At 74.0% G+C, this 56,208-nt stretch carries 54 protein-coding genes and 1 tRNA gene (2 of these 55 running past the window's edge); 23 read left to right on the top strand and 32 right to left on the bottom strand.

Annotated features, from left to right (window positions below; all coding sequences use genetic code 11):
- On the bottom strand, positions 1-153 hold the 5' end (the start) of the coding sequence (locus J7523_RS00510; protein ID WP_291881131.1) for a TetR/AcrR family transcriptional regulator. 435 nt of this gene lie to the left of the window's left edge; 153 of the gene's 588 nt are visible here — the first part of the coding sequence; its start codon is at positions 151-153; its stop codon lies off the left edge, out of view.
- A 94-nt stretch (positions 154-247) separates the two neighbouring features.
- On the opposite strand from J7523_RS00510, the gene J7523_RS00505 reads away from it, so the two are divergent.
- The 5 genes from J7523_RS00505 to J7523_RS00485 all read left to right on the top strand — a co-directional run bounded on the left by J7523_RS00505 (position 248) and on the right by J7523_RS00485 (position 4,354).
- On the top strand, positions 248-976 hold the full coding sequence (locus J7523_RS00505; RefSeq protein WP_291881130.1) for a response regulator transcription factor: 729 nt from the start codon (positions 248-250) through the stop codon (positions 974-976).
- Positions 973-2,613, top strand: a complete 1,641-nt coding sequence (locus J7523_RS00500; protein WP_291881128.1) for a HAMP domain-containing sensor histidine kinase — start codon at positions 973-975, stop codon at positions 2,611-2,613. Before J7523_RS00505 ends, J7523_RS00500 begins: the two co-directional genes overlap by 4 nt.
- 45 nt (positions 2,614-2,658) lie before the next feature.
- Positions 2,659-3,468 (top strand): hypothetical protein, encoded by an 810-nt coding sequence (locus tag J7523_RS00495; RefSeq protein WP_291881126.1) that lies wholly within the window; start codon positions 2,659-2,661, stop codon positions 3,466-3,468.
- Positions 3,469-3,717: 249 nt separating this feature from the next.
- Positions 3,718-4,008, top strand: a complete 291-nt coding sequence (locus tag J7523_RS00490; protein ID WP_291881125.1) for a WXG100 family type VII secretion target — start codon at positions 3,718-3,720, stop codon at positions 4,006-4,008.
- A 70-nt stretch (positions 4,009-4,078) separates the two neighbouring features.
- Positions 4,079-4,354 (top strand): DUF4031 domain-containing protein, encoded by a 276-nt coding sequence (locus J7523_RS00485; protein ID WP_291881123.1) that lies wholly within the window; start codon positions 4,079-4,081, stop codon positions 4,352-4,354.
- A gap of 110 nt (positions 4,355-4,464) precedes the next feature.
- Here J7523_RS00485 and atzF read toward each other — a convergent pair whose 3' ends face one another.
- The 9 genes from atzF to groL all read right to left on the bottom strand — a co-directional run bounded on the left by atzF (position 4,465) and on the right by groL (position 17,895).
- Positions 4,465-6,279: an allophanate hydrolase gene (gene atzF, locus J7523_RS00480; RefSeq protein ID WP_291881121.1), complete on the bottom strand. Its 1,815-nt coding sequence runs from the start codon at positions 6,277-6,279 to the stop codon at positions 4,465-4,467.
- Entirely contained in the window at positions 6,276-9,920 is a 3,645-nt protein-coding gene (gene uca, locus J7523_RS00475; RefSeq protein WP_291881119.1) for an urea carboxylase, read from the bottom strand. Before uca ends, atzF begins: the two co-directional genes overlap by 4 nt.
- Before the next feature lie 95 nt (positions 9,921-10,015).
- Positions 10,016-10,762: a GntR family transcriptional regulator gene (locus J7523_RS00470; protein ID WP_291881118.1), complete on the bottom strand. Its 747-nt coding sequence runs from the start codon at positions 10,760-10,762 to the stop codon at positions 10,016-10,018.
- Between the two features lie 64 nt (positions 10,763-10,826).
- Positions 10,827-11,525, bottom strand: a complete 699-nt coding sequence (urtE, locus tag J7523_RS00465) for an urea ABC transporter ATP-binding subunit UrtE (protein WP_291881115.1) — start codon at positions 11,523-11,525, stop codon at positions 10,827-10,829.
- Entirely contained in the window at positions 11,522-12,409 is an 888-nt protein-coding gene (gene urtD / locus J7523_RS00460; protein WP_291881114.1) for an urea ABC transporter ATP-binding protein UrtD, read from the bottom strand. The genes urtE and urtD overlap by 4 nt, the downstream gene beginning before the upstream one ends.
- Positions 12,406-13,548 (bottom strand): urea ABC transporter permease subunit UrtC, encoded by a 1,143-nt coding sequence (gene urtC, locus J7523_RS00455; protein WP_291881112.1) that lies wholly within the window; start codon positions 13,546-13,548, stop codon positions 12,406-12,408. Before urtC ends, urtD begins: the two co-directional genes overlap by 4 nt.
- Entirely contained in the window at positions 13,545-14,429 is an 885-nt protein-coding gene (gene urtB, locus J7523_RS00450; protein ID WP_291881111.1) for an urea ABC transporter permease subunit UrtB, read from the bottom strand. The genes urtC and urtB overlap by 4 nt, the downstream gene beginning before the upstream one ends.
- Before the next feature lie 84 nt (positions 14,430-14,513).
- The gene (gene urtA, locus J7523_RS00445) at positions 14,514-15,761 is read right to left on the bottom strand and encodes an urea ABC transporter substrate-binding protein (protein WP_291881109.1); all 1,248 of its coding nucleotides are present in this window, start codon (positions 15,759-15,761) and stop codon (positions 14,514-14,516) included.
- 508 nt (positions 15,762-16,269) lie between these two features.
- Positions 16,270-17,895, bottom strand: coding sequence for a chaperonin GroEL (groL, locus tag J7523_RS00440; RefSeq protein ID WP_291881107.1), 1,626 nt, complete (start codon positions 17,893-17,895; stop codon positions 16,270-16,272).
- 272 nt (positions 17,896-18,167) lie between these two features.
- Here groL and J7523_RS00435 point away from each other — a divergent pair, with 272 nt between their 5' ends.
- A complete protein-coding gene (locus tag J7523_RS00435) occupies positions 18,168-19,907 on the top strand; it encodes a glycoside hydrolase family 15 (protein WP_291881106.1) in 1,740 nt (579 codons plus the stop codon).
- A 177-nt stretch (positions 19,908-20,084) separates the two neighbouring features.
- On the opposite strand, the gene J7523_RS00430 is transcribed toward J7523_RS00435, so the two are convergent.
- From J7523_RS00430 to J7523_RS00420, 3 genes are all read right to left on the bottom strand, one after another.
- On the bottom strand, positions 20,085-20,288 hold the full coding sequence (locus J7523_RS00430) for a cold-shock protein (RefSeq protein WP_291881104.1): 204 nt from the start codon (positions 20,286-20,288) through the stop codon (positions 20,085-20,087).
- A 157-nt stretch (positions 20,289-20,445) separates the two neighbouring features.
- Positions 20,446-21,069 (bottom strand): LytR C-terminal domain-containing protein, encoded by a 624-nt coding sequence (locus J7523_RS00425; protein ID WP_291881103.1) that lies wholly within the window; start codon positions 21,067-21,069, stop codon positions 20,446-20,448.
- Between the two features lie 29 nt (positions 21,070-21,098).
- Entirely contained in the window at positions 21,099-21,407 is a 309-nt protein-coding gene (locus J7523_RS00420) for a DUF3263 domain-containing protein (protein WP_291881102.1), read from the bottom strand.
- Positions 21,408-21,557: 150 nt separating this feature from the next.
- Between J7523_RS00420 and J7523_RS00415 the strand changes: the two genes are divergently transcribed.
- Together J7523_RS00415 and J7523_RS00410 are read left to right on the top strand one after the other, a co-directional pair.
- Positions 21,558-22,235 carry a uracil-DNA glycosylase gene (locus tag J7523_RS00415; protein ID WP_291881100.1) on the top strand — a complete coding sequence of 226 codons (678 nt, stop codon included), beginning with the start codon at positions 21,558-21,560 and terminating at the stop codon, positions 22,233-22,235.
- Positions 22,236-22,329: 94 nt separating this feature from the next.
- Positions 22,330-23,145 carry an SGNH/GDSL hydrolase family protein gene (locus J7523_RS00410; RefSeq protein ID WP_291881098.1) on the top strand — a complete coding sequence of 272 codons (816 nt, stop codon included), beginning with the start codon at positions 22,330-22,332 and terminating at the stop codon, positions 23,143-23,145.
- Between the two features lie 39 nt (positions 23,146-23,184).
- Here the strand turns inward: J7523_RS00410 and J7523_RS00405 are convergent, their stop codons facing one another.
- The 4 genes from J7523_RS00405 to J7523_RS00390 all read right to left on the bottom strand — a co-directional run bounded on the left by J7523_RS00405 (position 23,185) and on the right by J7523_RS00390 (position 26,532).
- The gene (locus tag J7523_RS00405) at positions 23,185-24,015 is read right to left on the bottom strand and encodes a hypothetical protein (protein WP_291881096.1); all 831 of its coding nucleotides are present in this window, start codon (positions 24,013-24,015) and stop codon (positions 23,185-23,187) included.
- Positions 24,012-24,635 (bottom strand): S24/S26 family peptidase, encoded by a 624-nt coding sequence (locus J7523_RS00400; RefSeq protein WP_291881095.1) that lies wholly within the window; start codon positions 24,633-24,635, stop codon positions 24,012-24,014. The genes J7523_RS00405 and J7523_RS00400 overlap by 4 nt, the downstream gene beginning before the upstream one ends.
- 10 nt (positions 24,636-24,645) lie before the next feature.
- Positions 24,646-25,098 carry a hypothetical protein gene (locus J7523_RS00395; RefSeq protein WP_291881093.1) on the bottom strand — a complete coding sequence of 151 codons (453 nt, stop codon included), beginning with the start codon at positions 25,096-25,098 and terminating at the stop codon, positions 24,646-24,648.
- A 237-nt stretch (positions 25,099-25,335) separates the two neighbouring features.
- Complete coding sequence (locus tag J7523_RS00390) at positions 25,336-26,532, bottom strand: ATP-binding protein (protein ID WP_291881091.1); 1,197 nt, start codon at positions 26,530-26,532, stop codon at positions 25,336-25,338.
- A gap of 108 nt (positions 26,533-26,640) precedes the next feature.
- Between J7523_RS00390 and J7523_RS00385 the strand changes: the two genes are divergently transcribed.
- The 3 genes from J7523_RS00385 to J7523_RS00375 all read left to right on the top strand — a co-directional run bounded on the left by J7523_RS00385 (position 26,641) and on the right by J7523_RS00375 (position 29,538).
- The gene (locus tag J7523_RS00385) at positions 26,641-27,312 is read left to right on the top strand and encodes a response regulator transcription factor (RefSeq protein ID WP_291881090.1); all 672 of its coding nucleotides are present in this window, start codon (positions 26,641-26,643) and stop codon (positions 27,310-27,312) included.
- A gap of 104 nt (positions 27,313-27,416) precedes the next feature.
- Positions 27,417-28,850 carry an alkaline phosphatase gene (gene phoA, locus J7523_RS00380; protein ID WP_291881088.1) on the top strand — a complete coding sequence of 478 codons (1,434 nt, stop codon included), beginning with the start codon at positions 27,417-27,419 and terminating at the stop codon, positions 28,848-28,850.
- 100 nt (positions 28,851-28,950) lie between these two features.
- On the top strand, positions 28,951-29,538 hold the full coding sequence (locus J7523_RS00375) for a pentapeptide repeat-containing protein (protein WP_291881086.1): 588 nt from the start codon (positions 28,951-28,953) through the stop codon (positions 29,536-29,538).
- A gap of 7 nt (positions 29,539-29,545) precedes the next feature.
- On the opposite strand, the gene J7523_RS00370 is transcribed toward J7523_RS00375, so the two are convergent.
- A complete protein-coding gene (locus J7523_RS00370; RefSeq protein WP_291881084.1) occupies positions 29,546-29,752 on the bottom strand; it encodes a hypothetical protein in 207 nt (68 codons plus the stop codon).
- A gap of 55 nt (positions 29,753-29,807) precedes the next feature.
- On the opposite strand from J7523_RS00370, the gene J7523_RS00365 reads away from it, so the two are divergent.
- Positions 29,808-30,263: a MarR family transcriptional regulator gene (locus J7523_RS00365; protein WP_291881082.1), complete on the top strand. Its 456-nt coding sequence runs from the start codon at positions 29,808-29,810 to the stop codon at positions 30,261-30,263.
- Between the two features lie 3 nt (positions 30,264-30,266).
- Here the strand turns inward: J7523_RS00365 and J7523_RS00360 are convergent, their stop codons facing one another.
- A complete protein-coding gene (locus tag J7523_RS00360; protein ID WP_291881080.1) occupies positions 30,267-31,397 on the bottom strand; it encodes a LacI family DNA-binding transcriptional regulator in 1,131 nt (376 codons plus the stop codon).
- A complete protein-coding gene (locus J7523_RS00355; protein ID WP_291881078.1) occupies positions 31,394-31,612 on the bottom strand; it encodes a hypothetical protein in 219 nt (72 codons plus the stop codon). Before J7523_RS00355 ends, J7523_RS00360 begins: the two co-directional genes overlap by 4 nt.
- Before the next feature lie 168 nt (positions 31,613-31,780).
- Between J7523_RS00355 and J7523_RS00350 the strand changes: the two genes are divergently transcribed.
- Positions 31,781-32,053 (top strand): hypothetical protein, encoded by a 273-nt coding sequence (locus J7523_RS00350; RefSeq protein WP_291881077.1) that lies wholly within the window; start codon positions 31,781-31,783, stop codon positions 32,051-32,053.
- Between the two features lie 74 nt (positions 32,054-32,127).
- Here J7523_RS00350 and J7523_RS00345 read toward each other — a convergent pair whose 3' ends face one another.
- The 5 genes from J7523_RS00345 to J7523_RS00325 all read right to left on the bottom strand — a co-directional run bounded on the left by J7523_RS00345 (position 32,128) and on the right by J7523_RS00325 (position 37,034).
- The gene (locus J7523_RS00345; protein WP_291881075.1) at positions 32,128-33,111 is read right to left on the bottom strand and encodes a glycoside hydrolase family 11 protein; all 984 of its coding nucleotides are present in this window, start codon (positions 33,109-33,111) and stop codon (positions 32,128-32,130) included.
- A 401-nt stretch (positions 33,112-33,512) separates the two neighbouring features.
- Positions 33,513-33,589: transfer RNA gene (locus J7523_RS00340), tRNA-Thr, on the bottom strand.
- A gap of 94 nt (positions 33,590-33,683) precedes the next feature.
- The gene (locus J7523_RS00335; protein WP_291881074.1) at positions 33,684-34,589 is read right to left on the bottom strand and encodes a thioredoxin domain-containing protein; all 906 of its coding nucleotides are present in this window, start codon (positions 34,587-34,589) and stop codon (positions 33,684-33,686) included.
- 39 nt (positions 34,590-34,628) lie between these two features.
- A complete protein-coding gene (locus tag J7523_RS00330) occupies positions 34,629-35,147 on the bottom strand; it encodes a hypothetical protein (protein ID WP_291881073.1) in 519 nt (172 codons plus the stop codon).
- A gap of 96 nt (positions 35,148-35,243) precedes the next feature.
- Positions 35,244-37,034 carry a serine/threonine-protein kinase gene (locus tag J7523_RS00325; protein ID WP_291881071.1) on the bottom strand — a complete coding sequence of 597 codons (1,791 nt, stop codon included), beginning with the start codon at positions 37,032-37,034 and terminating at the stop codon, positions 35,244-35,246.
- A gap of 183 nt (positions 37,035-37,217) precedes the next feature.
- On the opposite strand from J7523_RS00325, the gene J7523_RS00320 reads away from it, so the two are divergent.
- The 8 genes from J7523_RS00320 to J7523_RS00285 all read left to right on the top strand — a co-directional run bounded on the left by J7523_RS00320 (position 37,218) and on the right by J7523_RS00285 (position 46,715).
- On the top strand, positions 37,218-38,645 hold the full coding sequence (locus J7523_RS00320) for a trehalose-6-phosphate synthase (protein WP_291881648.1): 1,428 nt from the start codon (positions 37,218-37,220) through the stop codon (positions 38,643-38,645).
- Entirely contained in the window at positions 38,638-39,495 is an 858-nt protein-coding gene (gene otsB, locus J7523_RS00315; protein WP_291881070.1) for a trehalose-phosphatase, read from the top strand. The genes J7523_RS00320 and otsB overlap by 8 nt, the downstream gene beginning before the upstream one ends.
- Before the next feature lie 51 nt (positions 39,496-39,546).
- Entirely contained in the window at positions 39,547-41,052 is a 1,506-nt protein-coding gene (locus J7523_RS00310; RefSeq protein WP_291881068.1) for a PQQ-binding-like beta-propeller repeat protein, read from the top strand.
- Between the two features lie 13 nt (positions 41,053-41,065).
- Positions 41,066-42,520: a hypothetical protein gene (locus tag J7523_RS00305; protein ID WP_291881066.1), complete on the top strand. Its 1,455-nt coding sequence runs from the start codon at positions 41,066-41,068 to the stop codon at positions 42,518-42,520.
- A gap of 23 nt (positions 42,521-42,543) precedes the next feature.
- Positions 42,544-43,005, top strand: coding sequence for a hypothetical protein (locus J7523_RS00300; protein WP_291881063.1), 462 nt, complete (start codon positions 42,544-42,546; stop codon positions 43,003-43,005).
- Entirely contained in the window at positions 43,002-43,958 is a 957-nt protein-coding gene (locus J7523_RS00295; RefSeq protein WP_291881061.1) for a PQQ-binding-like beta-propeller repeat protein, read from the top strand. The genes J7523_RS00300 and J7523_RS00295 overlap by 4 nt, the downstream gene beginning before the upstream one ends.
- Positions 43,959-44,112: 154 nt before the next feature.
- Entirely contained in the window at positions 44,113-45,240 is a 1,128-nt protein-coding gene (gene ugpC / locus J7523_RS00290) for a sn-glycerol-3-phosphate ABC transporter ATP-binding protein UgpC (protein ID WP_291881059.1), read from the top strand.
- A 188-nt stretch (positions 45,241-45,428) separates the two neighbouring features.
- Complete coding sequence (locus J7523_RS00285) at positions 45,429-46,715, top strand: DUF4032 domain-containing protein (RefSeq protein WP_291881057.1); 1,287 nt, start codon at positions 45,429-45,431, stop codon at positions 46,713-46,715.
- A gap of 53 nt (positions 46,716-46,768) precedes the next feature.
- Here J7523_RS00285 and rlmB read toward each other — a convergent pair whose 3' ends face one another.
- The 5 genes from rlmB to J7523_RS00260 form a co-directional block, all read right to left on the bottom strand.
- A complete protein-coding gene (gene rlmB / locus J7523_RS00280; RefSeq protein ID WP_291881055.1) occupies positions 46,769-47,773 on the bottom strand; it encodes a 23S rRNA (guanosine(2251)-2'-O)-methyltransferase RlmB in 1,005 nt (334 codons plus the stop codon).
- A gap of 93 nt (positions 47,774-47,866) precedes the next feature.
- Positions 47,867-49,306, bottom strand: a complete 1,440-nt coding sequence (gene cysS, locus J7523_RS00275) for a cysteine--tRNA ligase (RefSeq protein WP_291881053.1) — start codon at positions 49,304-49,306, stop codon at positions 47,867-47,869.
- Between the two features lie 160 nt (positions 49,307-49,466).
- Positions 49,467-50,651: an alanine racemase gene (locus J7523_RS00270; RefSeq protein ID WP_291881051.1), complete on the bottom strand. Its 1,185-nt coding sequence runs from the start codon at positions 50,649-50,651 to the stop codon at positions 49,467-49,469.
- A complete protein-coding gene (locus J7523_RS00265; protein WP_291881049.1) occupies positions 50,648-51,940 on the bottom strand; it encodes an MFS transporter in 1,293 nt (430 codons plus the stop codon). The genes J7523_RS00270 and J7523_RS00265 overlap by 4 nt, the downstream gene beginning before the upstream one ends.
- Positions 51,937-52,593: a TetR family transcriptional regulator gene (locus tag J7523_RS00260; protein ID WP_291881047.1), complete on the bottom strand. Its 657-nt coding sequence runs from the start codon at positions 52,591-52,593 to the stop codon at positions 51,937-51,939. The genes J7523_RS00265 and J7523_RS00260 overlap by 4 nt, the downstream gene beginning before the upstream one ends.
- A gap of 151 nt (positions 52,594-52,744) precedes the next feature.
- On the opposite strand from J7523_RS00260, the gene J7523_RS00255 reads away from it, so the two are divergent.
- A complete protein-coding gene (locus J7523_RS00255) occupies positions 52,745-54,106 on the top strand; it encodes a D-arabinono-1,4-lactone oxidase (RefSeq protein WP_291881046.1) in 1,362 nt (453 codons plus the stop codon).
- Between the two features lie 79 nt (positions 54,107-54,185).
- Positions 54,186-55,136 carry an NADP-dependent oxidoreductase gene (locus J7523_RS00250; protein WP_291881044.1) on the top strand — a complete coding sequence of 317 codons (951 nt, stop codon included), beginning with the start codon at positions 54,186-54,188 and terminating at the stop codon, positions 55,134-55,136.
- 95 nt (positions 55,137-55,231) lie between these two features.
- Here the strand turns inward: J7523_RS00250 and J7523_RS00245 are convergent, their stop codons facing one another.
- Positions 55,232-55,462: a hypothetical protein gene (locus J7523_RS00245; RefSeq protein ID WP_291881042.1), complete on the bottom strand. Its 231-nt coding sequence runs from the start codon at positions 55,460-55,462 to the stop codon at positions 55,232-55,234.
- A 103-nt stretch (positions 55,463-55,565) separates the two neighbouring features.
- A protein-coding gene (locus J7523_RS00240) for a LysR family transcriptional regulator (protein ID WP_291881040.1) crosses the window boundary here: on the bottom strand, positions 55,566-56,208 show its 3' portion. The gene runs 284 nt beyond the window's last position; only the last 643 of its 927 coding nucleotides appear in the window; its start codon lies beyond the right edge, outside the window; its stop codon occupies positions 55,566-55,568.

Genomic DNA, 56,208 nt, shown 5'->3' with positions numbered 1-56,208 from the left:
CTCCTTGGACCGGAAGTGCGCGTAGAGGCCGCTCTTCGACAGCTCGGACGCCGAGGCCAGCGAGCCGATGGTGAGGCCGGCGACGCCGAGCCGCCCGGCGATCTCGACCGCACGGTCGATGACGGCCTGCCGGGTCACCTCGCCCTTGCTCACCGCGCGAAAATAGCACGGTCGTACTCCGCGGGTCGAGACCGGCTTCGCAGCCGGCTCCCAGGCAGCACCCAGGGTCCGTGGGCACACTGGGTGGATGACGTCCGTCCCCGCCGCGCCCGAGGCGCGCCTGCTCGTCGTCGACGACGAGCCGAACATCCGCGAGCTGCTCTCCACGTCGCTGCGCTTCGCGGGCTTCGAGGTGCACGCCGCAGCCGACGGGGGCGCCGCGCTGCGGCTGGCCCGGGATGTCGAGCCGGACCTCGTGGTGCTCGACGTCATGCTCCCCGACATGGACGGCTTCACGGTGACGCGGCGCCTGCGCGAGACCGGCCACCACGTGCCCGTCCTGTTCCTCACCGCGCGCGACGACACGGCCGACAAGGTGCAGGGCCTCACGGTGGGCGGCGACGACTACGTCACCAAGCCGTTCAGCCTCGAGGAGGTCGTCGCCCGCATCCGCGCGATCCTGCGGCGCACCGGCGCGGGCCTCGACCTCGACGCGAGCGTGCTGCGGTACGCCGACCTCGAGCTCGACGAGGACAGCCACGAGGTCACCCGCGCCGGCCAGCCCGTCGAGCTGTCCCCCACCGAGTTCAAGCTGCTGCGCTACCTCATGCTCAACCCGGGCCGCGTGCTGTCGAAGTCGCAGATCCTCGACCACGTCTGGCAGTACGACTGGGGCGGCGACGCGAACATCGTCGAGTCCTACATCTCCTACCTGCGGCGCAAGGTGGACCAGCTCGACGACGCCGAGGGCAACCGCCTCAAGCCGCTCATCCACACCAAGCGAGGCGTGGGCTACCTGCTCCGCGAGACGCCGTGACCGGAGCCCCCGCACCCGCGTCGCGGCCCGGCGCACCACCGGTCGCCGCGCCCGACCCGCCCGCCGCACCGGCCGGCCCGGCGGCCGCGGCAGCCCACCCGACGACGCCGCGCCCGGCGGCACCGAGCAGCGCGTCCCTGGCCGACCGGCTCCGGGCGCGGTGGTCGGGCGTCCCGCTCGTCGCGCGGCTCGTCGGGATCACGACCGTGCTGCTCGCGATCGGCCTGGTGCTCGCGGGGATCGCCGGCACGACCCTGCTGAGCCGCACGCTCGTCAGCCAGCTGGACAGCAAGCTCGTCACCGAGGGCCGCGCCGTCGCGAGCGACGCGCTCAACCCCTTCAGCGCGCGCGACTTCGGGCAGGAGGCGTACCCGAGCGACTACTACGTCGAGTACACGACCGCCGCCGGCGTGTCCGACTCCCGGCTGCGTGGCACCGTCTCGAACGCGTACGGCACGCCGGACGTCCCCGACCTGTCGCCCGACGAGGTCGTGGCCATCGCCGGCGAGCCGTTCACGACCGGGTCGGACCACTCGGGTTCCGACTGGCGCGTCGTGATGTACCCGGTGTGCCCGGACCGGGCGTGCGCGCAGCCGGTCGGCACGGTCGCCGTCGGGCTCCCGCTCGAGGGCGTCGAGGACACCGTGCGCCGCATGGCGCTCGCGCTCGCGCTCACCGGCGTCGGCATTGTCGCGATCGGCGGCCTCGTCGGCGGCTGGGCGGTCCGCCGGTCCCTCAAGCCGCTGCGGGAGATCGAGACGACGGCCGCCGCGATCGCCGCCGGCGACCTGTCGCAGCGTGTCGCGACGGCTCCCGGCACCACGGAGGTCGGTCGGCTCGGCGCCGCGCTCAACGGCATGCTCGCCCAGATCGAGCAGGCGTTCTCCGTGCGCACCGCGTCCGAGGCCCGCATGCGCCGGTTCGTCGCGGACGCGTCCCACGAGCTGCGCACGCCGCTCGCGACGATCCGCGGGTACGGCGAGCTGTACCGCATGGGTGCGCTCACCGAGAAGGACCAGGTCGACGACACCATGCGGCGCATCGAGGACTCGGCGACCCGCATGGGCGGCCTCGTCGAGGACCTCCTCGCGCTCGCCCGGCTCGACGAGAACCGGCCGCTGCGCTTCGACCCCGTCGACCTCACCGTCCTCGCGGCGGACGCGGTCAGCGACCTGCACGCCCTCGACCCGACGCGCACGTCGCGCCTCGAACCGCTCGTCCCCGGCGCCCCGACCGGCGCGGTGACGGTGATCGGCGAGGAGCCGCGGCTGCGTCAGGTGCTCGCCAACCTGCTCGGGAACGTCGTCCAGCACACGCCGTCAGGCACGCCGGTGGAGGTCGCGGTGGGGGTCGTCCCCGGCCCCGACGGAACGCCGGTGGGCGTCGTCGAGGTCCGCGACCACGGCCCCGGGATCGACCCCGAGCACGCCGCGCGGGTGTTCGAGCGGTTCTACCGGATCGACGCGTCGCGCGGCCGCGACTCCGGCGGTGCGGGCCTCGGGATGGCCATCGTCGCGGCGATCGTCGACGCGCACGGCGGCACGGTGGGCCTCGCGCAGACGCCCGGCGGTGGCACCACGGTGCGCGTCGCCCTGCCTGTGCACATGTCCGGTTCGAGCAACGGACCGTCCGCCTGAGGGCTACGATGACGCGTCCTAGTCACCGTCGTGAGGCTGTTGTCCATGGGCGTCCATGACGCACCACAGTGGTTGTTGTCCGCGTACCAGCGCAGCTCGTTGGGTGCCGGTGCCACCGCCGACGTCGAGGAGATCCGCGACGCCGGGCAGGCGCTGATCGACCGGTGGTCCTCCCCTGGACGGGACTTCCACAACCTCAAGCACCTCGTCGACGTGCTGGTCCGGGTCGACGAGCTCGTCGAGGAGACCCACGAGCCCGACCTCGTGCGGCTCGCCGCGTGGTACCACGGCGCGATCTTCGACTCCGCGAACGCCAAGACGTACGCGAACCGCGGCGGCGAGGACGAGATCGCGAGCGCCCGCCTCGCGCACGACGAGCTGACGCGGCTCGGCGTCCCGGAGCGGCGCGCGCAACGCGTGCACGACCTCGTCGTCGCGCTCGTCCGGCACTCGCCCGACCCGACCGACTTCGACTGCGCCGTGCTGTGCGACGCCGACCTCGCGATGCTCGCCGCCGAGCCGCAGCGCTACAAGGCGTACCTGCACGACGTGCGCGCCGAGTACGCGCACCTGCCGATCGAGGACTACGTCCGGGCCCGCCTGCGCATCCTGCACAAGCTGCTCGCCCGGCCGTCGCTGTTCTCCAGCCCGCTCGGCGCCGCGTGGGAGGAGCCCGCCCGCCAGAACGTGTCGGCCGAGCTGCAGCGGCTCGAGAAGGAGCTCGTGAAGATCGACGCCGAGAAGGACGCGGCAGCGGCCGACGCGGCGACCGAGCACACCACGAACGGGGCGACCGACGACGCGACGGCCACGGCCGCGGCGGCGGCCCGGGCGGACGACGCCTCCGGGCGCTGAAACGAACGAGCACGGCACGCTCCCGCGCGGTCGGCCGACGGACGCGACACGCACCGTCGTGTCCTGCTGAGCCACGGCACTCGGTTCCGGCCGCGTCCCGGCTGGGTCCGAACCGCCCACAGCCCTCCGCCGCCGGCGCCCCTCCACGGCGGACCGGCGGTGCCCGACGACGGCGTGCCGTCCCGACGTACGTTCGGCGGACCCGGCGGCGCCACGGAGCGCGCCGCCGCCGACGCACGGAGGTCCGGCATGACGAGGTTCGAGGTCGACAGCGCCCAGGTCGCGCAGGCCGCCGCGGGGGTGCAGGCGCGGACGGCGTCGATCCGCGCGGAGGTGTCCGCGATGCACCGCCAGCTCGCAGAGCTGCAGGGCACCTGGCGCGGCGGGGCCGCGACGGCCTTCGCCGGCGTGCTCACGGACTGGTCGGCCACCGAGGCGCGCCTGGAGCAGTCGCTCGAGTCGATCGGCGCCGCGATGCACGCGGCCGCCCGCACGTACGCGGAGGCCGAGCAGCAGGCGTCGCGGCTGTTCACCGTGTGACGTGAGCGCCCTGCCGCGGTTCGCGCGCGCGTCCCGCGGTCGCACGTCGACGGCGACGTACGCTCGGGCGGTGACCGTGCTCGTCGACCCGCCCCTGTGGCCCCGCCACGGGCGGCACTGGGCGCACATGGTCAGCGACGCGTCGCTCGACGAGCTGCACGCGTTCGCCGCCCGGGCGGGTCTGCCCGAGCGGGCGTTCGACCTCGACCACTACGACGTGCCCGACGAGCGGATCGACGCACTCGTCGCCCTCGGGGCGGTACCGGTGAGCGCCGGTGAGCTCATCCGCCGGCTGCGCGCGTCGGGGCTGCGCGTCCCGGGCCGGGACCGCGAACGACGGCACTGAGGCGTCGGAACCGAGACGTCGGCACCGAGACGTCGGCACCGAGACGTCGGCACCGGGACGTCGGCACCGGGACGTCGGCACCGGGACGTCGGCACCGGCCGGAGGCCGGGTCAGCCGACGGTGGGAAGGCCGCGGCGGAGCGCCTCGACCCACCCGCCGGCCGCGGTGACGTCCGCCGCCGCGGCACCGGCCTCGGCCGTGCAGCCGAACCCGACCACCCATGACCCGTCGGACAGCTCGACACGGCCCAGGCTCATGGGCGCGGGCAGCTCGGCGAGGAACCGGCCGAGCGCCCCCGACGAGAGGCGCCACACCTCGCCGGCGATCGGTGCTCCGCGGCCGGGGCCGGCGCGGACCAGGCCGGGCTTGCGGGGCACCGTGTCGAGCGCGACGAGCCGGTAGGCGTCGGACGTCCGGACGGAGGCCACGAACCGAGCCCCCAGGTCCTCGAGCTCGTGGTGCAGCGGCTGTCCGCGCAGGTGCGCCCCGACGACGAGCACGTCGACGCCTGCGTCGACGACGAGCGCGGCGTCCGGGTCGGCGACGAGAGCCGCGCCCGTGTCGGCGACGCGAGCGGCGCCCGGGTCGGCGACGAGAGCGTCGCCCGGGTCGGCGACGAGAGCGCCGGGGGCCGTGCTGCCGGCGAGCAGGCGCGCGGCGAGGTCGAGCGCGAGCTGGTCGTCGAACGCGCGGGACACGACGGTCACGCCGAACGGGCCGCCGTCGGCCTCCCCCGCCGGGACGGCGACGGCAGCGAGGTCGAGCAGGTTGACGAAGTTCGTGTAGGTGCCGAGCCGTCGGTTGATGCCGACGGGGTCGGCCTGGACGGCGGCGATGGTGGGGTGCTCGGTGGTGGTGGGCAGGAGCAGCAGGTCGCACCCGTCGAGCGCGGCGAGCGCGGCGGCGCGGGCGGCGTCGAGGCGGGCCCGGTCGGCGACGTACTCGGCGGCGGGGATCGCCGCGCCGGCGAGGATGATCGACGCGACGGTCGAGTCGGCGTCGGCGGGACCGGCCGCGAGGAACGGCCCGACGGCGTCGTACCGCTCGGCGAGGATCGCGCCGTCGTACAGGAGCCGGGCGGCGTCGAGCATGGGCGACACGTCGACCACCCGCACGGATGCCCCGGTCGCGGAGACGGCGGCGACCGCCGACGCGAAGGCTGTACGCCACCCGGGCGAGAGGGGGGCGAGGTCCGCGACGCGCGGCACGGCGACCACGGGGGCGGCCCGCAGCCCGAGCCGTACGTCGACCGGCCAGGTCCGCGCACCGCCGACCGCCATGAGCCGCGTCGCCAGCGCGCCGAGCTCGAGCCCGCGGGTGAACGTCGTGACGACGTCGTACGACCGGCACGCGGGGACCACGCCGGTGGTCGGCACGAGCCCGACGGTCGTCTTGATGCCGACGATCCCGCCGAACGCGGCGGGCACCCGGCCGGAGCCGGCGGTGTCGGTGCCGAGGCCGATGTCGGCGATGCCGAGGGCGACCGCGACGGCCGACCCGGAGCTGGACCCGCCGGACACCCGCTCGGGCAGGGTCGCGTGCCGGACGGCACCGTACGGGGACCGGGTCCCGACGAGCCCGGTCGCGAACTGGTCGAGGTTCGTCTTGCCGATCACCACGGCGCCGGCGTCGACGAGCCGCTGCACGGCGGGCGCCGAGACGGCCGCGGGGCCGGAGGCGAACGACGGGCAGGCGGCGGTCGTCGGGAGCCCGGCGACGTCGATGTTGTCCTTGACGGCGAGCGTCGTCCCGGCGAGCGGCAGGTCGGCACCGCCGGCGAGCGCGGCATCGACCGCCGCCGCCGCCTCGAGGGCGTCGTCCAGCGGCACGAGCGTGATCCACACCTCGGGCCGGTCGACCTCCGCGATCCGCGCGTAGGCCGCCCGGACGCGAGCGACCGCGGTCCCGGTCACGAGCACGGTCATGCGCCCACCGCCACGAGCGCGAGCGGGGTGCCCGGCGCGACGTGCTGCCCGGGTTCGACGAGCACCCGGAGCACCCGCCCGCCCGCGGGCGCGACGACGCCGAGCTCGAGCTTCATGGCCTCGAGGGCGACCAGCAGGTCGCCCTCGGCCACGACGTCGCCGACCTGCGCCTCGACCCGCCACACGCTGCCGACCATGGGCGCCTCGACGAGCACGCTCCCCTCGGGCACGTCGACCTCGGCGGGCAGCTCGGCCGCCGAGTCCGCCGGTTCGTCGGCGGGTCCGGAGAGCTCGCCCGCCGCCGCCCAGGCGGACCGTTCCGCAGCGAAGGCGTCGGCCTGGCGGGACTGGAACGCGGCGATGTCGTCGGAGTGCTCGGCCAGGAGCGCGAGGTGGTCGCGGTACGAGAACGTGCCGTGCTCGACCTCGACCTCCAGCCGCCCGGCGGCGAAGGCCTCCCGCTGCTCCAGCAGCTGGGCCGGTCCGACGGGGTGCCACACGATCCGGTCGAAGAACCGCAGCAACCACGGCTTGCCGGGTTCGAACACCCCGCGCTGGCGGTGCCCGGACCAGATGGGCACGGTGCGGCCCACGAGCTGGTACCCGCCGGGCGAGTCCATACCGTAGACGCACAGGTACTGGCCGCCGAGGCCCACGGTGTCGGACGCGGTCCACGTGCGGGCCGGGTTGTACTTGGTCGTCATGAGCCGGTGCCGCGGGTCGAGCGGCACGGCGAGCGGCGCGCCGAGGTACACGTCGCCGAGGCCCAGGACGAGGTACTCGGCCGAGGTCATCGTGCGGAGCACGTCGTCGGTCGAGGTCAGGCCGTTGATGCGGCGGACGAACTCGATGTTCGACGGCAGCCACGGCGCCGACGGCCGCACACCCGCCTGGTACCGCTCGACGGCCTCGCCGATCACGGGGTCGTCGAACGACAGCGGCAGGTGGATGCGGCGCGACGGGACGACGAGGTCGGCGGTCGCGGGCAGCCCGGCCTCGATCTCGACGAGCACGTCGACGAGCGCGGGGACGGTGAGCAGCGCCGGGTCGACGTGCACGTGCAGCGACCGGACACCCGGGGTGATGTCGACGACCCCGGGCAGGCCACGCGCGCGGAGGGCCTCGCCGAGCGCGTGCACGCGCATGCGCAGGCCGAGGTCGAGCACCATCGGGCCGTACTCGACGAGCACGTTGTCGTCGGCGCCGCGCAGGTAGACGACATCGGGCCGGTCGTCGTCACCGGCGACCCGGGCGAGCACCCCGTCGTCCCCGTCCGGACCGACCGGGAGCGACGCGGGGACCGACGCGAGCGCCCGCAGCGCGTCGGACGACCGCAGCGCGTCGGCGGTCGCCGCCGGGACGGGCACGAGGCGCACGGTGTCGCCGGGCCGGATCTGGCCGAGCTTCCAGCGGTGCCCGACCACGACGGTCACGGGGCACGCGAACCCGCCGAGGCTCGGCCCGTCGGGTCCGAGCAGGATCGGGGTGTCGCCGGAGACGTTGAGCGCGCCCACCGAGTACGGGTTGTCGTGCAGGTTCGACGGGTGCAGGCCGGCCTCGCCGCCGTCCGGCCGGGCCCACTGCGGCTTCGGCCCGGTGAGCCGGATGCCCGTGCGGTTGGCGTGGGTCTGCACCTGCCAGGTCGCGGAGTAGAGCATCGCCATGTCGTCGCGCGTGAAGTACGTCGGCGCAGGCTGCGGCCCCTCGGCGACGGCGAGCTCCCAGTCGTGCACGAGCTCGGGTCGGTCGGCGGACGGCACGATGGACGTCGGCCCGGCGGGCGCGACGCCCGGCACCAGCGTGTCGCCGAGCACGAGGGCCCGGCCGGTGTACCCGCCGAACCCGCCGAGCGAGAACGTCGACGCCGACCCGAGGTACTGCGGCACGTCGAGACCGCCCCTCACGAGCACGTACGTGCGCAGGCCGCGGTCGTGCGGCGCACCGACGTCGAGGACCCCGCCCGCGGGCACGACGACCGGCTCCCACTGCGGCACGGGCTCGCCGTCGACCGTGACGGGCGCGTCGGCACCGGTCACGCACACGACCGTCTCGTGGCTGAACCGCAGGCGCGGGCCCGTGAGCGTGCACTCCAGGCCGGGAGCACCCTCGGGGTTGCCGAGCGCGCGGTTGCCGAGCCGGAACGACAGGTCGTCCATCGGCCCCGACGGGGAGATGCCGACGTCCCAGTGCCCGAGCCGACCGGGCCAGTCCTGCACCGTGGTCATGACGCCGGGCCGGAGCACGTCGACCCAGGGCTCGTCGTCGACCACCCCGGCGAGGGTCCCGGTGGTGTGCGCCGCGTCGAGGACGGAACCGAGCCCGACGATCGTGCGCAGCAGCGGCAGGTTGGTGGCGATCCCGGCGATGCGGGTCCCGGCGAGGGCGGCCGCGGACGACGCGAACGCCTCCCGCCGGTCGGCGCCGTGCGTGATGACCTTCGCGAGCATCGGGTCGTAGTGGCTGGTCACCTCCTGCCCGGTCTCGGCCCACGCGTCGACGCGCACGTCGGACGGGTACACGACCTCGGTGAGCAGCCCGGCGCTCGGCCGGTAGTCCTTGCGCGGGTCCTCCGCGTAGACGCGCACCTCGACCGCGTGCCCCCGCACGGGCGGGCCGGACGCCGGGACGTCGTCGAGGAACGTCGTGTCGCCCTGCGCGAGTCGGAGCATCCATTCGACGAGGTCGACGCCGGTGACGAGCTCGGTCACGGGGTGCTCGACCTGCAGCCGCGTGTTGACCTCGAGGAACGACGCCTCGCCGCGGTCGACGTCGTACACGTACTCGACGGTGCCCGCCGAGCGGTAGCCGACGGACGCGGTCAGCGCCCGGGCGGACTCGTGCAGCCGCGCGCGCACGTCGTCTGGCAGCGCGGGCGCGGGGGCCTCCTCGACGACCTTCTGGTGGCGCCGCTGCAACGAGCAGTCCCGGTCGCCGAGGCTGACGACGCGGCCGGCGCCGTCGCCGAACACCTGCACCTCGAGGTGCCGCGCACGGGCGACGAACCGCTCCAGGAACACGCCGCTCGAGCCGAACGACGCCGACGCGACGCGCTGCACCTTCTCGTACGCGTCGACGAGCTCGGCCGGCCCGGCGCACGCCTGCATGCCGATGCCACCGCCGCCGCCGACCGCCTTGAGCATCACCGGGTAGCCGACGACCTCGGCCGCCGCGAGCGCCTCGTCGACGGTCGCGAGCAGCCCGGACCCCGGCACGAGCGGCACGTCGGCGGCGAGCGCGGCCTGCCGGGCCTGGTGCTTGTCGCCGAACACCGACAGGTGCGCGGGCGTCGGCCCGACGAACGCGAGCCCGGCCGCCTCGACGTGCCCCGCGAACGAGGCGTTCTCCGAGAGGAACCCGTAGCCCGGGTGGATCGCGCCGGCGCCCGTCTCGGCCGCGGCCTGCAGGACCAGGTCGGCGCGCAGGTAGCTCTCGACGGCAGGGGCTGGGCCGAGCCGGACCGCGACGTCCGCCAGACGCACGTGCGGGGCGGCGGCGTCCGCGTCCGAGTACACGGCGACCGTCTTGAGTCCCAGGTCGCGCGCGGTGCGCAGGATGCGGACGGCGATCTCGCCACGGTTGGCGACGAGCAGGGTGTCGAACACGGCGGTCCCCCGGATCGAGTGCGGCGTGGGTGTATACACCCCGGTATCCCGCACCGTACGGAGGCCGTGTTTCCCGCCCGACGTCCACGGGTAAACGCCGCGTTACGCGCGTCCGGGCGCGGCGAAGGGGCAGGTCAGCCTGCGAGCGCCATCCGGGTCATGGCCGCCGTCGCGCGCTCCATGACGACCTCGAGCGACTCGCCGACGTGCTTGTGCAGCGCGGTCAGGGCCTCGGGCAGCCGGCGGTCCAGGACGAGCTCGACGATCTCGATGTGCTCGTCGATGGTCGCCGCGATCCGGTCCGTCTCGACGAAGTCGTGCATCCGGACCGCCCGGATCTTCTGGTTGACGGCCACGAGGGCGTCCGTGAGCTGTGCGTTGCCCGACGACCGCGACAGCACCTGGTGGTACCGCTCGTCGAGCAGCACGAAGCTCGGGTCGGGCTCGGGCGGCGTCACGCGCAGCGCGTACCAGCGGTCGAGCTCCTCGCGCAGCGCGGCCTCGTCGTGCCGCACCTCGGGGTTCTCGATGGCACGCGCGATGCCGCGCAGCTCGAGGGTGATCCGCAGCTCGTACAGGTTGCGCAGGTCCTCGAGGCTCGGCACGACGACCGCGTAGCCGAAGTCCGTGCGCTCCACGAGCCCGTCGGACAGGAGCCGCGACAGCGCCTCGCGCACGGGCGTGCGGGACACGTCGAACGCCTTGCCGAGCTTGGGCTCGGTGAGCCGCTCGCGCGGCGAGATGCGGCCGTTGAGGATCTCGTCGCGCAGCCGGTGGTAGACGACCTCGCGCAGCGAGCGGGCGGCGTCCGCACGCTCGTCGCCGGCTGTCTCGCCCTGCCCGACGACCCCGGACAGGGCGCCCGTCCGACCCGTGCTCATGCCCACGAACTGTAGCCCTCCCCCGGTCCGCCGCCGCGGACGTCGACCCCTGTCCACGACCCCGTCACAGCGCCATCGCGGCCCGCACGTCGGCCTCCTGGTCCGCCCCGCCCGCACCGGTCCGGGTGACCCGGCCCGACTCGAGCACGTAGTAGCGCCCGGCGGCGGCCAGCGCGAAGCCCACGTGCTGCTCGACGAGCAGCACCGCCAGCCCGCCCGCGCGTGTGAGCGTCCCGACGGCGTCCTCGATCTCCTGCACGACGGACGGCTGGATGCCCTCCGTCGGCTCGTCGAGGATCAGCACGCGCGGACCCGTGAGCAGCGCCCGCGCGATCGCGAGCTGCTGTCGCTGCCCGCCCGAGAGCAGACCGGCGCGGCGTCCGAGGAGCGAGCGCAACGCCGGGAACAGGTCGAGCGCGTCGTCCATCCGGCCGGCCGCCGATGCGCCGGCACCGTCCGCGACGAGCTGCAGGTTCTCGCGCGCGGTGAGCTGACCGAACGCCTGCTGCCCCTGCGGCACGTACGCGAGCCCGCGGCGCACACGCTGGTGCGGACGCAGCCCCGTGACGTCCTCGCCGTCGAGCGTGACCCGTCCGCTGCGGACCGGCAGCAGGCCGACGGCCGCCCGCAGGAGCGTCGTCTTGCCCGCGCCGTTGTGGCCCATCACCGCGGTGACGCCGCCGTCGTCGACCGCGACGTCGACGCCGTGCACCACGGACGTGCGCCCGTAGCCGACGTGGACACCCGTGAGCTCCAGCATCATGCGCCTCCCGTCTCGTCCCCGGCGCGCTCCGCCGGAACCGCGCCCCGTGAGCCCGTCCCCCGCGTCCCGGCCGCCCGTCCCAGGTACACCTCGACGACCCGTGGGTCGGCCTGCACCTGCGCGACCGTCCCCTCGCTGAGCACGCGGCCCTGGTGCAGGACGGTGACGGACGAGGCGAACGACCGCAGGAACTCCATGTCGTGCTCGACGACGACGACGGTCCGCTGCTCCCCGATCCGCTGCAGCAGCTTCCCGGTCTCCTCGCGCTCGGCCTGGCTCATCCCGGCGACGGGCTCGTCGAGCAGCAGCAGCCGCGCGTCCTGCACGAGCAGCATCCCGATCTCGAGCCATTGCTTCTGACCGTGCGCGAGCACCCCGGCGGGCGTGTCCCGCAGGTGCGTGAGGCCGACGGTCTCGAGGGCCGCGTCGACCGTCTCGGGCACCGTGCGGCGGCGGCGAATCAGGGACCACGCGCCGCGACCCGCGCCCGCGGCGATGTCGAGGTTCTGCAGCACGCTGAGCTCGTCGAACACGGACGCCGTCTGGAACGTGCGGCCGACGCCGGCCCGGGCGACCTTGTGCGACGCACGCCCGACGAGCTCGACGCCGCCGAACCGCACCGACCCCGTCGCGGGCGCGAGGCCCGTGATGGCGTCGACGATGGTCGTCTTGCCGGCGCCGTTCGGGCCGATGAGGAACCGCAGGTCGCCCTGCGTCACCGTGAGGTCGACGCCGTCGACGGCGACGAAGCCGTCGAACACCACGCGCAGGTCGCGGATCTCCAGGTAGTCATGACGGAACCGGGCTGGTGGTGCCGCGATGACGGTCTCGAGGGCCTGCACGTCGAGCGTGGCCTCCCCGGGTGGGGTGACGTCGTCGGTCATGCCGTCCTCCCGGTCAGGCTGTCGGCGGGGTCGTGCTCCTGCTCGTCGTGCGGGTCGCTGCGCGGCGTGCCGTCGTCAGGCCCGCCGGACTCGTCATCCGGGGTCCCCGGACCGGCGCGACGCCGCCGCCACACCTGACCCAGCGTGGCGAGCCCGTTGGGCAGGAACGCGACGACGCCGATGAACAGCGCGCCCTGGAAGTAGGTCCAGAACGACGGGAACTGCTCGGACAGGCTCGTCTCGGCCCAGGACACGGCGATGGCCCCGAGCACCGGACCGAGCAGCGTGGCCCGGCCGCCGATCGCGACGCCCACGAGGAACGCGATGGACGGCACCACGCCGACGTCGGCGGGCGAGATGATGCCGACGATCGGCGTGAACAGCGCGCCTCCGATCGCCGCGAAGCACGCCGCGGTGGCGTACGCGACGACCTTGACGCCCGCCGGGTCGTACCCGAGGAACCGCACACGGTTCTCCTGGTCGCGCACCGCGACGAGCAGCTCGCCCCACCGCGAGCGCATGAGCAGCCGCGTGACCGCGACCATCACCAGCAGCACGCCGGCGGCGATGAAGTAGAGCATCCGCTTGTTCACCGGGTCCGACAGCGTGAAGCCGAAGAAGGACTTGAAGCCGTTGAGGCCGTTGGTGCCGCCGGTGACCTTCTGCTGGCCGATGAGCAGGATCGCGAACGCCGCCGCGAGCGCCTGCGACAGGATCGCGAAGTACGCGCCGCGCACGCGCCGCTTGAACACCGCGAGGCCCAGCAGCGCGGCGAGCCCGGTGGGGACGACGAGGATCGCGACGACCGTGACGACCGGGTCCCGGAACGGCTCCCACCAGCCCGGCACCGTGCCGTCGCCGTACAGCAGCATGAAGTCGGGCACCCCGCCGGGGCCGGCGTCGGCGAGCTTGAGGTGCATCGCCATGAGGTACCCGCCGAGCCCGAAGAACACGCCCTGGCCGAGCGTGAGCATGCCGCCGCGCCCCCAGGCCAGGCCGATGCCGACGGCGACCATCGCGAGGCACAGGAACTTCGCGAGCAGGTTGAGCCGGAAGTCGGACAGCGCACCGGGCGCCACGACGAACAGCAGCACGGCGGCGACCGCGAACCCGCCCCACAGCCGGATCCGCGCGCTCATGCCAGGCTCCGCGACCGGACCGACACGAGCCCCTGCGGCCTGACCTGCAGGAATGCGACGATGACGACGAACACGAGGACCTTCGCGATCGACGCGGTGGTCGAGTACTCGAACGTGGCCTGCAGCAGCCCGAGCGCGAGCGCCGCGATCGCCGCACCCTTGAGCTGCCCGATGCCGCCGACCACGACCACGAGGAACGCGTCGACGATGTAGCTCGTGCCGAGCGTCGGGCCGATCGACCCGAGCAGCGTGAGCGCGACCCCGGCGACACCCGCGACGCCCGAGCCGATGAAGAACGTGAGCCTGTCGGTGCCGCGGGTGCTGATGCCCGACGTCTCTGCGAGGTCCCGGTTCTGCACCGTGGCCCGGATGCGGCGGCCGAGCGGCGTCAGCTTGAGCACGAGCGCCAGGGCGGCGAGGCAGACGGCTGCGAGCGCGAGGATGAACAGCCGCGTCTTCGGCACGCCCACGCCGAGCACCTGCACCGCGCCCGACAGCCAGGTCGGCGCGCGGACGTCGACGTTGGGGGCGCCGAACACGTCGCGCGCCGCCTGCTGCAGCACGAGTGCGACGCCGAACGTCACCAGGAGCGTGTCGAGCGGTCGGCGGTACATCCGTGAGATCAGCGTGACCTCGAGCAGCAGACCCAGGAGGCCGCCCACGAGGAACCCGACGACGAGGCTGACGAGCAGCGACACCCCGGCGTCCGCGACGATCCCCTGGACCACGTACGCCGTGTACGCGCCCGCCATCATGAACTCGCCGTGCGCCATGTTGATGACGCCCATCTGACCGAACGTCAGCGCCAGGCCGAGCGCCGCGAGCAGCAGCACCGACCCGAGGCTCAGCCCGGCGAACAGCTGTGAGACGAGGGCATCCATCCTGGCCCGTCCTTCCGTCGAAGATGACCGAGGGGCGGTGACCCGGCGCCACAGAGGGTGCGCCGGGCCACCGCGATCGGGGGGTCAGGACAGGTCGGCGGCCCAGTCGTAGCCCTCGAGGAACGGGTCGGGCTCGATGGGCTCCTTCGACGACCACTCGGTGTAGATCAGCCCGTCCGGGCCGATCTTGCCGATGAGCGCCGTCTTGGCGATGTGGTGGTTCTCGCCGTTGACGGTGACCGTGCCCTCGGGGGCGTCGAAGCTCACGCCACCGGCCGCCTCCTGGACCGCCGCGACGTCGAACGACTTGGCCTTCTCGACCATGCCCTTCCACAGGTACAGCGACGTGTACGCGGCCTCCATCGGGTCGCTCGTCACGCGGTCCGCGCCGTACTTGGCCTTGAACGCGGCGACGAACTTCTCGTTCGCCGGGCTGTCGACCGTCTGGTAGTAGTTCCACGCCGTGAGCTGGCCGGCGACGTTGTCGACGCCGATGCCGCCGACCTCCTCCTCGGCGATCGACACCGACACGACCGGCAGCGTGTCCGCGGCCAGGCCGACGTTCTTGTACTCCTTGAAGAACGCCACGTTGGAGTCGCCGTTGAGGGTGTTGAACACCGCGTCCGCGCCCGAGCCCTTGAGCTTCGTGACGATCGTCGAGAAGTCCGTGTGCCCGAGCGGGGCGTACTCCTCGCCGACGATCTCGATCCCGTTCGCCTTGGCGTAGGCGACGATCTCCTTGTTCGCCGTGCGGGGGAACACGTAGTCCGACCCGACGAGGAACACCTTCTTCTTGCCCTGCTCCTTGAGGTAGTCCATCGCCGGGATGATCTGCTGGTTCGTCGTGGCGCCCGTGTAGAAGATGTTCTTCGACGCCTCGAGCCCCTCGTACTGCACGGGGTAGAACAGCAGCGAGTTCTTCGACTCGAACACCGGCAGCATCGCCTTGCGGGACGACGAGGTCCACCCGCCGAACACCGCCGCGACGCAGTCGGACGAGATGAGCTTCTCGGCCTTCTCCGCGAACACCGTGGGCTCCGACGCGCCGTCCTCGGCGACCACGTCGAGCTGCTTGCCGAGCACGCCGCCCGCGGCGTTGATCTCCTCCGCGGCCATGTCGAGGCTGTCGCGGACCGTCTGCTCGGAGATGGCCATGGTGCCGGACAGCGAGTTGAGGAACCCGATCTTGATCGAGTCGCCCGACGTGTCGACGCACGACGAGCCGGACGCGGTGCCGGTGCCGCCCGCCTCGGGCTCGTCGGCCGTGCGGGCGCCGCAGGCGGCGAGGCCGAGGGCCAGCGCCGCGGCGGCGGGGAGGGCGAGTGCGCGCATGAGAGGTCTGGTCAAGGGAGGTGCCTTTCGCTGGGGACCCACGGGGGACTCACGGGCGGAACCGGACCGGGCACCTCGGGAGCGACGCGACACCGCGCTGTGTCCCGCGCTGTATACATCCCTGTGCCCATGTCCGACGACGCTAGGGAGCCGGTGTTTCGGCGAGGGGTGACGCGGCGTAAACGGTCTGTTTCCCGGACGTCCCGATCCGGTCACGACGGCCTCCTCGCTCCCTGCATCTCCTCCCGGCTCGCCGAGTTCGTGGCTTCCAGCCGAGTTCGGTGCTGACAACGCACGAACTCGACGACAACCCACGAACTCGGGCCCGCGGAGGTCCGGCGGGAGGGGGGTGGGGTGGGGTGGGAGTCGGACCGGGGTGGGAGTCGGACCGGGGTGGGAGTCCGGCGGGCCGGCGGCGGGCACGACGAAGGGCCGGCCACCCGGAGGTGACCGGCCCTTCGTGTCGTGCTGGTGCGGCCCGTCAGGCCGCGTGACTCACGTCAGCGGGTCAGAAGCCGCCGCCGAAGTCCTCGCCACCGCCGGGGCCGGCCGGGGCGGCCTTCTCCGGCTTGTCGGCCACGACGGCCTCGGTGGTGAGGAAGAGCGCGGCGATCGACGCCGCGTTCTGCAGCGCGGAGCGCGTGACCTTCACCGGGTCGTTGACGCCCGCGGCCAGCAGGTCCTCGTACTCGTTGGTCGCGGCGTTGAGGCCGTGACCCGTCGGGAGGTTGCGGACCTTCTCGGCCACGACGCCGCCCTCGAGACCGGCGTTGACGGCGATCTGCTTGAGCGGGGCCTCGATCGCGAGCTTGACGATCGCGGCACCGGTGGCCTCGTCACCCTCGAGCTCGAGCTTCTCGAACGCGAGCGCACCGGCCTGGATGAGCGCGACGCCACCACCGGCGACGATGCCCTCCTCGACGGCCGCCTTGGCGTTGCGGACGGCGTCCTCGATGCGGTGCTTGCGCTCCTTGAGCTCGACCTCGGTGGCCGCGCCCGCCTTGATGACGGCCACGCCGCCGGCGAGCTTGGCGAGGCGCTCCTGCAGCTTCTCGCGGTCGTAGTCCGAGTCCGAGTTCTCGATCTCGGCGCGGATCTGGTTCACGCGACCGGCGATCTGCGCGGCGTCGCCGGCACCCTCGACGATCGTGGTCTCGTCCTTGGTCACGACGACCTTGCGGGCCGTGCCGAGAACCTCGAGGCCGACGTTCTCGAGCTTGAGGCCGACGGTCTCGGAGACGACCTGGCCGCCCGTGAGGATGGCCATGTCCTGCAGCATCGCCTTGCGGCGGTCGCCGAAGCCCGGGGCCTTGACGGCGACGGACTTGAACGTGCCACGGATCTTGTTGACGACGAGCGTCGGCAGGGCCTCGCCCTCGACGTCCTCGGCCACGACGAACAGCGGCTTGCCGGCCTGGATGACCTTCTCCAGCAGCGGGAGGAAGTCCTTGACGTTCGAGATCTTGCCCTCGACGAGCAGGACGTACGCGTCCTCGAGGACGGCCTCCTGACGCTCGGGGTCGGTCACGAAGTACGCCGACAGGTAGCCCTTGTCGAAGCGCATGCCCTCGGTGAGCTCGAGCTCGAGGCCCAGCGCGCTGGACTCCTCGACGGTGATGACGCCCTCCTTGCCCACCTTGTCGAGGGCCTCGGCGATGAGCTCGCCGATCGCGGTGTCACCGGCGGAGATGGCGGCCGTGGCGGCGATCTCCTCCTTGGTCTCGATCTCCTTGGCCTGCGCGAGGAGCTGCGTCGTGACGGCCTCGACGGCCTTCTCGATGCCCTTCTTCAGCGCGATCGGGTTCGCACCCGCGGCCACGTTGCGCAGGCCCTCGCGGACGAGCGCCTGGGCGAGGACGGTCGCCGTCGTCGTGCCGTCACCGGCGACGTCGTCGGTCTTCTTGGCGACCTCCTTGACGAGCTCCGCGCCGATCTTCTCGTACGGGTCGTCGAGCTCGATCTCCTTGGCGATGGAGACGCCGTCGTTGGTGATCGTGGGGGCGCCCCACTTCTTGTCCAGGACGACGTTGCGGCCCTTCGGGCCGAGGGTGACCTTGACGGTGTCGGCGAGGGTGTTCAGACCCCGCTCGATGCCGCGGCGGGCCTCCTCGTTGAAGGCAATGATCTTGGCCATGGGGCTGTGATCCTTCACTGGTTCGTGGGGTGGCCGCGGGGTGCCCGCGACGGACGGCCTGTCACCTGCGGTCATGTCCCGCAGTCGACGGACCTCACCGAGCGGCCGGTGCTTCTGTCACTCTCCACCGGAGAGTGCTAAGACACATGGTTAGCACTCGACCCCCGAGAGTGCAAGGCGCGTTCGCCCTCGACGCAGCGCCCGCGCCTCGCCCGGACAGCACCCGGACAGGACCTGGACACCCGTCCGTGGGCCGGGTCTAGGGTGCGCGTGTGCAGGATCACGCCGCCGTGGTCGACGACGACGCGTCTGCCGTCGTCGCGCCCGACGCGCCCGCGGTGCTCCTGCTGGACCGCCCGGACGCCGGACCCGACGCCGCACCCGCACCCGCACCGCCGGCCGCACCCGCACCCCTGGCCCTGAGCGACGCAGCACGCGACCGTGCGCACGGGCCGCCGAGCACGCGGCGCGGCCGACGCGGACGCGGCACCCGCACCGCCGCCGCCCCCGACGCCAACGCCTTCGTCGTCCAGGAGCCGCCCCGGGACCACCGCCGTCGGTCGCGACCCGCCGCGTCCCGGCGGGCGCTCGCCCGGTCGGCGGCCGCCGCGACCGCCGCCGTCCTCCTCGGCGCGGCCGTCGCCCCGCACGCCACCGCCCCCACGGCCCCGTCGGACGATCCGGTACCTGCCCGGCTGCCGGCGTACGCGCACATCGACCTGTACCAGGAGGGCGTCACGGTCGGAGCGGGCGGTCGGCGCGCCGCTGTCGCGCCCGGCAGCGCCGCGCCGTTCTTCGCGGGCACGCACGTGCTCGACCCGGCCGCGGTGACGCTCGTCGACGCCTTGGGCGGACTGCCGCGGACCGCCTCGTCCCCGGGCTCGTCCCGGGCCGACGCCGCACAGCGGGCCGCCGGGCAGCGCGCGTGGCTCGCGGCGGGCACGGTCCCGGGCGCGGGCGGGCCGTACGAGGACATGGCCCGCGCTGCGCTGCTCGACCTGCACACGCTGGTGCTGCCCGGCGGGGCGGCAGTCGCGGGCTGGTCGCCGCGGTGGCGGTACGTGTGGCCGCGCGACTCCGCGTTCGTCGCCGTCGCGCTGGCCCGCACGGGGCACGTGGACGACGCGCTCGACGTGCTGGGCTTCCTGGACCGGGTGCAGGCCGGCGACGGCTCGTTCGAGGCCCGCTACGAGCCGGACGGGTCCGGACCGCCCGACGACCGCGGCCTGCAGACCGACGGCACAGGCTGGGCGCTGTGGGCGGCCGGCACCGTGCTCGCCGAGGTCCCCGACGCCGACGAGCGCCGCACCGCCGCCGCGCAGCTGCGCCCGCTCGTCGTCCGCTCGACGCAGCACGCGCTCGACCTCGTCGCCCGCACGGGCCTGCCGCCCGCGTCCGCCGACTACTGGGAGACGCCCGAGCAGGAGCTCACGCTCGGCACGGCCGCGCCGATCGTCGCGGGACTGGAGCAGGCGGCGACCGTCCTGCCGCTCACGGGCGACACCGCCCTGGCCCGCTCGGCCGCCGCCGCCGCTGCACGGTCCCGCGTCGAGCTCGTCCGCGCGTTCGCGCCCACCGGGTACGCCCGGTACGCCGCCGGGGGGCACCGCGACGCGGCCACCGCGTTCCTCCTGCCGCCGTTCCTGCGCGTGCCGCCGCCCGGCGCGCGCACCGCGTGGCGCGAGTCGGCGCCGACCATGGTGCGGCCCGCGAACGGGCTCGCGCCCGGCGCCGACTGGCGCGACGACGGCATCTCGTGGACCCCGCAGACGTCCCTGTACGCGTGGCTGGCCGCCGAGTCGGGCGACGCGCCGCTCGCCCACGGGTGGCTCGACTTCCTCGACGCACACCGGACCTCGACGGGGTCGATCCCCGAGAAGGTCCTCGCCGACGGCTCCCCCGCAGCCGTCGCGCCGCTCGCATGGAGCGCCGCGTGCGCGCTCCTCGCGCTCGACGCCCTGGACCGGCGCGACGACGACCTGCGCGCGTCCGACCTCCCGCCGCTCGGCTGACCGGGCCGGCACCAGCAGCCCGCACACGCAGCCCGGCACATGCACCCCCGCACACGGAGCCCGGCACGCGCACCCCGCACGCGCGAGGGCCCCGCACCAGCAGGTGCGGGGCCCTCGTCGGGACGTGCTCGGGTGGGTGGCCGGTCCGCCGTCGAGGGCGGTCCGGCCCGGGGTGTGTCAGAGCGGGCGGACCTGCTCGGCCTGCGGGCCCTTGGTGCCCTGCCCGACCTCGAAGTCGACCTGCTGACCCTCTTCGAGGGTCCGGTAGCCGTCCACCTGGATGGCGCTGAAATGCACGAAGAGGTCCTGCCCTCCGTCGGCGGGGGTGATGAACCCGTACCCCTTCTCGCCGTTGAACCACTTCACGGTGCCCTGGGCCATGCCGTACTCCTCGCCGTTCGTTGCGCGGTGCGCTCCGCCGGCGCCCCGGTGCGGCGAGCCTAGTGGGCAGGAGGGCCGCTCGACCAGGGCTGGCGTTCGGCTCGTCACCCGTCCGGTCCGGTGCGCGGGGGCCAGCCCGGGCCGGCGACGGTGCAGATCAGGCGGACGGATCGCTCACGAGCACCACGGAGATGCCGTCGCCGGCGTCCGTCGCCGACAGCGTCACGGTCGTGACGCCGAGCGCCTGACCGACCGCGGTCGCGGTGTCCTTGAGGTCCTCGCTGGCGTAGTACACGGTGTTCTGCGCCGGCTTGGTCCCGGTCACGTTGCCCGTGTCGACGGTCGTGAAGCCGGCGTCGGTGAGCTTCTTGGCCTGGTCGCCGGCGAGCCCCTTGATCCCGGCGCCGTTGAGCACCTGGACGGGGGTGGTGAGGACCGGTGTGGGTGCGGGCGGCTCGGCCGTCGCCGGGGGCTCCTCGGTGCCGGTGCCGGTGCCGTCGGCGGGTGCCTCGGTGCCGTCGCCCGGGTCGCTGGTCTCGTCGTCCTCGGGCGCGGTGACGCCCGAGTCCTTGGCGTCGTTCATCGAGCTGTCGTTGACCATCCCCCAGACCGTCACGGCACCGAACGCGAGCAGCGGTGCCAGCACGACGACGGCGAGGAACGGCCACCAGCGGCTCCACGTGCTGCGCGGGGCGCGGTGGACGCCGCGCGGGACGTCTGGGTCGGCGTCGGCGGCGCGGTCGAACTCGTCGTCCGGGTACGGGTAGTCGGCCTTGCTCACGGCCGACAGGCTAGCCTGCCGCGCTGTCGTCAGGCGTCGGCTCCGAGGCGACGCGCGGTGCGGGCTCGCTGGCGCGACGTGCGCATGCGGCGCAGGCGCTTGACGAGCATCGGGTCGTGCGCGAGGGCCGCCGGGTCGTCGATGAGCGCGTTCACGATCTGGTAGTACCGCGTGGCGGACATGTCGAACAGCTCGCGGATGGCCTGCTCCTTGGCGCCCGCGTACTTCCACCACTGACGCTCGAACGCGAGGATCTGCTCGTCGCGCTCGGACAGTCCCGACGTCCCGGTGACGCCCTCGGAGAGCGTGTCGAGCGTGAGCGCCGCTGCGGCGTCCATACGTCCTCCTCGTGCGCGGCCCGGCGAGCGGGGGTGCGGGTCGGCGGCCATCGTACGGCGGTAATCACAGCGGTGTCATTCGCGCGCGCCGCACGTCACCCGACCCGCGCACGCCCCCGCCGTCGGGACGGACACGGGTAGCCTCGCCGCGTGACGCCGGCCGCACTGGACACCCTCGTCGCCCCCGACTGGGCGCTGGCCCTCGCCCCCGTCGAGCCGCAGATCCGGGCCGCGGGCCAGTTCCTGCGCGACGAGGTCGCGGCGGGCCACGGGTACCTGCCGGCGGGCGACGCCGTGCTGCGGGCGTTCGCACGGCCGATGGCCGACGTGCGCGTGCTCGTCGTCGGTCAGGACCCCTACCCGACGCCGGGGCACCCGATGGGGCTGTCGTTCTCGGTGCAGCCCGACGTGCGCCCGCTGCCCCGCTCGCTCGACAACATCTTCCGCGAGCTCGTCGCCGACGTCGGGGTCCCGGCGCCGACGTCGGGCGACCTGTCCCCGTGGGCCGACCAGGGCGTCATGCTGCTCAACAGGGTCCTCACCGTGCGGCCCGGCGCCCCCGCGTCGCACCGGCGCCGGGGCTGGGAGGCCGTGACCGACCGGGCCATCGCCGCGCTCGTCGAGCGGGGCGGACCGCTCGTCGCCGTCCTGTGGGGACGCGACGCGCAGTCGCTCAAGCCGGCCCTGGGGTCGGTACCGACCGTCGAGTCGGTGCACCCGTCACCGCTGTCGGCGAGCCGCGGGTTCTTCGGGTCGAGGCCGTTCTCGGCCGTCAACCGCCTGCTCGAGGCGCAGGGGGCCGCCCCGGTGGACTGGCGCCTGCCCTGACCTCGCCTGCCCGCGCGGCGCGCTGCACCGCGGCGCGAGCGGCCCGGCAGGCCGTCCGGCGCGTCGGTCCCGAAGCGTGTGCACAATGGCGGACGTGAACGTGAACGGCTCACCGCTCCCCGCGCCCCGCTGGTCCCGCTACGTCGCCGTCGGCGACTCGTTCACGGAAGGCCTCTGGGACGACCCCGACGGCCGCGACGCACCGCAGCGCGGCTGGGCGGACGTCGTGGCGGCCCGGATCTCGGCGCGGCGGGTCGCGGCCGGTCAGACCCCGCTCGAGTACGCCAACCTCGCGATCCGGGGACGCCTGCTGCGCCCGATCCTCGGCGAGCAGCTGCCGAAGGCGCTCGCGCTGCAGCCCGACCTCGTGAGCCTCATCGGCGGCTACAACGACATGCTGCGGCCGGCCACGGACATCGACCGGCTCGCCCGGAACCTCGAGGCGGCGGTCGCGCGCGTGCGGGCCACGGGTGCGGACGTGCTGCTCGCGACAGGGGCGGACGCGGGCGACAGCCCCCTCATCCGGTCGACCCGCAGCCGCGTCGGCCTCTACAACACGCACGTGTGGTCGATCGCCCGTCGGCAGGGCGCGTTCGTGCTGGACCTGTGGGGCATGCGCTCGCTGCGGGACTGGCGGATGTGGTCCGAGGACCGCATCCACCTCACGACCGAGGGGCACGCGCGCGTCGCGCAGGCCGCGCTCGTCGGGCTCGGGCTGCCCCCGGACGACGAGGCGTGGGACGACCCGTTGACCCCGCTGCCGCCCGTCCCGCGGCTGGACAAGGCACGGGAGGACGCGCTGTGGTTCCGCGAGCACGTCTACCCGTGGGCCACCCGGCGGCTGCGCGGCAGGTCGTCGGGCGATCTGCGGGTGCCGAAGCGTCCCGAGCTCAGCCCCGTCGAGCAGTAGGCGTCAGCACGGCGCGGGCGCGCCGGTCGCGGCCCCGCGTCAGGGGCAGCTGTAGACGACGTTGTTGCCGAGCGGCGACGTCAGGGACCCGACGAAGTCGAGCGTGAGCGGTGAGCCCGACGACACGTGCTGGGTGCCGCGGTTCGGCTGGCCCTGGTAGGTGACGACGCGCGTCGAGCCCGAGCAGAAGCCCGCCGGCAGCGGCTGCAGGGCCCAGTTGCCCGCGTACTCGCCGACGTACCGGGCGACGAACGGGAAGCTCGTGAGGTTCGCGAAGTCGAACGTCGCCTGCCACTGCACCGGCTGGGCGCTCGTCGTGGTGACGGTCGCCTTGATGTTGTAGACGTCCGCCCGGCCGTCGGTGTCCGGACCGAACGAGACCGCGCACGTCGCACCGGACGAGTTGGGTCCCAGGACGACGCACGACCCTGCCGCGGCGGGCGCGAACGTCCAGGTCGCCGGGACGGGCCACGTGTCGACGGAGACGAACACCTTGCCGGCGGACGAGCTCGGCGGGGTGAACGGCGTCGCTGCGGTCGCGGTGAACGCGCCGCCCGCGATCGCACCGGTGCCGTCGAGGACGACGGTGCTGGTCGACGGGCCGGTCGACGTCGAGACGATCACGCGTCCTGTCGTGCACGTGCCCGCCAGGCCCGTGACGCGGACCTGCGTGTACTGGCCGCCGGTCGAGGTGCCCGTCGGGGTCACGACCGCGGGGCCGGCGGTGCACCGCGGCCCGGACTGGTCGTACGGCGACGTGCCGCCCGTGAGCCTCAGACCCGCGGCGCCGGCGGTCGACAGGCCGGCCACGACGAGGCAGAGCAGGGCGACGACCGCGCTCACGGCGAGCCGCCGAGCCACGCGCGTCATGACGAGGAGGTGGACGACGGCGAGGCGCTGACGGGGGTGTCGACGACCGGGCCGGCGACGCCGTCCGTCACGTCGGGGGCACGGCCCGCCTCCGGGGCGTCGGGCGTCTCGTCATCGTCGTCGTCGCCGCGCGGCCAGACCAGCAGCCCGATCGCGATGACGATGAGCGACCCCCACACCAGGGGCGACATGACGGCCCGGCCCAGGAGCCCGACCCGGGGGACGTGCAGGCGTGCGACGCCGACCACGTCCGCGTCCGTCGGGCTGAACGGGTCGAGCCACGAGTTGTTGTCGCCCTGCACCTGCCACCCGTGGGTCCCGTCGCCGCCGACGAGGCGGTGGATCACCCGGGCGCCGCCGTAGCCCTCGGGCTCGTAGACGACGACGTCGCCCACCTGCGGGGTCGCGCAGCGCGACACGACCAGGTCGCCCGTGTAGTACGTCGGCTCCATCGAGTGGCCGGAGACCACGGTCAGCGTGGTGCAGCCACCGAGGCTCGTGGGCCACACCAGCCAGCCCGCGACGACCACCGCGCCGTAGAACAGGACCTGCAGGACGACGCGCAGCACCCGGCGCGCGACGTGCGCGCCGGGTGCTGCGGTGTCGACCTGCTGGTCCATCGGTGGTGCCTCAGCCGTAGATGGTGAGCGCGACCTTGGTCACCGCGTCAGCGGCGACGGCGGCGGGCAGGGTCACCGTGAGGGTGCCGTAGCCGGCCGTGACGTTCGTCAGCGCGACGGCGGTGCCGGTCGTGGCGGACGGGACCTCGACCGTGGCCGGGGTCGTGCCGTAGGTGAGCGCGACGCGCGAGAGCTTCGAGGCGCACGCCGTCGAGACGTTGCGGAACTCGAGGCTTGTCGTGCCGTACGTGCCGGCCGTCAGCGTCGGCGAGCCGAAGCCGACGGTGATGTCCTGACCGGCGGGCTGGCAGTTCGCGACCGTCTGCACGCCGGCCTGGAACTGCGAGCTGTTCGTGTTCAGGTTGAGCTGCGTGGCGGACGCCAGCGAGAGGCCGGCGACACCGAGGACCGCGAGCGCGACGGCGATGCCCTTGCGGGACTTCGAGGACTTCGAGGAAGCCATGGTGTTCTCCTGATCGTGTGCTGCCGTGGGCGTCGGCACCTCACCGAGACCCGCTCACGGGAGCGTCGAGCTGCCAGCCGTGAACGTAGGTGTCTTCGGCAACCGGCCCCCGGGCGGGGTGGGTGCCAGCACCCGGGGCCGTCAGGATGTCCGTCTTCTTCACCCGGGACGGATCAGATCCGGCGGGACGATCCGGATCAACCGCCCTCAGGTCCGGCTGCGCCGAACGGGTGATCGTCAGGCGTCGTGGGCGCCGAGCGGCATGCGGGCGACGAGCCGCGCGCCGCGCACCGTGCCGGGCGACAGGTCCACGCTGCCGCCGACGAGCGCCAGCCGGTGACCGATCCGTGCGGTGCCCGACGCGGCGCCGGCGGACGCCGGGTCGTACGTCTCGCCGTCGTTCTCGACGGCGATCACGAGGTGGTCGCCGTCCATCATGAGGTCGACCCTGACCTTGGACGCGGGGCCGTGCTTGAGCGCGTTCGTCACGCCCTCCTCGACGACCCGGACGGCGAGCAGCCGCTCGGACAGCGACAGGTGGTTGCCACACGGGTCGTCGACCTGACGCACCTCGTCGGTGACCTCGAGCTGGGTGGCGATGCTCGCGGGCAGCCGCCCGAGGAGCGCGCGGACGGCCGGGACGAGGCCCAGCTCGAGCCGGTCCGGGTAGAGCAGACGGCTCATCTCGCGCACGTCGATCTGGCGCGCCTGGTCGAGCTCGGAGCGCACCCAGTCGAGCGAGGCCCGGTCGTGCTCGTCGAGCCCGTCCTGGACGTGCGCGAGCACGGACGCGAGGCGCGCGTCGACGAGCACGAGCTTCTGCTGCAGCGTCCCGTGCAGTCCCTCGGCGACCTCGCGGCGCACGCGGATCTCCTCCTGCTCGAGCGCCTGCACGGCGAGCTCGACGAGCACGGCGTCCCGCTCCGCGGCGCGCGTCTTGGCGCGCGAGCGCCTCCGGGAGACGAGCCCCCAGTAGCCGATGGACGAGGAGATGAGCGCGATCGCGAACCCGCTGAGCAGCTCGGCCTGCTGGGTCTCGAAGTCCGGGTCGACGTACACGCCGAACGCGACCTGTGCGGCGAGCCGTGTCCCGGCGGCCGCGATCGAGCCACCGACGGCGGCGAGCAGCATCTGCCAGACCTTCGTGGCCCGCCACGCGCGCAGCCCGGCGAACGTCGTGACGAGCGCGAGCACCGCGAGCGCGTTCGCGGCGAGGCGCTGCCACACGGTGACGGCGTCCCAGCCGGGGATGAGCCGCGCGTAGATGTACGCGCTCTGCATCGAGGCCCCGACGGCGTACCCGGTGGCGACGACGACGGTGACGCGCAGCAGCACGAGGCGGTCGTTGTGGAGGTCGGCGACGCGGGCGGCGTGGACGAGGGCGGGCTCGGCGGGCGCGCTCGTGGGCGCCTGCTCGCGGCTCGTCGTCGGCATCGTGCTCACCCTGTCGGTGTCTGGTCGCGTCCCCCGGACGGGCGGCTGCGGCGGCGCTCCGTGGCGCGTGTCGCGCATCGGGCCACGGCGCAGACGATACTGGCGGCGATGAGTGTTCCCACCGCCGACCCGGTGCGCGTCGCCGTGGTCGAAGACCAGCCGCTGTTCCGCTCGATGCTCGAACGCATGCTCGACGAGACCCCCGGTCTGCACGTCGTCGCGGCGCTCGGGACCGTCACCGAGGCGACCCGCGTGCTGCGCCCCGGGCTCGCCCATGTCGCGGTCCTCGACATCGACCTGCCGGACGGCAACGGCATCGCCCTCGGCGTCACGCTGCGTCGTGCGCAACCCGACCTCGGCATCCTCCTGCTGTCCGCGCACGACGCGATGGACCTGCTCCTCGACCTCCCCCGGGACGTCGCCGCGGGGTGGGGCTACCTGTCGAAGACGTCGTCGACGAGCGAGGAGGTGCTGGTCGCAGCGGTGCGGGCCGCGGCGGTCGGCGAGACCGTGCTCGACCCGGCGCTCCTGGAGCGCATGACTCCGCGGGCCGGCTCGGCCGTCGCGCGGCTCACCGACCGGCAGTACGACGTGCTGCGGCTGCTGGCCGCCGGGCTGTCGAACGCGGGCATCGGGACGCGGCTCGGCATCACCGAGAAGTCGGTGCAGAACCACGTCAACGCGATGTACGCGACGCTCGGCATCGACACCGACCCGAGCCGCAACCCGCGGGTGAGCGCGGCCCTGCGGCTGCTCGAGGAGACCGGTCCGTCCGCCTGACCGACGCGTCCCGTTCCTCCCGTTCTCACTCCTCGGTCACTTTCACCCGGTCGACTCCTGCCGCGACGTCCGTCGCAGCAGGGGGACGAGACGGAAGGACCACCATGAGGACACGAGCTGTCCGTCCGATCGCGGCGGCGGTGACCGCGGCAGCACTGGTGCTCGGCGGTGCCGCCGCCTGGGCCACGACGTCGGACCTCACCGGCAACGGCCAGGCCCGCCGACTGTCCGGGGACCAGACGAGTGCCGTCCGGGACGCCGTCAAGGGCGGGCCCGCGCGGAACGTCATCCTGCTGATCGGCGACGGGATGGGTGACTCGGAGATCACGGTCGCCCGCAACTACCGGTACGGCGCGGCGGGCCGGTTCCCGGGCATCGACGCGCTCCCGCTGACGGGCCAGTACACGACGTACTCGCTCGACAGGACGGACGGGAAGCCGGACTACGTGACCGACTCGGCCGCGTCCGGCTCGGGCTGGGCGACCGGCACGAAGACGTACAACGGCGCGATCTCGGTGGACGTGCACGGCGCACCGCAGCGCACGCTGCTCGAGATCGCCCGGGCGAACGGCCTGCGCACCGGTGACGTCAGCACGGCCGAGCTGCAGGACGCGACCCCGGCCGTGCAGGTGGCGCACGTGACCGACCGGTCCTGCTACGCCCCGACGGCAACGACGACGAAGTGCCCCACGAACGCGCTGCAGAACGGCGGCCTCGGCTCGATCACCGAGCAGCTCATCGGCGCGCGCGCCGACGTCACGCTCGGTGGTGGCGCGAAGTCGTTCGACGAGCAGGCCGTCGCGGGACCGTGGGCGGGCAAGACGCTGCTGCAGCAGGCCAAGGAGCGCGGCTACCAGGTCGTGACGGACGCGGCCGGCCTCGACGCCGTCCGGAAGGCGGACCAGAGGTCGCCGGTCCTCGGCCTGTTCGCCCCCGGCAACATGCCCGTGCGCTGGACCGGCCCGCTCGCCACCCACACCGGCGGCACCGAGCCCGCCGTCACCTGCACGCCCAACCCGGCGTACACCGCGAACCGGCCGACGCTCCAGGCGATGACGACGAAGGCGATCGCGCTCCTCGACGACCGGCGCGACCGCAAGGGCTTCTTCCTGCAGGTCGAGGGCGCGAGCATCGACAAGCAGGACCACGCGGCCGACCCGTGCGGCCAGATCGGCGAGACGGTCGACCTCGACGAGGCCGTGCAGGCCGCGCTCGCGTTCGCGAAGAAGGACGGCAACACGCTCGTCGTCGTCACCGCGGACCACGGCCACTCGAGCCAGATCGTCTACCCGAACACGCTGACGCCCGGCCTCACGCGCACGCTGCTCACGGCCGACGGCAAGCCGATGACGGTCGCGTACGGCACGGCGGACACCGGCGGCTCGCAGGACCACACCGGCACGCAGGTGCGGGTCGCGGCGTCCGGCCCGCGGGCCGCGAACGTCGTGGGCCTCACGGACCAGACGGACCTGTTCTTCACGATCCGGGACGCGCTGCGGCTCGACCCGGACGCGCAGGGGCCGCGCGACCACCACTGACGGCCTGCGTCGCCTGACGACGCCCCGGGACGCCGGCCCCGGGGCGTCGTCGCGTGTCGGCGGCGTGCGCCAGGATGTCCCGGTGACGAAGGAGCGGGCCGTGACGACGTCGACCGTGCGCGGCGAGGACTGGTACGCCCGGGAGCTGTCCGGCGAGACGTTCGAGCAGGTCGCGTTCGTCGGTGTCGACATGACCGAGGTGCGGACCACGGGTGCGGTGTTCGACGGGTGCACGTTCCGCGACGTCAAGCTCAACGCGTCGGTCCACGTCGACACCGCGTTCAGCAACTGCACGTTCAACGGCGTGACGTTCTTCGACACCCGGCTCGAGCGCTGCAAGCTCCTCGGCAGCGTCTTCGACCGCTGCACGTTCGAGGTGATGCGGGTCGACGGCGGGAACTGGTCGTTCGTCGAGCTGCCCGCGGCGGACCTGCGCTCGGCGGAGCTGCGGGGCGTCCGGCTGCGCGAGGCGGACCTCACGGGCGCGAAGCTCGTGGGGTCGACCGTGCGGGACTGCGACCTCACGGGTGCGACGCTGCACCGCGCCGACCTCACCGGGTGCGACCTGCGCGGCAGCGACCTCGTCGGCATCGACCTGGAGACCGTCGCGCTGCGGCGGGCCGTGATCACGCTGCCGCAGGCCGTGGTGCTCGTCGAGGCCATGGGCCTCGACGTCCGGGCGGACTAGCGCCCGGTCACTCCGTGGCGTCCGGCCGCTCGACGAGGAACGAGCGCCCGCCCGGCCCTCGCACGACCCGCTCGAAGTCGGCGCGCAGCCGCTCGTCGCGCTCGCGCTCGTCGTCCGTGCGCGCGCGTCCCCGGGCGCGGACGGGGCTGATCTGCGCCGGCCCGAGGTAGGTCAGCAGCCACTCGGTCAGGTCCCTGCGCCGCCGCTCGGCCATCGCGTCCTCCAATGATTAGTGCACTCACTATAAGCGCACGACCTATCCTCGTCACATGAGCGAAGCGGTGGTCGACCCCCTCGCCGTCGAGGCGCAGGTGTGCCTCACGGTCTCCGCGGCGGCGCGCGCGCTCGTCGGCTTCTACCGCCCCCTGCTCGCACCGCTCGGCCTCACGCACCCGCAGTACCTCGCGATGCTCGCCCTCTGGCAGTACGACCGGCTCTCGCTCAAGGAGCTCGCCGCCCTGCTGCACCTCGAGCCCGCGACGACGTCTCCCCTGGTCAGGCGGCTCGAGGCGATGCGGCTGGTCCGCCGGGAGAAAGACCCCGACGACGAGCGCGCGCTGGCGATCGTGCTCACCGACGCGGGCCGGGAGATGCGGGCGTCGGCCGTCGACATCCCCGCGACGATGGTCGAGCGGCTCGGGCTCGAGCGCGCGCAGATCGACGAGATCCGGCGTGCCGCGGAGCTGCTCGTCGCGGCGTGCGCGGCGGCGACCCCGCAGGACTGAGCGTCAGGCGGGAGCCGGGCCCGTGCTGTCGCGCACCACGAGCGTCGTCGGCACCCACACGGCGTCCGGCCCCTCGCCCACGGAAGCGTCACCCCGCGACCGGGCGATGGCTCGCGTGAGCGCGGTCGCGGCCGCGCGGCCCTTGGCCTCGAGGTCCTGCCGCACGGTGGTGAGCGCGGGCTGCGCACGACGCGCGATCGGGCTGTCGTCGTAGCCGACCACGGACACGTCCTCGGGCACCCGCACGCCCTGCGCCCGGGCGACCCGCTCGAACGTCCACGCGATGAGGTCGGAGAAGCACAGGACGGCCGTCGGCCGGTCGTCGAGGTCGAGCAGGATGCGGGCGCCGTCCTCGGCGTTGGCCTCGGTGTTGTCGGGCAGGTGCACCACGGTCACGTCGGCGCCGGCCGGGCCGAGCGCGCTCATCCATCCCTCGACACGCTCGCGGGACACGTAGCCGGCACCGGCGGTCGCCGGGTCGGGGGCGATGCCGGTGGACCGGTCGTTCGCGGTGGTGAGGATGCCGATGCGGCGATGACCGAGGTCGAGCAGGTGCTGCGCGGCGGCCCGGGCGCCCACCCGGTCGTCGAGCAGCACGCTCGACGCTCCCGCGATCGGCGCCTGGTCGACGAACACGAGCGGCAGCTTGCGCTTGATGAGCCAGTTGATCGGCGCCATGTCGCCCGCGCACGAGTAGACGAGCGCGCCGTCCATGGGGATGTCGCGGGCGGGGATCCGGTCGGGCGACTCGACCGACGGCAGCAGCGCGAGGGCCAGGCCGGTGGGCGCGAGCTCCTGCGCGACCGAGCCGAAGAACGCGGCCGCGATGGGGTCCTGGAACGCGGAGCCGACCGACTCGGTGAGCAGCACGCCCACCGCGCCCGTGGTGCCGCGTGCGAGGCTGCGGGCCGCGGGGTCGGGGCCGACGTAGCCGAGCTCGTCGGCCGCCTGCAGGATCGTCGCGCGCAGCTCGGCGGACAGCTGGTCCGGCCGGGAGAACGCGTTCGAGACCGTCATCCGGCTCACGCCGACGCGGTCCGCGATCGTCTGGAGCGTCACCCGCCCCACGGCGCCACCCTCGCTCGTGCCATACGAGCCAGGGTAGGCGTCCGCGGGGCGCGTGGCGGTCGTCATGCGGCGTGCCCCACCTCACGGCGGAGGTCGTGAGCGGCGGGAGGCGCGACGGCCTCGGCCACCCGGTGCAGCACCGCGGCGAGGGCGCCACGCGTCCGGACCGCGTGCGGTCGGCGCTCCTTGCGCGGGCGCGGTTCGACGACCGGGGCGTCGGCCTCGGCGCTGTGCACGAGGCGCAGCGTCGCCTTGCGGGACATCAGCAGGCTGATGGGCATCGGGTCCATGGTTCCGGTCTCTCCTCTCGGGTTTCTGTACCGCTACAGTAACCCCGGCTTCTATACCGGTCAAGACGTCTTGCGGCCCTTCCCCTCACCTCTCGTCCACACGCGCCCAGGTGAATCGGCACAGGGTGCAGCATCGCCGACGTCACGGCCGCGTCGTACGTGATCGCCTGCGACGACCCCGAGACGTTCGGGCTGCGCTACTACGACGTCAACAGCACCGGCGAGTGGCACCCTGTCGACACGGACGCCGATCTCTCGTCGGCGCTGGTCGAGAGCATGCTCGGATGCGGCTCACCACGGATGCCGTGGACATCGAGCGGCCGGGCGCTGCCGGCGGCACTGGCGGAGGACGGCTGGAGTGACGCGTTCATGCTCGCCGACGAGCCCGGTGGCGATTTCCCGATCCCAGGCAGACGGGTCTGCACCGACTGAGCAGCGCGGCACGCACGGGGGCCGTCCGTCGGAGCTGCTCCGACGGACGGCCCCGCTGGGCGTGACGAGTCAGGTCACCGTGGCGAGCAGATGCCCCACGGGACCCAGTTCAGGTTCTGCGAGCCCTTGTAGTACGTGACACCGAAGGAGTTGCTCCCGGCCGGCGTGAACGTGTTGCCGTTGCGGTTGGCGCCCCACGAGCTCTGGATCGACTGCCCGCTGTTCGGGTACACCGTGACGCTCCAGTTGGTCGCGCCCGAGACGTCGTACGTCACGTTGAAGCGGTCGCCCCACTCCTGCGTCTTCGTCGCCGTCGCGGTGCAGCTGCCACCGCCGGTGTTCCCGCCACCGCCGGTGTTGCCGCCCCCACCGGTGTTGCCCCCGCCACCGGTGTTGCCGCCGCCGCCCGAGCCCTCGCTCACCGTGATGCTCGAGGAGCCGGACGACTGGTAGCCCTCCGTGGCCATGATCATGTAGCTGTGGTTGCCGAGGTTCATGCCCTTCGAGGCCCAGGCGTCGAAGTGGTTGCCGGTCGTGATGGTCCCGCCGGTCCGCTTGGACGTCCGCACCGACCAGTACTGGTAGAACGTCTGGGTGCCGTCGATGGACGGCTGGTTGACGCGCTGGGTCCGGTAGATGTCGTACGTGCCGCCGTCGCTGTTGACCTGGCCCATGTACGTGCCCGTCGGACGGTAGGTGCCCCAGTTGTCGACGATGTAGTACTCGACGAGCGGGTTGCGGGTCCAGCCGTACAGCGCGAGGTAGGAGTTGCCGCCGGGGTTGAACGAGCCGGAGTAGTTGACCGTCTTGCGGCCGCCGGTGGCCCAGCCCTTGCCGCCGACCCAGTTGTTGATGCCGCTCCACGACGAGCGATAGCTGCCACCGTCGCTCAGCGTGAACTGGACGTTCCCCGAGTCCTTCCAGAACGAGTAGTACCACCCGTTGTGGGTGCCCGTGCTGTTGTTGGTGATCGTCTGGTCAGCGGCCTGGGCCGGGGCGGCGAGCGCGATGCCGCCGGCGACCGCCGCCGCCGTCCCTAGGCTCAGGAGCCTCGTCATCAGGCGGCGGGACGCGCCTCCGCGCCGCCGAACAGCGAAAGTTTCGGCCATCGTGCACCTCTCTTTGCGGGTGGAACTGCGATAGCGCGCCCCGTCGCGCGCACACCCGGAGATGCTGGCCCTCCGCCAGGGCCTTGTACATCGATGAAAAGTTTCAGTTGGGGACGAGCGCGCCGCCCGGCGGGCGTCCACGACGGCGCGCGTCGGCGTGCCACGGCAGCGGCACCACGGTCTGTATCGGTCAAGGTTTCGCCGTTCGAGGCACCCGACGCCCGCGGGACGACCCACGCGCTCGCGATTCCGGACGTCGTGCTCGGCCCCGACCTCGCGCAGGTCACCACGAACCTCGGCGTGCAGGTCGCCGACGCGCCCGGCTGCTTCCGCGCCGGGTGACGGGCGGATGGAGCCCCCTGTCGGATTCGAACCGACGACCCCCTGTTTACAAGACAGGTGCTCTGGCCGACTGAGCTAAGGAGGCGAAGCGGGTCCCAGCGTACCGACGCCGGTCGACCCGCCGGACCGCGCCCGAGGGGTGGTCGCAACGAGCGACCACCCCTCGGCGCGTCGAGGCGTCAGCCCTTGGCGGTCTTGGCGGCCTCGACGGCGGCCTGCAGGGCACCCTCGGTCGACCAGTCGGTGAACGCCTCGCCGTCGATGAGGATCGTCGGCGTCGAGAGCTTCGGCAGGTCGGTCGTCGCCTGGTTCGTCGTCGCGGCGACCCAGGGGGCGAACGTGCGCCACGTGCCGTTCTCGGTCGCGCCGTCGGCGTTCTCGAACGTCCCGTCGACGGTGTCCGTGAACGTCGCCGCGACGTCGGCAGGCACGCCCACACCCGTGGCGATCTCCTCGATCTTGGCGTCCGTCAGGCCCTTGCTGTTCTCCTCGGGCTGGTTCGCGTACAGCGCGGTGACGAACGCCGTGAAGTGCTCGGGGTCCTGGTCGGCGACGATCGCGGCCGCGTTCGCCGTCCGCGTCGAGTAGAAGGTGCCCTGCGACGCGCGGTCGAGGAACGACAGGGGGTGGTAGTCGACGGTCACGCCGCCGTCGGCGACGATCTCGTCGAGCGCCTTCGCGTTGATCGCGTCGAACTGGCCGCAGTAGGGGCACATGAAGTCGAAGTAGACCTTCACGACGACGTCGCCGTCGCCGGGCTTGCCGACGCCGTCCTTGCCGACGGGGATCGCGCCGCTCTCGTTGGCCGGCTCGGGCGCGGTGACGTCGGACAGCGACGGCGGCTTCACGTCGCCGCCCCCGTTGCCGTACGCGATGCTCGAGTTCGCGGCGGCGGTGTCGCGGTCCTGCTTGACGATGAAGAAGGCGACGGCGACGAGCGCGAGCACCGCGACCGAGAGGCCGATGATCGCGAGCAGCCGGTTGCGCTTGGCCTTGCGCTCCTGCTCCTTGCGCATCGCGAGGGCCTTGGCGCGGGCCTCGTCGCGACGCTGGTTCTTCGTGGGACGTGGGTCGTTCGTGGGCATGACGGTCTCCTGGTCGTTCGGTGGGTTGTCGTGGGGTGGTCACACGACGGCGGGCGGCCCCCGCACCGGGAGATGGACGACGAGGAGCCGCGCGTGCGGCCGGGCTGGACCGTCGGGCACGTCCGCGCGGGCCCGGCGCACCACGAGCGCGACGGGCTCAGCGACGGGCCGGACGAGCGTCCGCAGGAGCCCGGGAACGGCCCGCAAGGCAGCGACGACCGCCGCCGACAGGCCGAGGCCGCATGCGGCGGCGAGCAGGTGCGCGACCAGCACCGGGACCGCGACGCTGAGCAGCACGACCGCACCGCTCGTGACGGACCCGAGCGCGTAGCTCCCCTCGGGGCACTCGGAGGCGTCCCGCAGGACCGCCATCCCGACGCCCCAGGGGCCGAGGCCGCCGGCGGGCAGGCACTGGTGCAGCAGCACCCGCCCCTGCGCCGCAAGCGCGAGGCCGACGACGAGGCAGAGCGCGACGACGGGGACCGCCAGGACCGGGTGCGGCACCCGCGCGAGGGCGCGCACGGGCACGGTCGCCACCGGCTCCCGTCGCGCACGCATGAGGTCAGGGTAGGGCCACGACCTGTCGGCGCGGACCGGGTCCGCGACTTCGTCGTGCGGAGGCCCCCGGCGAGCCCCGCGAGGACCGTGACGACGTCAGGGCAGCGTCGGCGTCGGCAGCGGCGCCCAGACGATCGCGGCGCCGTCGCGCAGGACCGCGAACAGGATCACCGCGGCCACGAGCAGCAGCACGACCGCGATCAGCGCGCCCCGACGGCCGGGCGCGACGACGGCGAGCACCCGGCGGGCGCCCGTGCGGGTCATCGACGACAGCGGTCCCCACCAGACGAGGAGCACGCCGAGCAGCACCAGACCGCCGACGACGAGCGACGCAGTGAGCCCCTCGGGCTCCGACCCGGACGGCGCACCCTCCAGCACCCACGTCCCGGAGTCGATCAGCCACCACAGCACCCCGACGACGATCACCACCACGCTCGTGGCGACGAGCACCGACGGGAGGAGGCCGACGACGCTGCGCAGCAGGTGCCACGGGGTCGCCGCCACGGTGACGGCGTGGTCCGACCGTCGCACGCCGGCCCGCTCGCGGCGCGCATGCATCGACTCGACGGCCGAGCCGGCGGTCCGCACGAGGACGACCAGAACACCCACGACGACCAGCGTGATCCCCGGGTACAGGCTGCCGGCCAGCAGGACGACGAGCGCGAGGGCCAGCAGCGTCCCCCAGCGGCGCCGCGCCGGCGGACGGACGTAGCCGGAGCCCTCGGGTTCGGGCACCTCGGACGCGTCGAGGTCGTCCTGGATCCAGTCGACGCCCTCGGGGTCGTAGTCGTCGTCGTACGCGAGCTCGTCGTCGGCCCACTCGCCGTCCGGGGGCGCGCCGGGACCGGCGGGCACGGGATCGACGGTGGGGTCAAACGTGCGCGTGAGGCCGTCCTGCGCGACGAGGGTCGCGGTGCCGCCGCCCGCGGTGGGACCGGCGCCGACGACGGGTGCCACGACGGTCGCGGTCGCGGCACCGCCGGTCGCTCCCGCGAGGGCCGACGCGTCGACGTCCCCCCGCCCGGTGGCGGTGCTCGCGTCGAGCTCGGTCGTGGCGACCTCGTCGGGCGCGAGGTCGCCCTCGGCGGCGACGACGGTCAGCGCCGCCACCACGTCGTCGGGGGCGGTCCGGCCGGCGGGGTCGCCCGGGACCGCACCCCGCAGCGCGGCCGCCGTGAGCGGGCCGAGCCCGGCGACGTCGACCTCCCCGGCCCGGGCACGGGCGAGCACGGCCTCCAGCGGGCGGGTGCCGAACGGGGCGCGGCCGGTCGCGGCGAACACCAGCACGGCCGCCCAGCCCCAGAAGTCCGTCTCGGGGGACGGGTCCTGGCCCTCGAGCAGCTCGGGCGCGATGTACCCGGGGGTACCGATGACGAGGCCCGTCGAGGTGACCTTCGTGTCGTCGGCGGCCTGCGCGATGCCGAAGTCGATGAGCACGGGACCGTCGTCCGTGACGAGCACGTTGGACGGCTTGAGGTCGCGGTGCACCACGCCGGCGGCGTGCACGGCCGCGAGCGCGGCGCGCAGGCCCTCGGCGAGCTCCAGCAGACCGGCCGCGTCGAGCGTCCCGCGCTCGCGCACGTGCTCCTCGAGGGTGTCGCCCGCGATCAGCTCGGTGACGATGAACGCCTCGGTGGAGTCCGCCTCGGCGTCGAGGATCGCGGCGACGGCGGGGTGGCGGAGCTTCTGCAGCGCGTGCACCTCACGGCGCAGCCGGTCGCGGACGGCCGCGTCGGTGCCGACGTGCGGGTGCAGCAGCTTGAGCGCCACCGGGGTGCCGCCCCCGTCGACCGCCCGGTAGACGGCCCCCATGCCTCCGGAGCCCAGGGGAGCCACGATGGTGTACCCACCGATCTCCGCCCCCGGCGCCAGCCCGATCCGCTCCATGACCGCACGGTAGCCGTCGGCCGGGGGGCGGGCCTCGGCGCCGCGCGGGTTCACCCTCCGGGCGGGCTGGGGCCGGGGTCCGAGCCGGTGCGGTGTGACGTGCGCCCGCCCGGCGGCGCTCGTCAGGGGCCCTCGATAGGGTCGTCGGACACCCTCCGAGGAGTTGATCCTGTGTGCCCTGACGTGGCCGCCGACGGCTACGACCTGCTCGTCGTCGCCAACCGACTGCCCGTGGACGTGAGCCTCGGCGACGACGGCGAACCGACGTGGACCCGATCTCCGGGCGGGCTCGTGACGGCCCTCGCGCCCGTGATGGCCCAGGCCGAGGGCGCGTGGGTCGGCTGGGGCGGCTCGCCCGACCTCGAGCTCGACCCGTTCGAGGTCGACGGCACGCAGCTCGTGCCCGTGGCGCTCAGCGAGGACGAGGTGGCCCGCTACTACGAGGGCTTCTCGAACGACACGTTGTGGCCGCTGTACCACGACACCATCGCGGCGCCGCAGTTCCACCGCGTCTGGTGGGACGCCTACCAGCGGGTCAACCGGCGCTTCGCGCAGGCGGCCGCCGACCAGGCGGCGCAGGGCGCGACGGTGTGGGTGCACGACTACCAGCTGCAGCTCGTCCCGAAGTACCTGCGCGAGCTGCGCCCGGACCTGCGGATCGGCTACTTCCACCACATCCCGTTCCCGCCGCTGGAGATCTTCACGCAGCTGCCGTGGCGCAAGCAGGTCGTCGAGGGTCTTCTCGGCGCGGACCTCGTGGGCTTCCAGCGGGCCGGGGACGCATCGAACTTCGTTCGGGTGGTCCGGCGGCTGACGGACGAGACGACCCGCGGCCAGATCATCACGCTGATGCGGCACGGCAAGGTGGACCGCCACGTGCGGGCGGCGGCGTTCCCCATCTCGATCGACTCGGGCGCGTTCGACGAGCTGGCCCGCAGCCCCGAGGTGCAGGAGCGGGCGCGGCAGATCCGCCGCGAGCTCGGCGACCCCGAGGTGCTCCTGCTCGGCGTCGACCGGCTCGACTACACCAAGGGCATCCGGCACCGCATCAAGGCGTACGGCGAGCTGCTGGACGACGGCCGGCTGTCCCCGAGCACCACCACGCTCGTGCAGGTGGCGAGCCCGAGCCGCGAGAACGTCGGCGCGTACCAGCAGCTGCGCGACGACGTCGAGCTGCTCGTCGGACGGATCAACGGCGACCACGGCCAGGTCGGGCACGCACCCGTGCAGTACCTGCACCAGTCGTTCCCGATGGACGAGATGGCGGCCCTGTACCTCGCGGCGGACGTGATGCTCGTGACGGCGCTGCGCGACGGCATGAACCTCGTCGCGAAGGAGTACGTCGCCGCCCGGTCGGACGACCGGGGGGCGCTCGTCCTGTCGGAGTTCACGGGGGCCGCCGACGAGCTGAGCGGCGCGATCCTCGTCAACCCGCACGACATCGACGGCATGAAGGACGCCATCACGTACGCGGTGCACATCGACCCGCGCGAGGCCCGCAAGCGGATGCGCCGGCTGCGCCGCCGTGTGCTCGGGCACGACGTGTCGGCCTGGTCGCAGGAGTTCCTCGCGGTGCTCACCGCCGTGCCCGCCCGGACCGACCATGTCTGAGACCACCGGGAGGACGACCGTGCACGAACCCGCCGACGCCGACGCGCTGCGCGAGACGTTCGCGCGCCTCGCGGCCGACGACGCCGCCCGGCCGCTGCTCGTCGCGCTCGACTTCGACGGCACGCTGGCCCCGTTGCAGGACGACCCGTCGCGCTCCCGCATCCTGCCCGCGGGCGTCGAGGTGCTCTCCCGGCTCGCCGGTGCCGACGGCCTGGAGATCGCCCTGGTGTCCGGCCGGGCGATGAACGACCTGCACGCGCTCGCCGAGGTCCCCGCCGGCACATACCTGGTGGGCAGCCACGGCGCCGAGCGGGCCCGGGTCACGCGCTTCGGGCTCGACCGGGACGTCGTGCAGCTCACCGACGAGCAGGCCGACCGGCTCGCCGCGCTCGGCGCCGAGGCCGCGCAGGTCGCCCGCGGCCGCGACGGCGTGTGGGTCGAGCAGAAGCCGACGGCCGTCGTCGTGCACACGCGGCTCGCCCCGCCCGAGGTGGCCGAGCCCGCCGAGGCCGAGGCGGTCGCGCTCGGCGAGCGGCTCGGCTCCGGGGTGCTGCACGGCAAGGACGTCGTCGAGATCTCCGTGCTGAAGGCCAGCAAGGGCGAGGCCATGGCGGCGCTGCGCGGCGAGCTCGGTGCGCCCGTCGTGGTGTTCGCGGGCGACGACGTGACCGACGAGCACGCGTTCGAGGTGCTCGGGGAGCACGACGTCACGGTCAAGGTCGGCGACGGCGCGACGCGGGCCCGGTTCCGCGTCGCGGACCCGGACGGCATGGTCGCGGCCCTCGCCCACCTGGCCGACCACCTGGCCGACCACCTGGCCGACCAGCCGGCCGCTCAACCGGAGGCGTGAGGCCCGTCCCTCCCCCCGGCCGGATGCCCCGACCGGAGTTACCGTGGCCGCATGTCCGGCCGGATGCTGGACGTCGAGCTCGTCGAGCCCGACGGTCCCGGACCGGGTGACGCGCCACCGCCGACCGTGTCCCCGGGGCATCCGTGGCTGCGCCGGAACGCCCGCCGCCTCGCGGTCGCGGGCGTGGCCGTCTCGGTCGCCCTGGTCGCGACGCAGGCGGTCGTGGACGCGCGTGAGCGCACCCGTCTCGCCGAGCTCGCGGCGATCCCCGGGGTGCTCGCCCCGGTCGAGGGCGGCCTCGACGTGCGGTGGCGCGGCGGCGTCGCGGCGCAGCAGGTGCTGCAGGGCGGGACGGTCGTCGACGGGACGCTCGTGGGCGTCGCGGGGACCGCACCGGGGTCGCTCGAGCTGTGGGGGCTCGACGCGGCGACCGGGCAGCGGCGGTGGACCACCTCGGTGGACCTCGGCACGCCGCTGATGACCGCGGACGGTGGCGCACCCGAGGCGTGGACCACGTGCGCGCCCCTGGACGCGCTCGTGGCATGCGTCGCACAGCAGTCGGGCACCGCGGGAGCGAACCCGGACATGACCGTGTGGGTCCTCGACCCCGCGGACGGCCGCCTCCTGCGGACCGCCACGCTGCCGGGCGAGTCCGGCCTGACGTTCTCGCACGGCGACGTCGTCTCAGCCGTGCCCGTCCTGCTCGACGGCACGACCGCGGCGGCGCCCGACGCCGGTACGGTCCGCTGGGCCGTGACCGCGGTGGACGGCCGCACCGGGGACACGTCCTGGACGTACACGACCCCACCGGTCGACGCCGTCGGGCGGGAGGACACGACGGCGTACGACTCGTCCACCCGGTCCGCCTCGCTCGACGCGCGCGACGACCGGGTGCTGCTCATCGTCGACCACCACGCGTGGGAGCTCGGCGCGGACGGCACCCTGCACCGGACGGTGCTCATCGACGACACGTCGTGGGTCGAGCTCACGCGGGCCGGCGGCCTGGTGCAGTCGACGTACGACGGGCGCGGCGGCAGGAGCGCGATCCTGCGCGACGACGGCACGTGGGTCCGCACCGCGTCGGTACCCCTGTGGCTGCCGGTGGACGACGGGTCGGCGCACGGTCTCGTGTTCTGCGCCGAGCAGTCCGAGGGCGGCATCTCGCGGATCGAGGCGCGCGACGGCCGCACCGGGACGCGCGTCTGGGACGTGCGGGTGCGGGCCATGACGGCGCTGCTGCTGGACGACCGGCTGTTCGTCGGCACCGCCGACGGGCTGCGGGCGCTCGACGCGACGACCGGTCGGACGGTGTGGTCGGCGGACCTCTCGCGGTCGGTGGACGAGATCACGACGGACGGCCGCTCGCTCGTCGTCCGTGGTCTGGGCCTCAGTGCCGAGGGGTACGCGCTGTCGGACGGCCACGCGCTGTGGCGCACCGACCTGCTCGCGCAGGTGTCGGCGAGCCACGCCTGGTCGGGCGAGCAGCTCGTGGTCTCGTCCCGGCTGCCACGCCTGTACGTGCAGCTCCCCGACGGCTCCGTCGCGGTGCTCGGCTGAGCGAGGGTCGGCCGTGCACGGGCAGATGCAGGACGTGGAGCTCGTCGAGCAGGAGCCGTCGGAGCCGGTGCGGCGCACGCCCGCCGGTCCCCGTCGTGCGCACCGGTGGCGGGTCCCGGCCGTCGTCGTGGGTGTCGCACTGGTGGCAGCCCTCGTGACGTACCAGGCGTCGGCGGACGCCCGGGCCCGCGCCGACCTCGACCGCGCCGCGACGGTCCCGGGCACGCTCCTGCCGCTCGGCGACCGGCTGCACACCCGCTGGCGGCCGTCGGGCGACGGCCGGTCGCCCGCGTTCGCCGCGCTCGCCGGCCGGCACCTGGTCGCCGCCGAGACGACCGCGGACGCGACGCTGCGGGTCCGCGAGGTCGACCGGACCGACGGCGAGGCCCGCTGGACGGTCGAGGTGCCCGTCGGCGCCGTCGCACCGCGCGCGGGCGCCCCCGTGACGTGCGCGCCGCTCGGCGACCCGGCGCGCTCCGCGCGCGTGGTGTGCGCGGTCGCCGGACCCGCACCGAGCACGCCCGACTCGCCCGGTCCCCGGCCGACCGCGTTCGTCGTGCTCGACGCGGACGACGGCGCGGTCGTCGTCGTCCGCACCGTCCGGACCGAGCTGTGGACCGTGCACGGGTCGCGCGTGGTGCTCGCGTCGTCGCACGACGACCCCGCGGGCACCACCTGGGTCGTGCTCGCGACCGACCTGACAGCCGTCGACGAGCCGGACCCCGTGTGGCGCACGACCACACCACCGTGGGACCGCCCGGTCGTCATCGGCCCCGACGGGCAGGAGCTCGCGTGGCAGGACCTGCAGGCGGCGGGCGACCGCCTCCTGCTCACGGACGGCGACCACGCGTGGCTGCTCGGGTCGGACGGCACGCTGCTGACCGCGCTCGACACGGGCGCACAGGTCGCGACGCTCGGCCGCACGGGCGTCGTCGGGCTCGTGGACTGGTCGGCCGCGAGCGGCTTCGACCGCCCGCGCGCGACCCTCGTCGCCGACGGCCGGACCCTCACGGTCCGGGACACCGTCCAGCCGCCCACGGTCGACGACGGCAGCGCCCCCGACGTCGAGGTCATGCAGTCGTTCGACGGCCCGGTCGTGGTCCGGTCCGGTCGTACGGGAGGCGAGCTGTGGCGCAGCCGGGAGCCCGTGACGGCGACCCTGCTGCTCGGCGGCGTGCTGTACGCGGCCTCGCCCGACGGCGTCGTCGCCCGGGACGCCGTCACCGGCCGCCGGGTCTGGGCGGCCCGCGGACCCGACACGCGGCGGCTCGCGACCGATGGGCGCGTGCTGCTCGCGCTGTCCCCGTCGCTCACCGTGCGGGCGTACGGGCTGGCGGACGGTGCTGAGCTCTGGACGCAGGACGCCCGGCCGCTCGTGGACGACGGCTCCGGCACCGCCCGCTGGCTCACGACCGGGTGGGGGATGCTCGCGATCGTCTCGCCCGACGGCCTCACCGTCGTCGGCTGACGGCCTGCCCTAGTGTCCGCGGCATGAGCCGCGACATGCGCGAGGTCGACCTCGTCGAGCACGACGAGGACCGCGGCTCCCCCGCGCCCCGGCCGGTCCGACGCCGGCCGCCGTGGCCGTGGCTGGCCGGCGGTGCGCTCGTGCTCGTCGCGACGCTCGTCATGCTGCAGACCGCGGTCGACGCGCGCCGACAGCTCGCCGAGGACCGACCGGTGCGCACGGTGCTCGCGATCCCCGCCCCCGTACGGGCCCTCACGGCGCTGTGGAAGATCGACGACGCCGCCTCGTACTCGGCCGAGGTCGGTGACGTGCTCGTGGGCCTGGCCGCGGGCGACGGGGGCCTGGCGGTCGTCGGCATCGACCCCGCGACGGGTGCGCGGCTGTGGAGCGTGGCCGTGCCCACCGGGGACGTCCCAGGTGCCCGCGACGGCGAGTGCGCGGCGGTCCCCGGGCCTGATCCGATCCGTCCCAGGTCGCCTGCGTGACCCGCCGCCCGGACCCGGCCGTGCCGGGCCCGGTCCGGGTCGCCGTGGTCGACGTCGCGTCCCGGACCCTCGTCGGCTCGTGGACGTCGCAGGCCCAGAGCTGGGGCGTGGTCGACGACCGCGTCGTCACGGCGCTCCCGGAGGACGACGGCACGACGACCGCCTGGACGCTCACGGCGCACGACCTGACCGGGACCGAGGTGTGGACGACGACGACGTCACGCGCGACGGACGCCGTGAACGACGGGCTCACGGTCGACACCGCACCGCTCGGGCAGCTCGCCGGTGGGCGCGGATGGCTCGCCGTCACCGTGGGCGACCACGCCTGGGTCGTCGGGGCCGACGGCACGGTGCTCGCCGACCGCGAGGTCAGGAGCGGGTTCGTCTACGCGTCCCGCAGCGGCGCGACGGTCGTCGCCGAGAACGTGTTCACGGGGCAGCCGCAGAGCACGGTGCTGCTCGACGGCGCCGAGGTGCGGGCGCCCGGCCTCCCCTTCGCGTCGAGGGCGGACGACGGCAGCGCCCCGGACGTCGAGCTCTGGGCGTCGCGCGACGGTGACGGCCTCGTCGCCCGCGACGCGTCGACCGGCGAGGAGCTCTGGCACGACGCCGAGGCCTTCCCCGACTCCGGCACCGTCGCCGTCCAGGACGGCACGGTCTACGTCGCGCACCAGGACGGCGTGCGGGCGCGGGACGCGCACCGGGGCACGCTCCTGTGGCGCGCTCCGCTGCCCGGCGCCACCGGCGTCACGGTGGACGGCGACCTGGTCCTCGCGGTCTCCGCGAACAACCTCACCGCGCTCGCGGTCGACCCGCGGACGGGCCGCGCGGTGTGGAAGGCGGACGTCGAGGACGCCGTCCCTGCCGACGCCCCGCACGACCTGCCGTTCCTGGCGACGTGGCGGCACCTGCTCTCCCTCAGCGTCGGTGACGACGCCTGGGTGATCGGGTGACCCCCCTGGCGGGGTCCTGAGACCTGTGTGGCATGATGACGGCGGACCGAGGATGGCTTCCGCCATACCTCGGTCCGTGTCAGCGAAGACACCTCTGGCACTCTTCACAACGGATCGTCCGGCACGTACCTGCCGGTGAAGGGAACTGCACATCATGGCTACGGTTACGTTCGACAACGCCACCCGGGTGTACCCGGGCACGGAGCGCCCCGCGGTGGACGCGCTCAACCTCCACATCGAGGACGGCGAGTTCCTCGTCCTCGTCGGCCCCTCCGGCTGTGGCAAGTCGACCTCGCTCCGCATGCTCGCGGGCCTCGAGGACGTCAACGCCGGCCGCATCCTCATCGGCGACCGCGACGTCACGGACGTCCAGCCGAAGGACCGCGACATCGCGATGGTGTTCCAGAACTACGCGCTGTACCCGCACATGACGGTCGCCGACAACATGGGCTTCGCGCTCAAGATCGCCGGCACCCCGAAGGCGGACATCCGCGCCCGCGTCGAGGAGGCCGCCAAGATCCTCGACCTCACCCAGTACCTCGACCGCAAGCCGAAGGCCCTCTCGGGTGGCCAGCGTCAGCGTGTCGCCATGGGCCGCGCCATCGTGCGCCAGCCGCAGGTGTTCCTCATGGACGAGCCGCTGTCGAACCTCGACGCCAAGCTCCGCGTCCAGACCCGTACGCAGATCGCGTCGCTGCAGCGTCGCCTCGGTGTCACCACCGTGTACGTCACGCACGACCAGACCGAGGCCCTCACGATGGGTGACCGCATCGCGGTCCTCAAGGACGGCCTCCTGCAGCAGGTCGGCACCCCGCGCGACATGTACGACACCCCGGCCAACGTGTTCGTCGCCGGCTTCATCGGCTCGCCGGCCATGAACATCGGCACGTTCCCGGTGCTCGAGGGCTACGCCAACCTCGGCCGCGCCCGCGTCGCCGTGCCGCGCAACGTCATCGCGTCGCTCACCGAGGCCGACAAGAACCACATCACGGTCGGCTTCCGCCCCGAGTCGCTCGACGTCGTGCCCGAGGGCACGGCCGACGCGTTCCCGGTCATCGTCAACATCGTCGAGGAGCTCGGCTCCGACGCGTTCGTCTACGGCTCGCTGACCAACGAGTTCGGCCAGGCCGCGTCCGTGCACTCCGGTGCCGGCGACGCGCAGGTCATCGTCCGCGTCGACCCGCGCCAGGTGCCCGGCAAGGGCGAGACGATCTGGGTGAAGATCCGCCCGGGCGAGCAGCACCTCTTCCACGCGGGCTCGGGCGTGCGCATCGCCGTCTGACGTCCCACGCCTCACCCGAAGGGCGGGTCCGGTTCTCGAACCGGACCCGCCCTTCGGCGTCCCGGGAGGTGTCCGACCCGGCGGTGCGGCGCCGGGCACCGGCGTGTGGGAAACCTCCAACGCGCGACCGGGTCACCTCGTGGGGAGAGCTCCCGAGCGGTGTGGGCATCGCCTGCGAGAATCGACCCATGACCCCCGACTCGCAGCGGCTCCAGATCACGGCGGCCTCGCCCGATCCGGCGCTGCTCGACCTGCCCTGGCACATCCCGCTCGAGGACTGGCCCGCCGAGACGCTGGCCGCCCTCCCCCGCGGCATCTCGCGGCACGTCGTGCGGTTCGCACGCATGTCCGGCCGGGTCGTCGCGATCAAGGAGATCGGCGAGACCGTCGCCTACCGGGAGTACGAGCTGCTGCGCCAGCTCAGCCGGATCGACGTGCCGAGCGTCGAGCCCGTCGGCGTCATCACCGGCCGGCGCGACCCTGACGGCGAGCCGCTCGAGGCGGTGCTCATCACCGAGCACCTGCAGTTCTCGCTGCCCTACCGGTCGCTGTTCAGCCAGTCGCTGCGGCCCGACACGGCCACCCGGCTCATCGACGCGCTCGCGGTGCTCCTCGTCCGGCTGCACCTCATCGGGTTCTACTGGGGCGACGTGTCCCTGTCGAACACCCTGTTCCGCCGCGACGCCGAGACGTTCGCCGCATACCTGGTGGACGCGGAGACGGGCGACCTGCACGACACCCTCACGCAGGGCCAGCGCGAGTACGACCTCGAGGTCGCGCGGGTCAACATCATCGGCGAGCTCATGGACCTGCAGGCCGGCGAGTTCCTCGAGGAGGACGTCGACGCCGTCGCGATCGGGGACGCCCTCGCGGAGCGGTACCGCGACCTGTGGCGGGCCCTCACCGAGACGGAGTCGTTCGGGTACGGCGAGCGGTGGCGCGTGCAGGCCCGCATCGACCGGCTCAACGACCTGGGCTTCGACGTGGGCGAGCTCGACATCACCACGGACGTCGGCGGCACGACGGTGCTCATCCAGCCGAAGGTCGTCGACGCCGGCCACCACTCGCGCCGCCTCATGAGGCTCACGGGACTCGACGTGCAGGAGAACCAGGCCCGCCGCATGCTCAACGACCTCGACGAGTACCGCGCCGCGACCGACCGGCAGCGCGAGGACGAGGCGTTCGTCGCGCACGACTGGCTCACCGAGGTGTTCGAGCCGGCCGTCCGCGGCGTCCCGAAGGACCTGCGCAAGAAGCTCGAGCCCGCGCAGATCTTCCACGAGCTCCTCGACCACCGGTGGTACCTGTCGCAGCAGCAGCAGCGGGACGTGCCGATGAAGGAGACCGTGAAGAGCTACGTGCGCGACATCCTGCCGCAGCGGCCCGACGAGCAGTCCATCCTCGGCGTCCAGGCCGGCGACCTGCGCGACACCGACGTGATCCCGCGCGTCGAGGACGACCAGATCATCGGCTGACCGGAGACCGGCGCGGCGGACGCCGGCTCACGACGAGCAGTCGGGCGACCGCGTCAGGACGCGCGTGTGCGCGACACCTCGTACAGCGCGATGCCCGCGGCGACCCCGGCGTTGAGCGACTCGACGGCCGACGCGATCGGGATGGACGCGATCGCGTCGCACTGCTCGCGCACGAGCCGGGACAGGCCCTTGCCCTCCGACCCGACGACCAGCACGAGCGGGTCCTGCGCGTAGGGCAGGTCGGCGATCTGGGTGTCGCCGCCGCCGTCGAGCCCGACGACGAAGACACCGGCCTGCTTGTACGCCTGCAGGGTCCGCACGAGGTTCGTCACGCGGGCGACGGGCACGCGCGCAGCGGCACCGGCGGACACCTTCCACGCGGACGCGGTCACGCCCGCGGCACGCCGCTCGGGCACGAGCACCCCGTGGGCGCCGAACGCCCCGGCGGACCGCAGCACCGCGCCGAGGTTGCGCGGGTCGGTGACGCCGTCGAGCGCGACGATGAGCGGCGCCTGGTCGGACGCCTCGGCGGCGTCGAGCAGGTCGTCCTCGTCGGCGTACGCGTACGGCGGCACCTGGATCGCGACGCCCTGGTGCACGGACCCGTCCGTGAGCCGGTCGAGCTCGGTGCGGCTGACCTCGAGCAGCGGGTAGCGGGCATCGGCGGCGGTGCTGATGATCTCGCGGGTCCGCTCGTCGGCCTCGAGCTTCGCCGCCAGGTACACCGTGGAGACAGGGATGCCCGCCCGCAGCGCCTCGACGACCGAGTTCCGACCCGAGACGATCTCGTGCGTCGAGCTCTTGCGACCACCCTTCGTCCCGGCGGCGCTGCGCGACGCGGACGCCGACGGTCGCCCGGACGTGCCGCGCGACGTCGCCGCCCGGCGCTCCGCGGCGGCCTTCCGCTTCGCCGCGGGGTGGTACTCGCGGTCCTCGGCCTTCGGGGTCGGTCCCTTGCCCTCGAGCGCCCGGCGGCCCTTGCCGCCCGTGCCCACGGTCGCGCCCTTCTTCGACCCCGCCTTGCGGGTCGCGCCGCGGCGCTGGGAGTTGCCGGCCATCACTGCTCCAATGTCTGATCGGTGCGCACGCGGGACGCGCACCTGCTGTGTCGTCGCGCCGCGCCTGGAGGCCCGGTGCGGGTGTCGGTGGGGTCAGCCCTGGTCGGGCGTCTGGGTGGCGAGCGACCAGCGCGCGCCGCCTGGGGAGTCCTCGACGACGACCCCCGCGGCGGCGAGCCGGTCGCGGATCGCGTCGGACGTCGCGAAGTCACGGGCCGCCCGGGCCTGCGCGCGAGCCTCGAGCTCGCCCGCGACGACGGCCTGGAGCGCGCGGGCGTACCGGGCGTCGCCGCCGGTACCGCGCCACTGCCGCCCGGCCGGGTCGAGGCCGAGCACGTCGAGCATCGCCCGCAGCGCGACCATGTCGGTCCGGGCCGTCGTGAGGTCGCCCGACGCGAGCGCCGAGTTGCCGCTGCGCAGGTGCTCGTGGACCACGGCGAGGGCGGCCGGCACGTTGAGGTCGTCGTCCATCGCCTGCACGAACTCGTCGGGCAGGTCGGCCTTCGCGACCTCGTCGTCGTCCGCGGCACCGACCTTCTCCGCGGCCCGCTCGACGAACCCGGCGAGCCGGTCCCACGTGGCCTCGGCCTCGCGCAGGGTGTCGTCGGTCCACTCGAGCATCGACCGGTACTGCACGGCCGTCATCGCGTACCGCAGCACCGCGGGCCGCACCTGCTGCAGCACGACGTCGACGAGCAGCCCGTTGCCGAGCGACTTGCTCATCTTCGCGCCGCCCTGCGTGACCCAGCCGTTGTGCAGCCAGTACTGCGCGAACCCGTACCCGGCGGCCCGCGACTGGGCCTGCTCGTTCTCGTGGTGCGGGAAGCGCAGGTCCAGACCGCCGCCGTGGATGTCGAAAGAGTCGCCGAGGTAGCGCCGCGCCATCGCCGAGCACTCCAGGTGCCAGCCGGGGCGACCGGGGCCGTACGGGGTGTCCCACGACGCCGTCGCGGGCTCGTCCGGCTTGGCCGCCTTCCACAGGGCGAAGTCGCGCGGGTCGCGCTTGTCGTCGCCCTCGGGGCCCTCGTCGGGTGCGGGGACCATGTCGTCGACCCGCTGGTTGGTCAGCGCGCCGTACTCAGGGAACGACCGGACGTCGAAGTACACGTCGCCGGTGTCGGCCGCGTACGCGTGCCCGCGCGCGATGAGCAGCTCCATGAGCTCGACCATCGCGGGGACGTGCCCGGTCGCGCGCGGCTCGTACGAGGGCGGCAGGACGCCCAGCGCGTCGTACGCGGCCGTGAACGCACGCTCGTTGGTCATCGCCCACGCCCACCACGGCTCGCCGGCCTCCTCGGCCTTGCGCAGGATCTTGTCGTCGATGTCGGTGACGTTGCGGACGAGCGTGACGCGGTGGCCCGTGCGGCGCAGCCAGCGGACGAGCACGTCGAACGCGATGCCCGACCGCAGGTGGCCGATGTGCGGCGGAGCCTGGACGGTCGCGCCGCACAGGTAGATGCCGACCTCGCCCGCGACGAGCGGGACGAAGTCGCGCACCGTGCGGGTCGCGGAGTCGAACAGGCGGAGGGTCACGCGGCAAGGCTACCGGGACGACCGGCGGGACAACGCCTCAGGACCGGGGTTCCGGCCGACCGGTCCGGTACCGCGTGGTGCCCGGCGAGCAGCACGAACACGCGGATGCACGCCGGACGTCGCCCGACCGACGCCCGGCGCGTGGCCGGACGCACGGCCGTCAGCCGAACGTGCGCCCCTCGCCGCGGTACGTCGGCACCGACGCCTCGACCGTGCCGCCCCTCACGAGGTGCACGGTCTCGAACCGCTCCATGACCTCGCCGGCCTTGGCGTGCCGGAACCAGACCCGGTCGCCGACCCGCAGGTCGGCCCCGCCACCGAGCCGCAGCGGCGTCTGCACCTCGCCGGCGCCCTCGCGTCCGGTCAGCGCGAGCCCCTCGGGCCACACGGGCCGCGGGAGCCGGGACGCGGCGGCCGGGCCCGACGCGACGTACCCGCCGCCGAAGGCCGTGGCGTAGCCGGGTGCGGGCACCCGGACCACGTCGAGGCCGAAGAAGGCCGCAGGACGCGGTTCGAACGAGCGGTAGCCGTCGAACAGGGTCGGCACGAACAGCCCCGACCCGGCGGTGACCTCGGTGACGGTCGGGTCGGAGACGCTGGACCCGACCGACCCCGAGCCGCCCGAGTTCACGAGCTTCAGCGCATGCCCGACGGCGTCCTGCACCGCGTCGACGACAGCACGTCGCCGGGTGGCGAGGTCGCGGATCGACAGCCGCTTCACCGCCCGCACGGCCGCGCTGGTGTCGGGCAGGCCCGCCACCTGGGCCTCGTAGAACATGACGCCCCGCACCTCGATCCCGTCGCGGCGTGCGGCCGCGCGCGCCAGGGCGGCGGCGTCGGCCGGCGTGTGCACCGGCGAGCGGCGCACGCCCAGGTGCGCGCCGACCGGGCCGAGGCGGAGGCGGAGCGACGCGTCGATGTCGAGGCAGGCCCGCAGCTGCGCGCCGTGCGCGGCAGCCGCCTGCGCGGCGAGGTCGACCTGCGCGACGTCGTCGACCATGAGCGTGACGGCGGCCGCGGCGCGCGGGTCGGCGGCGAGCTCGTCGAGGGCCTCGGTGTCGACGGTCGGGTAGCCCACCAGCACGTCGTCGACGCCCTCGCGGGCCAGCCACAGGGCCTCGCGCAGCGAGTACGCCATGACACCGGCGAACCCGGGCCGGGCGAGCACCTGCTCGAGGACGTGCCGCACGCGCACGGACTTGCTGGCGACGCGCACGGGCGTCCCCTCGGCGCGGCGGACGAGGTCGGTGGCGTTCGCCTCGAGCGCCTCGAGGTCGACGACCGCGAGGGGCGCGGGCAGGTGGCGCGTGGCCTCGTCGAGGCGTGCGCCGATCGTGCGGCTCATGCACCGGCTCCGGGGACAGGGGTGGCGGCCGGTGCGGTCCGGTCCGTGGGGTGGAGCGAGCCGAAGCGGCCCGCGACGACGGCGACGGCGAGGACGAGCACCGCGGGGATCGCGAAGCCCCAGCGCAGGTTCGACGCGCTGCCGACGGCCCCGACGAACACCCCGCCGAGCACCGCGCCGACGTAGTTGAACCCGTTGAGCCGCGCGACGACCGCGTCGGCGTGCCCGGGCGCGAGCGACTCGGCGGCCGAGAAGCACAGCGGCGCGATGAGCCCGAGCCCCGCACCGGCGACGGCGAACCCGACGATGGCCTGCTCGGGTGCCTGCGCGGTGAGGACGAGCAGGAGGCCCCCGGCCCCGACGATCGCGGCGACGCGCACGACGCGCGCACGACCCCAGCGGCGCACGCACGGGTCCCCGGCCAACCGGGAGACGAGCGTCATCGCGAGGTAGGCGGCGTAGCCGAGCTTGGTGAGCGTGCCCGTCGTGCTGAGCACCTCGTCCATGAAGATGGGGCTCCACGTGGAGATGGCCTGGTCGTTGACGTAGTACGCCACGACGGCGAGCCCGAGGACGAGCAGGGGTCCCCACGGGATGTCGGGCCGGGGCGACGGGTTCGGCGGAGCGGACGCCGCCGCGGCGTCGACCGCCGGCACCACCTGCACGCCCTCGACGCGCGGCGCGACCTCGTCCCGACGCCCGCGCGCGGCGACCAGCACGGCCACCGCGACGGCCACGACGCTGCCGCACAGCAGCACGATCGCGACGGGGTCGGTGGGCACCCGGTCGGTCGACACCGCGATGGCGACCGTGCCGAGGATGCCCCCGGCGGACCACGCGGCGTAGAACCCGGTCAGCAGCGACCGGCCGTAGTCCCGCTGGATCGCGACGGCCTGCATGTTCGTGCCCGCGTCGACCATGCCGAGCCCGACGCCGTAGATCGCGAAACCGACGGCGAGCACGGCGAACACCGGAGCGGTCGAGACGACCACGACGGCTGCGGCGACCACGCACAGTCCGGCGGTCAGCACCGCACGGCTCCCGCCCGACGTCCGGGCGACCCGGTCCGCCGCGAACGTGCCGACGCCCGCCATGACGCACACGCCGAGGATCACGGCGGCGATCGTGAGGTCGTCGATCCCGTACCGGTCCTTGAACGCGGTCAGGCTCGTGAGCACCATCGCGAACACGAGGCCCTGCGTGGCGAAGCCCGCCGAGGCGGCGACCCGGGCGCGACGTCGCGCGGGTGTGACGTGCGCGCGGACGTGCGTCGACGGGCTGGTGCTCACGCGGTGGCGCCGTCGGGCGCACCGACGGCGGCGCGCTCGTCCACGTCGGGCTCGAGCGCGACCGGCACGGTCAACGTCTTGAGGAACTGGCCGAACCCCTGCAGGCCGGCGCGCGCCTGCTCGCCGTCGCCGTCCACGAGCCACGCGAGCGAGTAGCCGTCGATCACGGCGACGACGGCGCGCGCGACCAGCGACCGCGGGATCGTCCAGCCGACCTGCGCCGTGCGTTCGATGAGCTCGAGCACCTGCTCGACCGCGGACCACTGGCCGCGGTACTGCTCGATCGCGACCTGGTTGAGCTCGGCGTGCCGCAGCGAGCTCGTGGTGAGCTCGTACGACAGGAGCTGCGGCCCGCGGGACTCGCTGATGCCGGTCCACAGGGCGTCGATGACGCCGTCGACCACCGTGTCGAGGTCGGCACGCTCCGGCAGGTCGCCCAGGCTGCGCGCGAGGTTCTGCGACGTGATGGCGTGCGCCATGGCACGCAACAGCTCGTCCTTGTCCTGGAAGCAGTAGTGCACGACGCCGAGCGACACGCCGGCCTCGGCCGCGATGGCCCGGACGGTCGCGGCGTCGATGCCGTCACGGCTCGCGACTGCGAGCGCAGCCTCGATCAGCTGCTCGCGCCTCTCGGCCACGGGCAAGCGATTCATGCCGGTCCCCTCCCTCTGGTCACGACCCCGCCGACACCGGCCGGCACGCGGGACCGCCCATCCCCACGACACATCTCAATGGCACTCATGACGATAGTCAAGGAGTACACACACTTGACTTGGACAACCGACCAGGACGACCCTCGTTGCTATGGGACGACCGTCCACAGCCGCCCCGTGGCACAACTGGGCCCGCACAGCGCACGCGACACCGCGAAGCGTGTCATATCCGTGCAATCTGGACGATCTGGTCTCGACGGTCCGGCGCGCCGGGACCGACGGCATGCGCGTGCGCGCCGTCGGCGGCGGCCACTCGTTCACGCCCGCGGCCGTCACGGACGGCGTGCAGGTGGTCCTCGACGCGGTCAACGCACTCGAGCGTGTCGTGCCCCAGCGGGACGGCTCGACCCACGTCACGGTCGGCGCCGGCATCCGGCTCCGCGCGCTCAACGCCCTGCTCGCGCAGCACGGCCTCGCGATGCGCAACCTCGGCGACATCGACAAGCAGTCGATCGCCGGTGCGATCTCGACCGGCACGCACGGCACCGGCGCACGGCTCGGCGGGCTCGCGACGCAGGTCGTGGGCGCGCGCATCGTCACCGCGGCCGGCGAGGTCGTCGAGACGTCGCGCACCGAGCGCCCCGAGCTGTTCGAGCTCGCGCGGCTCGGTCTCGGCAGCGTCGGCCTGCTCGCCGCGGTGACGCTCGAGGTCGTGCCCGCGTTCCGGCTCGAGGCCCGCGAGGAGCCGTGGGCGCTGGACGACGTGCTCGACGGCCTCGACGAGCTCGTCGACGGCAACGACCACTTCGAGTTCTACTGGTTCCCGCACACGCGCCGGGCGCTGACCAAGCGCAACAACCGCGTCGCGGACGACGTGCAGCACCGCCTCAACCCCGTGCGCTCGTTCGTCGACGACGAGCTGCTGTCCAACGGCCTGTTCTCGCTGACCAACCGCGTCGCGACGCTCGTGCCGCCCGCGACCGCCACGATCAACGGCCTCGCCGCCCGCGCGCTGAGCGCCCGCCGCTACACGGCCCCGTCGGCCGAGGTGTTCGTGTCGCCGCGACGGGTGAAGTTCCGCGAGATGGAGTACGCGGTGCCGCGCGCGGAGCTGATCGGCGTGCTGCACGAGATCGACCGCTGGATCGAGGCCTCGGGCGAGCGCGTGCCGTTCCCCGTCGAGGTCCGCTTCGCCGCGCAGGACGACCTCTGGCTCTCCACGGCGCACGGTCGCGAGACCGCCTACGTCGCCGTCCACCAGTACGTGCGGCTGCCGTACACGCGGTACTTCTCCGCGGTCGAGCGGATCGTCGCGCAGGTCGAGGGCCGGCCGCACTGGGGCAAGCTGCACTGGCTCGACGCCGAGCGTCTCGGGCTCGTCTACCCGCGGTTCGCCGACGCGCAGCGGGTGCGCAACCAGGCGGACCCCGAGGGGATGTTCTCCAACCCGTACCTCGACCGGGTGCTCGGACCGGTCGAGGGCCTCGAGCGCGTGCCGGAAGCCGTCGCCTGAGGTCACTCGTCCGGGTGAGGTCGGCGGGCAAGAACGGCGGACCCTGGCGGCGAACGGGTGACCGGTGCAGTCTGTGCCGGTGGCACTACGCAGCAGGGCGGTCGTCGCGACCGCGTTCGGCGGCCCGGAGGTCCTGAGGACCATCGAGGTCGACGCGGGAGAGCCCGGTCCGGGCAACGTCGTCGTCGACGTGCGGGCCGCGGCCGTGAACCCGATCGACTGGAAGGTGTACGCCGAGGGACCGGGCAACGACCCCGCGCGGCTCCCCCTGCGGCTCGGCTACGAGATCGCCGGTGTCGTGACCGCGGTGGGGCCGTCGGTCCGCTGGCTCTCCCCCGGCGACGAGATCATCGCGTGGCGCGTCTCGGGCGGCTACGCCGACCGGCTCGAGGTGTCCGAGCAGGTGACGTGCCGCCGGCCCCCGAGCCTGAGCTGGGCCGCCGCCTCCGGCCTGCTGCTCACCGGCTCGACCGCGGTGCACACGCTGTCGGCGACCGGCACACACGACGGCGACGTCGTGCTGGTCCACGGCGGGTCCGGCGGCGTCGGGCGCATGGTCGTGCAGCTCGCGGTGCTGCGCGGCGCCCGCGTCATCGCGACGGGTTCGCCGGAGACGCACGACGACCTGCGCGACCTCGGCGCGATCCCCGTCGCGTACGGCGACGGGCTGCTCGACCGCGTCCGGGAGATCGCCCGGGACACCGGCCCGGTGACGGTCGCGGTCGACACCGTCGGCTCGGACGAGGCGCTCGACGTGTCCGTGGGGGTGGTGGCCGACCGGTCGCGCGTCGCCACGATCGCCGGGTTCCGCCGGGCCGGCGAGCTCGGCATCCGCGCGCTCGGCGGCGGTCCCGGGGCCGACCCGGGGACCGCGGTGCGTGAGGCGGCCCGCGCGCAGCTCGCCGAGCTCGCCGCGGACGGGACGCTCGACGTGCGCGTCGCACGCACCTACCCGTTGGAGGACGCCGCCGACGCGCACCGGGACAGCCGCGCGGGCCACGCACGGGGCAAGCTGGTGCTCGTCCCCTGACGTGCGCACCCTGCGGCCGGCTCGGGGCGGGCCCCGCGGGTTGGTCGTGGTCGGTCAGGCGCGCGCCGCATGGGGCGCGACCTGGTGGTGCGGGCTCAGAGCGGCAGCGGCGGCGGGGTCTCGTCCGACGGAGGCGGCCGGTGGTCGTCGTCGACGTCCTGCAGGCCCGCGTGCGTCGCCTCCAGCACGTCGAGCGGGATGCGGACCCGCAGCCGCACCCGAGGCCCGGCCGGTACCCGCGCGGCGAGCGGCGCCGTCCCACCCCGCGGGAGCGCTCCCAGCGGCGGTGGCACGATCGGCTCGGCGGCTCCGGACGGCTCTGTCACGTCGAGGACGGTACCGTGACCCCGATCCGGACGGAAGTCGTCGACCGGGGCATCTCGTCCGTCGAACCGCGTCCGGCTCGGCCCGTCCCCCGTCCGGGTGAGGTCAGTCGTCGGGCATCGGGCCGCCGATGCCCGCCGCCTCGGCACGCAGCTCGTCGAGCACGCGCCGCACCACGAGCCGCTCCGCTCGGTCGGCCCGCAGCAGCGCGTCGACCCGGCGCCCGGCACGCACCTCCGCGAGCGGCACGAGTCGCACCCGGGTGCTTCCGCCGAAGGTGTGCCGCGGCAGCAGCGACACCCCGTGGCCGGCGGCGACGAGGGCCTCGATGACGTGGAAGTCGTTGATCCGGTGGACGATCCGCGGTGCGGTGCCGGACCTGCCGGCGACCTCCCCGAGCACGGTCGCGACCGGGAACCCCTCGCGCACGGCGATCCACGGCACGTCCACCAGGTCGGCGGGACGCACCGCCTCCCGGTCCGCGAACGGGTGCCCGACCGGTACGGCGACGTCGAGCGGCTCGCGCAGCAGCGGCACCACCCGAACGGCCGCCGCGCCGCTCCGAGGCGTCCACGGTGGGCTCGGGTCGGGCCGGTGCGCGACGACGATGTCGATGCGGTCGGTCAGGGCCAGGAAGTCCTCCTGCGCGACGTCCTCGTCGACGGCCTCGAGCGTGATCCCGTCGAGCGCCGCGACGCGGGTGAGCAGCCCCGGCAGCAGCAGCTGCGCACCGCTCTGGAACGACGAC

The organism is Cellulomonas sp., assembly GCF_017744555.1.
Lineage (GTDB): Bacteria > Actinomycetota > Actinomycetes > Actinomycetales > Cellulomonadaceae > Cellulomonas.
This window is presented reverse-complemented; position numbering and strand designations above follow the sequence as displayed.

Bases quoted from the DNA above. Each gene is read 5' to 3' on its own strand.
- J7523_RS00505 (WP_291881130.1), top strand. From the start codon at position 248: ATGACGTCCGTCCCCGCCGCGCCCGAGGCGCGCCTGCTCGTCGTCGAC.
- J7523_RS00495 (WP_291881126.1), top strand. From the start codon at position 2,659: ATGGGCGTCCATGACGCACCACAGTGGTTGTTGTCCGCGTACCAGCGC.
- J7523_RS00490 (WP_291881125.1), top strand. From the start codon at position 3,718: ATGACGAGGTTCGAGGTCGACAGCGCCCAGGTCGCGCAGGCCGCCGCG.
- atzF (WP_291881121.1), bottom strand. From the start codon at position 6,279: ATGACCGTGCTCGTGACCGGGACCGCGGTCGCTCGCGTCCGGGCGGCC.
- J7523_RS00470 (WP_291881118.1), bottom strand. From the start codon at position 10,762: ATGAGCACGGGTCGGACGGGCGCCCTGTCCGGGGTCGTCGGGCAGGGC.
- urtE (WP_291881115.1), bottom strand. From the start codon at position 11,525: ATGATGCTGGAGCTCACGGGTGTCCACGTCGGCTACGGGCGCACGTCC.
- urtD (WP_291881114.1), bottom strand. From the start codon at position 12,409: ATGACCGACGACGTCACCCCACCCGGGGAGGCCACGCTCGACGTGCAG.
- urtC (WP_291881112.1), bottom strand. From the start codon at position 13,548: ATGAGCGCGCGGATCCGGCTGTGGGGCGGGTTCGCGGTCGCCGCCGTG.
- urtB (WP_291881111.1), bottom strand. From the start codon at position 14,429: ATGGATGCCCTCGTCTCACAGCTGTTCGCCGGGCTGAGCCTCGGGTCG.
- urtA (WP_291881109.1), bottom strand. From the start codon at position 15,761: ATGCGCGCACTCGCCCTCCCCGCCGCCGCGGCGCTGGCCCTCGGCCTC.
- groL (WP_291881107.1), bottom strand. From the start codon at position 17,895: ATGGCCAAGATCATTGCCTTCAACGAGGAGGCCCGCCGCGGCATCGAG.
- J7523_RS00430 (WP_291881104.1), bottom strand. From the start codon at position 20,288: ATGGCCCAGGGCACCGTGAAGTGGTTCAACGGCGAGAAGGGGTACGGG.
- J7523_RS00420 (WP_291881102.1), bottom strand. From the start codon at position 21,407: ATGGACGCCGCAGCGGCGCTCACGCTCGACACGCTCTCCGAGGGCGTC.
- J7523_RS00405 (WP_291881096.1), bottom strand. From the start codon at position 24,015: ATGACGCGCGTGGCTCGGCGGCTCGCCGTGAGCGCGGTCGTCGCCCTG.
- J7523_RS00400 (WP_291881095.1), bottom strand. From the start codon at position 24,635: ATGGACCAGCAGGTCGACACCGCAGCACCCGGCGCGCACGTCGCGCGC.
- J7523_RS00395 (WP_291881093.1), bottom strand. From the start codon at position 25,098: ATGGCTTCCTCGAAGTCCTCGAAGTCCCGCAAGGGCATCGCCGTCGCG.
- J7523_RS00390 (WP_291881091.1), bottom strand. From the start codon at position 26,532: ATGCCGACGACGAGCCGCGAGCAGGCGCCCACGAGCGCGCCCGCCGAG.
- J7523_RS00385 (WP_291881090.1), top strand. From the start codon at position 26,641: ATGAGTGTTCCCACCGCCGACCCGGTGCGCGTCGCCGTGGTCGAAGAC.
- phoA (WP_291881088.1), top strand. From the start codon at position 27,417: ATGAGGACACGAGCTGTCCGTCCGATCGCGGCGGCGGTGACCGCGGCA.
- J7523_RS00370 (WP_291881084.1), bottom strand. From the start codon at position 29,752: ATGGCCGAGCGGCGGCGCAGGGACCTGACCGAGTGGCTGCTGACCTAC.
- J7523_RS00365 (WP_291881082.1), top strand. From the start codon at position 29,808: ATGAGCGAAGCGGTGGTCGACCCCCTCGCCGTCGAGGCGCAGGTGTGC.
- J7523_RS00360 (WP_291881080.1), bottom strand. From the start codon at position 31,397: ATGACGACCGCCACGCGCCCCGCGGACGCCTACCCTGGCTCGTATGGC.
- J7523_RS00355 (WP_291881078.1), bottom strand. From the start codon at position 31,612: ATGCCCATCAGCCTGCTGATGTCCCGCAAGGCGACGCTGCGCCTCGTG.
- J7523_RS00345 (WP_291881075.1), bottom strand. From the start codon at position 33,111: ATGACGAGGCTCCTGAGCCTAGGGACGGCGGCGGCGGTCGCCGGCGGC.
- J7523_RS00335 (WP_291881074.1), bottom strand. From the start codon at position 34,589: ATGCCCACGAACGACCCACGTCCCACGAAGAACCAGCGTCGCGACGAG.
- J7523_RS00330 (WP_291881073.1), bottom strand. From the start codon at position 35,147: ATGCGTGCGCGACGGGAGCCGGTGGCGACCGTGCCCGTGCGCGCCCTC.
- J7523_RS00325 (WP_291881071.1), bottom strand. From the start codon at position 37,034: ATGGAGCGGATCGGGCTGGCGCCGGGGGCGGAGATCGGTGGGTACACC.
- otsB (WP_291881070.1), top strand. From the start codon at position 38,638: ATGTCTGAGACCACCGGGAGGACGACCGTGCACGAACCCGCCGACGCC.
- J7523_RS00310 (WP_291881068.1), top strand. From the start codon at position 39,547: ATGTCCGGCCGGATGCTGGACGTCGAGCTCGTCGAGCCCGACGGTCCC.
- J7523_RS00300 (WP_291881063.1), top strand. From the start codon at position 42,544: ATGAGCCGCGACATGCGCGAGGTCGACCTCGTCGAGCACGACGAGGAC.
- ugpC (WP_291881059.1), top strand. From the start codon at position 44,113: ATGGCTACGGTTACGTTCGACAACGCCACCCGGGTGTACCCGGGCACG.
- J7523_RS00285 (WP_291881057.1), top strand. From the start codon at position 45,429: ATGACCCCCGACTCGCAGCGGCTCCAGATCACGGCGGCCTCGCCCGAT.
- rlmB (WP_291881055.1), bottom strand. From the start codon at position 47,773: ATGGCCGGCAACTCCCAGCGCCGCGGCGCGACCCGCAAGGCGGGGTCG.
- J7523_RS00270 (WP_291881051.1), bottom strand. From the start codon at position 50,651: ATGAGCCGCACGATCGGCGCACGCCTCGACGAGGCCACGCGCCACCTG.
- J7523_RS00260 (WP_291881047.1), bottom strand. From the start codon at position 52,593: ATGAATCGCTTGCCCGTGGCCGAGAGGCGCGAGCAGCTGATCGAGGCT.
- J7523_RS00255 (WP_291881046.1), top strand. From the start codon at position 52,745: ATGGGACGACCGTCCACAGCCGCCCCGTGGCACAACTGGGCCCGCACA.